Source organism: Nocardia sp. NPDC005745 (assembly GCF_040630775.1).
Taxonomy (GTDB): Bacteria; Actinomycetota; Actinomycetes; order Mycobacteriales; family Mycobacteriaceae; genus Nocardia.
Genome location: NZ_JBEXYF010000002.1, coordinates 56,309 through 113,979 on the forward strand (window position 1 = coordinate 56,309; position 57,671 = coordinate 113,979).

General features: G+C 69.4%; 45 protein-coding genes (2 of these 45 running past the window's edge). 24 read left to right on the forward strand and 21 right to left on the reverse strand.

The annotated features are described in order from the left end of the window. Window positions 1–101: the 5' end (the start) of an electron transfer flavoprotein subunit beta/FixA family protein gene (locus ABZ420_RS03220; protein WP_062969571.1), read on the reverse strand. It extends 685 nt beyond the left edge of the window; 101 of the gene's 786 nt are visible here — the first part of the coding sequence; its start codon is at window positions 99–101; its stop codon lies beyond the left edge, outside the window. 264 nt (window positions 102–365) lie between these two features. Between ABZ420_RS03220 and ABZ420_RS03225 the strand changes: the two genes are divergently transcribed. Genes ABZ420_RS03225 through ABZ420_RS03235 form a run of 3 tightly spaced genes read left to right on the forward strand, consistent with a single transcriptional unit; the run spans window position 366 to window position 4,098 of the window. Then, window positions 366–1,184: a class I SAM-dependent methyltransferase gene (locus tag ABZ420_RS03225; RefSeq protein ID WP_357116576.1), complete on the forward strand. Its 819-nt coding sequence runs from the start codon at window positions 366–368 to the stop codon at window positions 1,182–1,184. Then, window positions 1,181–2,848, forward strand: a complete 1,668-nt coding sequence (locus ABZ420_RS03230; protein ID WP_357116578.1) for a glycoside hydrolase family 57 protein — start codon at window positions 1,181–1,183, stop codon at window positions 2,846–2,848. Before ABZ420_RS03225 ends, ABZ420_RS03230 begins: the two co-directional genes overlap by 4 nt. Next, window positions 2,845–4,098, forward strand: a complete 1,254-nt coding sequence (locus ABZ420_RS03235; RefSeq protein ID WP_357116580.1) for a glycosyltransferase family 4 protein — start codon at window positions 2,845–2,847, stop codon at window positions 4,096–4,098. The genes ABZ420_RS03230 and ABZ420_RS03235 overlap by 4 nt, the downstream gene beginning before the upstream one ends. An 11-nt stretch (window positions 4,099–4,109) precedes the next feature. Here the strand turns inward: ABZ420_RS03235 and ABZ420_RS03240 are convergent, their stop codons facing one another. After that, entirely contained in the window at window positions 4,110–4,652 is a 543-nt protein-coding gene (locus ABZ420_RS03240) for a DUF1697 domain-containing protein (RefSeq protein ID WP_357116582.1), read from the reverse strand. A 94-nt stretch (window positions 4,653–4,746) separates the two neighbouring features. Beyond that, complete coding sequence (locus tag ABZ420_RS03245) at window positions 4,747–5,496, reverse strand: acyltransferase (protein ID WP_357116584.1); 750 nt, start codon at window positions 5,494–5,496, stop codon at window positions 4,747–4,749. Window positions 5,497–5,728: 232 nt separating this feature from the next. Here ABZ420_RS03245 and ABZ420_RS03250 point away from each other — a divergent pair, with 232 nt between their 5' ends. Beyond that, window positions 5,729–7,030: a PQQ-binding-like beta-propeller repeat protein gene (locus tag ABZ420_RS03250; RefSeq protein WP_357116586.1), complete on the forward strand. Its 1,302-nt coding sequence runs from the start codon at window positions 5,729–5,731 to the stop codon at window positions 7,028–7,030. A 299-nt stretch (window positions 7,031–7,329) separates the two neighbouring features. Next, window positions 7,330–7,800 carry a hypothetical protein gene (locus ABZ420_RS03255; RefSeq protein WP_357116588.1) on the forward strand — a complete coding sequence of 157 codons (471 nt, stop codon included), beginning with the start codon at window positions 7,330–7,332 and terminating at the stop codon, window positions 7,798–7,800. Between the two features lie 20 nt (window positions 7,801–7,820). Here ABZ420_RS03255 and ABZ420_RS03260 read toward each other — a convergent pair whose 3' ends face one another. From ABZ420_RS03260 to ctaD, 10 genes are all read right to left on the reverse strand, one after another. Beyond that, window positions 7,821–9,044 carry a class I SAM-dependent methyltransferase gene (locus ABZ420_RS03260; RefSeq protein ID WP_357116590.1) on the reverse strand — a complete coding sequence of 408 codons (1,224 nt, stop codon included), beginning with the start codon at window positions 9,042–9,044 and terminating at the stop codon, window positions 7,821–7,823. Further along, complete coding sequence (locus ABZ420_RS03265) at window positions 9,044–9,268, reverse strand: hypothetical protein (protein ID WP_357116592.1); 225 nt, start codon at window positions 9,266–9,268, stop codon at window positions 9,044–9,046. The genes ABZ420_RS03260 and ABZ420_RS03265 overlap by 1 nt, the downstream gene beginning before the upstream one ends. Window positions 9,269–9,327: 59 nt before the next feature. Continuing rightward, window positions 9,328–10,305 carry a class I SAM-dependent methyltransferase gene (locus ABZ420_RS03270; protein WP_357116594.1) on the reverse strand — a complete coding sequence of 326 codons (978 nt, stop codon included), beginning with the start codon at window positions 10,303–10,305 and terminating at the stop codon, window positions 9,328–9,330. 37 nt (window positions 10,306–10,342) lie between these two features. Further along, a complete protein-coding gene (locus ABZ420_RS03275) occupies window positions 10,343–11,119 on the reverse strand; it encodes an enoyl-CoA hydratase-related protein (protein ID WP_357116596.1) in 777 nt (258 codons plus the stop codon). A 133-nt stretch (window positions 11,120–11,252) separates the two neighbouring features. Next, a complete protein-coding gene (locus ABZ420_RS03280; protein WP_357116975.1) occupies window positions 11,253–12,023 on the reverse strand; it encodes an NUDIX hydrolase in 771 nt (256 codons plus the stop codon). Window positions 12,024–12,129: 106 nt separating this feature from the next. After that, entirely contained in the window at window positions 12,130–12,963 is an 834-nt protein-coding gene (locus ABZ420_RS03285) for an ABC transporter ATP-binding protein (RefSeq protein WP_357116598.1), read from the reverse strand. Window positions 12,964–13,102: 139 nt separating this feature from the next. Further along, window positions 13,103–13,930 (reverse strand): peptidyl-tRNA hydrolase, encoded by an 828-nt coding sequence (locus ABZ420_RS03290; RefSeq protein WP_357116600.1) that lies wholly within the window; start codon window positions 13,928–13,930, stop codon window positions 13,103–13,105. Then, window positions 13,930–14,352, reverse strand: a complete 423-nt coding sequence (locus tag ABZ420_RS03295; protein ID WP_357116602.1) for a protease inhibitor I42 family protein — start codon at window positions 14,350–14,352, stop codon at window positions 13,930–13,932. The genes ABZ420_RS03290 and ABZ420_RS03295 overlap by 1 nt, the downstream gene beginning before the upstream one ends. Before the next feature lie 102 nt (window positions 14,353–14,454). Beyond that, complete coding sequence (serB, locus tag ABZ420_RS03300; RefSeq protein WP_357116604.1) at window positions 14,455–15,672, reverse strand: phosphoserine phosphatase SerB; 1,218 nt, start codon at window positions 15,670–15,672, stop codon at window positions 14,455–14,457. A 184-nt stretch (window positions 15,673–15,856) separates the two neighbouring features. After that, entirely contained in the window at window positions 15,857–17,599 is a 1,743-nt protein-coding gene (gene ctaD, locus ABZ420_RS03305) for a cytochrome c oxidase subunit I (RefSeq protein WP_357116606.1), read from the reverse strand. A gap of 337 nt (window positions 17,600–17,936) precedes the next feature. On the opposite strand from ctaD, the gene ABZ420_RS03310 reads away from it, so the two are divergent. The 10 genes from ABZ420_RS03310 to ABZ420_RS03355 all read left to right on the forward strand — a co-directional run bounded on the left by ABZ420_RS03310 (window position 17,937) and on the right by ABZ420_RS03355 (window position 39,573). Next, window positions 17,937–18,743: a VOC family protein gene (locus ABZ420_RS03310; protein ID WP_357116608.1), complete on the forward strand. Its 807-nt coding sequence runs from the start codon at window positions 17,937–17,939 to the stop codon at window positions 18,741–18,743. A 121-nt stretch (window positions 18,744–18,864) separates the two neighbouring features. Beyond that, window positions 18,865–19,959: an ABC transporter substrate-binding protein gene (locus ABZ420_RS03315; RefSeq protein ID WP_357116610.1), complete on the forward strand. Its 1,095-nt coding sequence runs from the start codon at window positions 18,865–18,867 to the stop codon at window positions 19,957–19,959. A 141-nt stretch (window positions 19,960–20,100) separates the two neighbouring features. Continuing rightward, window positions 20,101–20,562: an AMP-binding protein gene (locus ABZ420_RS03320; protein ID WP_357116612.1), complete on the forward strand. Its 462-nt coding sequence runs from the start codon at window positions 20,101–20,103 to the stop codon at window positions 20,560–20,562. Between the two features lie 198 nt (window positions 20,563–20,760). Next, window positions 20,761–34,065 (forward strand): amino acid adenylation domain-containing protein, encoded by a 13,305-nt coding sequence (locus tag ABZ420_RS03325; protein ID WP_357116614.1) that lies wholly within the window; start codon window positions 20,761–20,763, stop codon window positions 34,063–34,065. Next, a complete protein-coding gene (locus ABZ420_RS03330; protein WP_062969554.1) occupies window positions 34,062–35,048 on the forward strand; it encodes a daunorubicin/doxorubicin resistance ABC transporter ATP-binding protein DrrA in 987 nt (328 codons plus the stop codon). Before ABZ420_RS03325 ends, ABZ420_RS03330 begins: the two co-directional genes overlap by 4 nt. Next, window positions 35,045–35,863 carry an antibiotic transporter gene (locus tag ABZ420_RS03335; protein ID WP_357116616.1) on the forward strand — a complete coding sequence of 273 codons (819 nt, stop codon included), beginning with the start codon at window positions 35,045–35,047 and terminating at the stop codon, window positions 35,861–35,863. Before ABZ420_RS03330 ends, ABZ420_RS03335 begins: the two co-directional genes overlap by 4 nt. Beyond that, window positions 35,863–36,681 carry an ABC transporter permease gene (locus ABZ420_RS03340; protein WP_357116618.1) on the forward strand — a complete coding sequence of 273 codons (819 nt, stop codon included), beginning with the start codon at window positions 35,863–35,865 and terminating at the stop codon, window positions 36,679–36,681. The genes ABZ420_RS03335 and ABZ420_RS03340 overlap by 1 nt, the downstream gene beginning before the upstream one ends. A gap of 153 nt (window positions 36,682–36,834) precedes the next feature. After that, entirely contained in the window at window positions 36,835–37,710 is an 876-nt protein-coding gene (locus tag ABZ420_RS03345) for an intradiol ring-cleavage dioxygenase (RefSeq protein ID WP_357116977.1), read from the forward strand. Between the two features lie 493 nt (window positions 37,711–38,203). Beyond that, the gene (nrdF, locus tag ABZ420_RS03350; protein ID WP_357116620.1) at window positions 38,204–39,166 is read left to right on the forward strand and encodes a class 1b ribonucleoside-diphosphate reductase subunit beta; all 963 of its coding nucleotides are present in this window, start codon (window positions 38,204–38,206) and stop codon (window positions 39,164–39,166) included. A 248-nt stretch (window positions 39,167–39,414) separates the two neighbouring features. Beyond that, the gene (locus ABZ420_RS03355) at window positions 39,415–39,573 is read left to right on the forward strand and encodes a hypothetical protein (RefSeq protein ID WP_357116622.1); all 159 of its coding nucleotides are present in this window, start codon (window positions 39,415–39,417) and stop codon (window positions 39,571–39,573) included. 134 nt (window positions 39,574–39,707) lie between these two features. Here ABZ420_RS03355 and mgtE read toward each other — a convergent pair whose 3' ends face one another. After that, window positions 39,708–41,072: a magnesium transporter gene (gene mgtE, locus ABZ420_RS03360; protein ID WP_357116624.1), complete on the reverse strand. Its 1,365-nt coding sequence runs from the start codon at window positions 41,070–41,072 to the stop codon at window positions 39,708–39,710. Between the two features lie 787 nt (window positions 41,073–41,859). Between mgtE and ABZ420_RS03365 the strand changes: the two genes are divergently transcribed. The 5 genes from ABZ420_RS03365 to ABZ420_RS03385 all read left to right on the forward strand — a co-directional run bounded on the left by ABZ420_RS03365 (window position 41,860) and on the right by ABZ420_RS03385 (window position 47,256). After that, window positions 41,860–42,942: an ABC transporter substrate-binding protein gene (locus ABZ420_RS03365; RefSeq protein ID WP_357116626.1), complete on the forward strand. Its 1,083-nt coding sequence runs from the start codon at window positions 41,860–41,862 to the stop codon at window positions 42,940–42,942. Next, window positions 42,939–43,793, forward strand: coding sequence for an ABC transporter ATP-binding protein (locus ABZ420_RS03370; protein ID WP_357116628.1), 855 nt, complete (start codon window positions 42,939–42,941; stop codon window positions 43,791–43,793). The genes ABZ420_RS03365 and ABZ420_RS03370 overlap by 4 nt, the downstream gene beginning before the upstream one ends. Next, window positions 43,786–44,676, forward strand: a complete 891-nt coding sequence (locus tag ABZ420_RS03375) for an ABC transporter permease (protein WP_357116630.1) — start codon at window positions 43,786–43,788, stop codon at window positions 44,674–44,676. Before ABZ420_RS03370 ends, ABZ420_RS03375 begins: the two co-directional genes overlap by 8 nt. A 168-nt stretch (window positions 44,677–44,844) precedes the next feature. Further along, on the forward strand, window positions 44,845–45,792 hold the full coding sequence (locus ABZ420_RS03380) for a TauD/TfdA family dioxygenase (protein ID WP_357116632.1): 948 nt from the start codon (window positions 44,845–44,847) through the stop codon (window positions 45,790–45,792). Between the two features lie 471 nt (window positions 45,793–46,263). Continuing rightward, window positions 46,264–47,256: an LLM class F420-dependent oxidoreductase gene (locus tag ABZ420_RS03385; protein ID WP_357116633.1), complete on the forward strand. Its 993-nt coding sequence runs from the start codon at window positions 46,264–46,266 to the stop codon at window positions 47,254–47,256. A 288-nt stretch (window positions 47,257–47,544) separates the two neighbouring features. On the opposite strand, the gene ABZ420_RS03390 is transcribed toward ABZ420_RS03385, so the two are convergent. The 5 genes from ABZ420_RS03390 to ABZ420_RS03410 all read right to left on the reverse strand — a co-directional run bounded on the left by ABZ420_RS03390 (window position 47,545) and on the right by ABZ420_RS03410 (window position 52,397). Next, entirely contained in the window at window positions 47,545–48,366 is an 822-nt protein-coding gene (locus tag ABZ420_RS03390) for an SAM-dependent methyltransferase (RefSeq protein ID WP_357116635.1), read from the reverse strand. Between the two features lie 160 nt (window positions 48,367–48,526). Next, the gene (gene nrdE, locus ABZ420_RS03395; RefSeq protein WP_357116979.1) at window positions 48,527–50,608 is read right to left on the reverse strand and encodes a class 1b ribonucleoside-diphosphate reductase subunit alpha; all 2,082 of its coding nucleotides are present in this window, start codon (window positions 50,606–50,608) and stop codon (window positions 48,527–48,529) included. 62 nt (window positions 50,609–50,670) lie between these two features. Further along, window positions 50,671–51,132 carry a class Ib ribonucleoside-diphosphate reductase assembly flavoprotein NrdI gene (nrdI, locus tag ABZ420_RS03400; RefSeq protein WP_040868730.1) on the reverse strand — a complete coding sequence of 154 codons (462 nt, stop codon included), beginning with the start codon at window positions 51,130–51,132 and terminating at the stop codon, window positions 50,671–50,673. Between the two features lie 70 nt (window positions 51,133–51,202). Further along, the gene (locus ABZ420_RS03405; RefSeq protein ID WP_039799742.1) at window positions 51,203–51,436 is read right to left on the reverse strand and encodes a redoxin NrdH; all 234 of its coding nucleotides are present in this window, start codon (window positions 51,434–51,436) and stop codon (window positions 51,203–51,205) included. A 391-nt stretch (window positions 51,437–51,827) separates the two neighbouring features. Beyond that, window positions 51,828–52,397: an NAD(P)H-dependent oxidoreductase gene (locus ABZ420_RS03410; protein WP_357116637.1), complete on the reverse strand. Its 570-nt coding sequence runs from the start codon at window positions 52,395–52,397 to the stop codon at window positions 51,828–51,830. Between the two features lie 144 nt (window positions 52,398–52,541). Between ABZ420_RS03410 and ABZ420_RS03415 the strand changes: the two genes are divergently transcribed. Both ABZ420_RS03415 and nadE read left to right on the forward strand, forming a co-directional pair. Further along, window positions 52,542–53,147 carry a TetR/AcrR family transcriptional regulator gene (locus tag ABZ420_RS03415; protein ID WP_062969540.1) on the forward strand — a complete coding sequence of 202 codons (606 nt, stop codon included), beginning with the start codon at window positions 52,542–52,544 and terminating at the stop codon, window positions 53,145–53,147. Between the two features lie 22 nt (window positions 53,148–53,169). Continuing rightward, the gene (nadE, locus tag ABZ420_RS03420) at window positions 53,170–53,994 is read left to right on the forward strand and encodes an ammonia-dependent NAD(+) synthetase (RefSeq protein ID WP_357116640.1); all 825 of its coding nucleotides are present in this window, start codon (window positions 53,170–53,172) and stop codon (window positions 53,992–53,994) included. Between the two features lie 104 nt (window positions 53,995–54,098). Here nadE and ABZ420_RS03425 read toward each other — a convergent pair whose 3' ends face one another. Together ABZ420_RS03425 and moaA are read right to left on the reverse strand one after the other, a co-directional pair. Further along, window positions 54,099–54,341 (reverse strand): MoaD/ThiS family protein, encoded by a 243-nt coding sequence (locus ABZ420_RS03425; protein WP_357116642.1) that lies wholly within the window; start codon window positions 54,339–54,341, stop codon window positions 54,099–54,101. Beyond that, window positions 54,334–55,392, reverse strand: a complete 1,059-nt coding sequence (gene moaA / locus ABZ420_RS03430; RefSeq protein ID WP_357116644.1) for a GTP 3',8-cyclase MoaA — start codon at window positions 55,390–55,392, stop codon at window positions 54,334–54,336. The genes ABZ420_RS03425 and moaA overlap by 8 nt, the downstream gene beginning before the upstream one ends. A gap of 254 nt (window positions 55,393–55,646) precedes the next feature. Between moaA and glp the strand changes: the two genes are divergently transcribed. Next, the gene (gene glp / locus ABZ420_RS03435) at window positions 55,647–56,891 is read left to right on the forward strand and encodes a gephyrin-like molybdotransferase Glp (protein ID WP_357116646.1); all 1,245 of its coding nucleotides are present in this window, start codon (window positions 55,647–55,649) and stop codon (window positions 56,889–56,891) included. Then, on the forward strand, window positions 56,888–57,671 hold the 5' portion of the coding sequence (moaCB, locus tag ABZ420_RS03440) for a bifunctional molybdenum cofactor biosynthesis protein MoaC/MoaB (RefSeq protein ID WP_357116648.1). It continues 272 nt past the right edge of the window; the window shows 784 of its 1,056 coding nt (coding positions 1–784); it begins with the start codon at window positions 56,888–56,890; its stop codon lies beyond the right edge, outside the window. The genes glp and moaCB overlap by 4 nt, the downstream gene beginning before the upstream one ends.

Here is a 57,671-nt window from a genome sequence, read left to right on the forward strand (position 1 = left end):
GCGTCGGCGGCCTCACGATCGAGCGTGTAGTCACCGTCGGTGAGTTTGCGCTCCGACCATGTGTCGGGAACCTGCTTGATGAGTACGACGATGTTCGGCATCGGTCTTCGTCGACCTCCTGTTCTGGTTACACGTAAATGGTGGTCGCACGAGCTGCGCCGTACGCCCGGGTGGGTGGCTCAGGCCGTGACATTACCTTACGTTAAGTTACCCGTGGGTAACTTAGTGGCTTCTCTCTCACAAGTGGGTACCACGCGTTACAGTGCCCCGGTTCGGCGGCCCCGGGTCCGGCCTGCCAGAGCCGCACTTCCGGGGCGACCGGGTGGGGTGTTTCCCGCGGATGCGGTGCCAGTAACGTCGGAGTGATGAGCGAGGCTGTGATCCCTGCCGCAGTGGGCGACCCGTCCGGCAGCACCGTGGACACCGATGCCGCTGTCGGCGCCGTCGAACCACTGCCGCTGACCGGCGAGCGCACCGTTCCCGGCATCGCCGAGGAGAACTACTGGTTCCGCAGGCACGAGATCGCCTACGCCCGCCTGCTGGACCGCTGCGCCGGAAAGACCGTGCTGGAGGCGGGTTCCGGCGAGGGCTACGGCGCGGACATGATCGCGGGCGTGGCCACCAAGGTGATCGGCGTGGACTACGACACCAGCGCCGTCGAGCACGTGCGCGCGCGCTACCCCCGCGTGGAGATGATCCAGGGCAATCTCGCCGAACTGCCGCTGGAGGACGCCTCGGTCGACGTCGTGGTGAACTTTCAAGTGATCGAACACCTTTGGGATCAGTCCCAGTTCCTGCGCGAGTGCCTGCGGGTGCTGCGCCCCGGCGGCGAACTGCTGATCAGCACGCCCAACCGGATCACCTTCTCCCCCGGTCGCGACACTCCGCTCAACCCGTTCCACACCAGGGAACTGAACGCGGCCGAGTTGACCGAATTGCTCGTCGATGCCGGTTTCGAGGTCACGCAGATGATCGGCGTGCACCACGGTCCCGGCCTGAAAGCGTTGGACGCCAAGCACGGCGGGTCGTTCATCGACGCGCAGATCGAACGGGCGCTGGCGGGCGAACCGTGGCCCGCGGAACTGACCGCGGACGTCGCGAGCGTCACGGTGGACGATTTCGCGCTGCTCGCCGCGGACATCGACGCGAGTCTGGATCTGGTCGCCATCGCGGTGAAGCCTTGACCGATCGCAGTACCGTGCCCGGCGGGCACGCCGCAAGCCCGGTGCCGGGCCAGTTCACCTTGGTCCTGCACTCCCACCTGCCCTGGCTGGCCCATCACGGCCGCTGGCCGGTCGGCGAGGAATGGCTCTACCAGTCCTGGGCAGCGTCCTACCTGCCCCTCGTCGAGGTCCTGCGAACCCTTGCGGCCGAAGGACGTTCGCATCTGCTCAGCCTCGGCATCACGCCGGTGCTCGCGGCCCAGCTGGACGACCCGCACTGCCTGGCGGGCATGCACCACTGGCTGGGCAACTGGCAGCTGCGCGCCGACGAAGCCGCCATGGCGGGCAATGTCGCGCTCGGCAGGCACGAACATCGCTTGGCCGCCGCCGCCCTGGCCGAGTTCGAGCAGCACTGGCGGCACGGCGCGGCGCCGGTCTGGCGGGCGCTCATCGACGCGGAGACCATCGAACTGCTCGGCGGCCCGCTGGCCCACCCGTTCCAGCCGCTGCTGGATCCGCGGATGCGCCGGTTCCAGCTCACCGAGGGCCTCGCCGACGCGCGGCACCGCTGGGGTCACACACCGACGGGCATCTGGGCGCCGGAATGCGGATACACGCCCGGCATGGAGGTCGGTTACGCCGCCGCCGGTGTGACGCATTTCATGGTCGACGGTCCGGCGCTGCGCGGCGACACGACGCTCGGACGTCCGGTGCGGGATTCCGACGTGGTCGCGTTCGGCCGCGATCTGCAGGTGAGTTACCGGGTCTGGTCCCCGAAATCCGGCTACCCGGGCCACGGCGCCTACCGTGACTTTCATCACTATGACCACGCGACGGGTCTCAAACCCGCGCGGGTCACCGGCAAGAACGTGGCGGGCCAGGACAAGGCTCCCTACGATCCGGAACTGGCCGCCGCGGCCGTGGCGCGGGACGTGGACGACTTCGTGCGGACCGTGCGCGAACGGTTGATCGCCGAGTCCGACCGGATCGGCCGGCCCGCACTGGTCGTCGCCGCGTTCGACACCGAACTGTTCGGCCACTGGTGGCACGAGGGGCCGCAGTGGCTGGCGCAGGTGTTGCGCGCGCTGCCGGAAGCGGGCGTCACGGTGGGCACCCTGGCCGACGCGCGAACACGCGGCTACCTGGGCGAACCGGTACCACTGGCCGACTCGTCCTGGGGTTCGGGCAAGGACTGGCGGGTGTGGGCGGGCGAGCAGGTGGGTGATCTCGTCGAGCTCAACGACGACATCGTGCGGCTGACCCTGGACACCATCGACAAGATGCGCGCCGCGCAGGGCGGCGCACTCGGGCTGCGCGACCACGTCGCCGATCAACTGCTGCGCGAGGCGATCCTCACCGTCTCCAGCGACTGGGCGTTCATGGTGAGCAAGGACTCCGCCGCGGGTTACGCGCGCGACCGGGCGCACCGGCACGCCCACGCGGTCCGGGAAATCGCCGCGGCCGTCGGGGCGGGCCAACTCGCGAAAGCACGGCAGTTGGCGGCAGGATGGGGGGCAGCTGACGGACTCTTCCCCGGCGTGGACGCGCGACGACTCACCTCCGCGGGGTCCGTACCCAGCGCCACCGGGGCAGTATCCGCCGCCGTGCCAGGACCGGGCTCCGCCACCGCGGACCACGGACCGGTTCCGGCGGACCCGGGCTCGGCCGCAGAAGGACTTGCATGAAGATTTTGATGGTGTCGTGGGAGTACCCGCCGGTCGTGGTGGGCGGGCTCGGCAGGCACGTGCATCACCTCGCCGTCGAACTGGCCGCGGCCGGTCACGAGGTGGTCGTGCTGTCCCGGCGCCCCTCCGGCACCGATGCCGCGACCCATCCCACGCACTCCTACATCGCCGACGGCGTGCTGGTGGTGGCGGTCGCGGAGGACCCGCCGGTCTTCGACTTCGGCGAGGACATGCTCGCCTGGACGCTTGCCATGGGGCACGCGATGGTGCGCGCGGGCGTCGCGCTCGGCAAGCCGGGCATCGGCGACGGCTGGACGCCCGACGTGGTGCACGCGCACGACTGGCTGGTCGCCCACCCCGGCATCGCTCTGGCCGAGTACTACGACGTGCCGCTGGTGTCGACCATCCACGCCACCGAGGCGGGACGGCACAGCGGCTGGGTCGCGGGCAAGGTCAACAAGCAGGTGCACTCGGTGGAGTGGTGGCTCGCCAACGAGTCCGACGCGCTGATCACCTGTTCGTCGTCCATGCAGGACGAGGTCGAACGGCTCTACGGTCCGGAGCGGATCCCGATGACGGTGATCCGCAACGGAATCGACGTGGGCGCGTGGACTTTCCGCCCGCGCTCGCCGCGCAGCGGTCCGCCCCGGTTGCTGTACGTGGGCAGGCTCGAGTACGAGAAGGGCGTGCAGGACGCGATCGCCGCGCTGCCCCGCATCCGCCGCGCCCATCCCGGCACCACCCTGACCGTCGCGGGCATCGGCACCCAGTTCGAGTGGTTGCGCGAGCGCGCCCGGGTGCACCGCGTGGCCCGAGCGGTGAACTTCGCCGGTCAGCTCGACCACTCCGAATTGCTCGGCTGGCTGCACGGCGCCGACGCGATCGTGCTGCCCAGCCGGTACGAACCATTCGGCATCGTCGCGCTCGAGGCGGCCGCGGCGGGCACCCCGCTGATCACCTCGACGGCGGGCGGCCTGGGCGAGGCGGTGATCGACGGCGTCACCGGCGCCTCGTTCGCGCCCGCGGACGTCGACGGCTTGGTCGAGGCGGTCCGTGCCACCCTCGACGACCCCGCCGCCGCGCAGCAGCGGGCCTACGCCGCCAGGGAACGGCTCACCGCCGATTTCGCGTGGGACGTGGTGGCCGCGGAGACCGCCCAGGTGTACCACTCGGCCAAGCGGCGGGTGCGCAACCCGCTCGGCCGCCCCTCGATCGTGGAACGTCCGCTGCCGGAACGCGATCCGAAGTAACCCCGGCCGGGCTAGGCCGCGAGCTTCTTGACGATGCGCTCGACGGTGAGCCAGGTGCGAGTGGTGATGTCCTTGCCGTACGTCTTCTCCAGCCACGCCATGAAGTCCGGCGTCTTGCCCGGCTCGCTGTTGTCGATGACCGCCAGGAAGGCGCGCGCGGCCTCGTCGTAGCCGACGACCCGGGTGAGCGGGTCGGGGTGCTCGGGCAGGCTGGGCGGCTCGGCGGTGTCCTTGAGGAACGTCGCGATCAGGTACGTGCCCCGCCCGTGGGTCAGACCGTGGAACGGGTCGGTGTCGAGCAGCGCGCGCAGTTCGTCGTGGCTGCGGATGATCGTGCCGCCGCCGATCCCCAGCTCCCGGATCAGCGCCTGCTGGATGCGATCCTCGAGCTCGGGCACGTCGGACTCCGCGGTGTGGAACACGATATTGCCGCTGGCCAGTACCGAACCGACGCCTTCGAAGCCGAGCGATTCGAAAACCCCGCGCAATTTGGCGTTGCTCATATTCGGATTGCTCGGCATGATCCCGCGCAACAGCGCGGCGTAGGCAGTCATAGCGCCGAACCTACTAGCCCGCGCCGACGAATCCGGGCCTCGACCGGCCGGCCTCAGGTCTCCGCTCGGATCGGAGGTGCGGGCGCGGTACCCGTCAGGCGGTCTGCGCGGCCCCGTTCTTCTTACGGGCGATGTCCTCGAGCGCGGCGAGGTATTCCGCACGCTGTTCGGCGCCCGCCTCCCAGGCCGCCTTGCGGTTCTTGACGACCTTGGCCGGTGCGCCGACGGCGATGCTGTAGTCCGGGATCTCACCCTTGACCACGGCGTGCGCGCCGAGCACGCAGCCGCGGCCGACGCTGGTCTCGCGCAGCACGGTCACCTTGGCGGCGATCCAGGTGTCGGGGCCGATGCGCACCGGGCTCTTCACGATCCCCTGGTCCTTGATCGGAACGTTGATGTCGTCCATCTTGTGGTCGAAGTCGCAGATGTAGCACCAGTCGGCGACCAAGGTCGATTCCCCGATCTCGATGTCGAGATAGGTGTTCACGACGTTGTCCTTGCCGAACACCACCTTGTCACCGATGCGCAGCGAACCCTCGTGGCAGCGGATCGCGTTGCCGTCGCCGATGTGCACCCAGCGGCCGATCTCCATGCGGGCCAGTTCCGGGGTGGCGTGGATCTCCACGCGGCGGCCGAGGAAGACCATGCCGCGCAGCACGATGTGCGGATTCGCCAAGCGGAACTTCAGCAGCCGGTAGTAGCGCACCAGATACCAGGGCGTGTACGCCCGGTTCGCGAGCACCCAGCGCAGCGACGCCGGCGTCAGAAAACGCGCCTGCTGCGGATCCCGGCGGCGCGATCCCCGCCAGCGCGAGCGCAACGGTGCGCCCCACATGCTCGTCACGAACGGTTCTCCTGTCGTGGTCCTACCGGCCGTCGCGCGCCTCGGCGGCGACGGATAGAGCCTATCGCCCGCGGTGAGCACCACGACGAGCACCCGCGACGAGAACGCCGGGACGCGTTCACCCGCGCGCGGGCCTCCCGTACAGTGACTCGTGCGCCGGAGACGGCGACGGCGAACGCCAACGACGACAGGAGTGCGGCAGGTGCGAAGCGGCGGCGTACTGGCTACTTCCATGTGGCGACCGTCCCGGAAACGTGCCGCGGCCGCGCTGGCCGCGGTCGGCGCGCTGGCATTGGCCGGGTGCGGCACCGATTACGACGACATCACCGTCGGCACCGGCAAGGGCTGGACCGCCGCCTATCACGACGGCCGCAACAGCGGCACCGGTCCGGTCACCGGATCGCGGGAGCTCGAGCTGAGTTGGCAGCGGCCGGTCGGCGGCCCGATCGCCCAGCCGATCACGTTGGGGCCCGACAGCCAGCTGTTCGTCACCACCCGCCTGCAGAACTGCTCGATCTTCTCCTTCCAGATGGCCACCGGCCGCAAACGGTTCTGCAACGCCTTGGGCCCGAGCGCGATCTCCGCGCCCTCGTCGGTCGACGGGATGACCAACGTCTATGTCGGCGACGACAGCCGGGTGATCTCGTTCAACTACCTGGGGCAGCCCCGGTGGGCCACGCCCGTCGCGGGAACACCGGCCTCGGTGCAGTTCACCGGTGACGGAAAGCTGCTGACCGTCACGCGATCCGGCCAGGTCGACGTGCTGTCCAGGCAGACAGGCGACCGGACGGTGCCGACCGTGCAGTTGCTCGGCGAACCGGACTTCCTCGTGCACGCCGGCCTCAGCTGGCCCGACGCGAGCCAGGGCCTGGACGACTGCGCCACCGGCGGGCCGCAGTGCGCCGTCGCGACCATCTCCGCCGTCGACGCCGACAGTGGCCGCTTCTACGTGACGCTCTGGCAGCCGGGGCGGCCCGCGGCGGCCGTGGTCGCGTTGCGCTACACCGGCGAGAAGCTCGTGCGGGAGTGGAGCGCCGAACTGCTGCTCGGCGGCAGCGCGACCAGCCCGGCCCTGTCCGCCGACGGCACCACCCTCTACGTGGGCGACAACAACAACCGCCTGATCGCCCTGGACACCGCCGACGGGCGAACCAAGTGGGTCCACCGGCTGGACTGGACGCCGCGCGGGGGCATCTCGGTCTCGGACGACGGCCTGATCATCCCCTCCGGCGACGACGGCTACCTGCTCGGGCTGCGTGACAACGGCGACGCGGTGGAGACCGTCTGGGAGCGCAAAGATCTGGCGCTGCGCGGCTCCGCGGCGCAGACCGCGGGCGACACCGGCTACGCGGTCGCGGCGATCGGCGACGGCCTGAACCTCGTCACCTTCGACACGCAGACCGGGGCCACCCTCGACTCCGATGTGCTGCCGGGCGCGAAGGGCACCACCACCGGCACGTCGGTCGGCGCGAAGGGCGAGGTCGTGGTCGCCACCCGCATCGGCGAGATCTTCGCGTTCGCGCCGGAGAAGTAAGCACCGTCGGTTCTCTCACCCCCGCTCGTACGACGTGCGGGTTCTCCGGCTGACCCGGGCCGTGTAGTGGCGAATGGAAGTTGAGGCCGCGGCAACGCGGTTGGTCGGCGCGGCCGAGTCGGCGGTAGAGTCGCCTCGATCTTGTGGTGTGCTGGTTCGAGGGGGGACCTTTGGCGAAGAGTGAAATTTTTGGGCGTCTGGGCAGGGCGACGGTAGTCGCTATCGCTCTACTCACGTCTACCGCGGCGTGCGCCGGCACGGTCGACGGGCGTCCGGTGGCAGCGTCGCAGACCCGGGCCGTGACAACCACACCGGCGCCGGTCGCCGACGAGCCGTTCCAGGAACACGCCGTCGATGACGAGTGCGTTCTGAGCGGGGCGGAAATCAGTGCCCTGGCGGAGGTGAGCCTCGGCGATGGGCACGACACCAAGATCAAGCGCGACGACGGTTCCTACGGCCGAAGCTGCACCTACTACCTCACCGCCGGTGGGATTCTGTCCTTCACCGCATCGATCAAAGTGATGCGGCCGCAACAGGGGTCGGTGACCGAGGCGACCATCGCGCGGCTGAAGAGTCCCACCACGCGCGAACTCCCCGGGATCGGGCGATCGGTCCTCATCGAAGCGAAGGCCGAGTTCCCGCAGGCTTGGGTCCTCACCGACCGGTTCGTCGTCCGCGTCTTTCTCGTCGGCAGCAATCTGTCCGCCCCGCCGACAGACCAACGGTGGGCCGCCGCAGCGAGACTCGTCGTCGCGAAACTCCCGGCGTAGCGCGCGACGCAGCCGGATCGTCACGGGGTGGAACAGAGGAAGACCGTCGCGGCGCGGCCGATTCGTGTGATCACCAGTGTGTGCGGTTGAGTGCCCCGGGGTTTGAGGCGTGAGCGGAGCGCATCGGGGTCGATATCCACGCCGCGCGTGAGGATTTCGAGAGGGCCGCAGTCGCGGCGATGGAGTTCGGCGCGAAGGGATTTCTCGCGGAAGTCCATGCGGTCGAGGATGCGGAAGCCGCGCACCCCCTCGGGGACGGTGTCTCCGGTGAGATAGGCGATGCGCGGATCCAATTGCCACAAGCCGTGTTTCGCGGCGTAATGACGAACGAGTCCGGCACGCACGACGGCGCCGTCCGGGTCGATGATCCACTGCCCGGGCGGGCGCTCCTCGATGACGTCGGGTTCGGCATCGGTGATGGTCCAGCCGCCGCCCTTGGACGAGAGCACCCTCGCGCGACGGGTTATCCCTGCCTCGGTGAGCCCCGGAGACCACAGGCACGCCTCACGCACCGAGCCGTCGAGCGAGACCACCTCGACCTCACCGGACCAGTCGAGCCGGTCGAAGTCCAGACCGGGAGCGCATTTCACGGCGATATCACGGGCGGCGTAGGCCGCGAGCAGATCCGGCAGCGGCGGTTGGAGTTTGGCCGGGTCGTGCGTGCGGCGGCCGTCGGCGCGCCGGGCCGGGTCGGCGATGATCACGGTGTCGCGACTGCTCGGACGCAGCGCATCCGCCCTGATCAGCATCACATTCCGGGTCAGCTCCGAGGGGCAGGCGGCGGACGTGCGGGAGTCCCGCTCCCCCGCCCCGAGCCGGTGGGACCCCAGGTTGTGCGCGGCGATCGCCAGCCGCACCTCGTCCAGATCGCTGCCGAGCACCGCCGGGCACACCCGGGCCAGCTCGACGAGTTCGGCTCCGATCGAGCAGGTGACGTCGTGCACCGTCCGCCCGGCCAGCCGGGTGGCCCGCTGCCGTGCCACGAGCGTCGGGGTGGCCTGCTGCAGCGCGTCGTCGGTGAAGAGCCACTGCCCGGCGTCGAGGAGTTTCGCGGCGGCTCTGCGCCGCAATCGCACGGTCTCGATCAGGGCCGCCGCCCGGTCGCCGTGCGCGCGACGCACGAGCTCGAGATCCCGCAGGTGCGTCGCCGGGGTGAGCGCCAGCCGATCCGCCTCGGCCAGCGCGTCCCGGCCGATCGCGCTACCCAGGTACCCGACATCATCACGGGTGAAGCGGTAGCCCACTACGGGGCTCCCGTAGTGGTCCGCACCGTGCCGACCAGCGTGAGTCCGGGTGTCGGGACCGTCACCCGAGCTGTGGCGACGGCCCGGCTCGGGTTGCCGGTGCGGGTGATCGCGACGGCGATCTGGTCCCGAACTTCTGTGGCGATCCCGCGAGCCTTGGTCCGGTCACCGTTTCGGTGGCGCTTCATCTCCGGATTGCGGCGCGGCGACGCGGGCCGACGCACCTGGGCAGCATGGTCACTGCCCAGGTCGGCGATGCGGTCGCGAGAGGTGGCGCCGCCCACTACTTCCCGGCGGAGCTCGGCTTCACGCCGGTGATCATTGCGTTGTAGAAGAACTGGCGCGGCACCACACGGCGCATGACGTTCTCGTCCACCCAGCTCAACCCCAGCCAGGCGCGGTACATCGCCATCCGGTAGCGCCAGGTGAGCTTCTCGGCGGGCACGGCCGCCTCGAAGGTGCGCACCGGCCAGCCCCACAGCGCGGCCGCGAATTCCTCGGTCTTTGCGGTCACCTCGACGGCGCCCGCCGAGCGGGCCATCGCCTCCAGGGCGCGCGGATCGAAGGTGTGCAGGTCGACGACAGCCTCCAGGGCCGCCGCGCGCGAGGACTCGTCCAGCTCCTCCTGCGGACGCCGCCAGTCGCTGAGCATCGGCAGCTTGGTGACCGTGGTGGTGGCCTTCCAGGTGATCCGGCCCAGCCAGCGCGCGTAGAAGTTGCCGACCGTGGTCGGCTCACCGGCGAACACGAAGCGGCCGCCCGGCTTGAGCACGCGCAGGCATTCCTTGAGCGCCAGCTCGACGTCGGGGATGTGGTGCAGCACCGCGTGGCCGACCACCAGATCGAAGGTGTCGTCGTCGTAGGGGATGGTCTCGGCGTCGGCGACCCGGCCGTCCACGTCGAGACCGAGGTGCTGCGCGTTGCGCAGCGCGACCTTGACCATGCCCGGCGACAGGTCGGTGACCGAGCCGGACTTCGCCACGCCCGCCTGCATCAGGTTCAGCAGGAAGAAGCCGGTACCGCAGCCCAGTTCCAGCGCCTTGCCGTAGGGCAATGGCGCGGGACCCACGGCCAAGTCGAACCGGCCGCGCGCGTACTCGATACAGCGCTCGTCATAGGAGATGGACCATTTGTCGTCGTAGGTCTCGGCCTCCCAGTCGTGGTAGAGAACCTGGGCCAGCTTCGTATCCTTGAGCGCTGCTTCGACCTCTGCCTCGGTGGCGTGCGGGTTCGGCGCGGGGTCGTCGGGACGTACCGTCATGGTCGGCAAGCCTACCCAAATCCGCAGTTGACGCCTGCTATCGCCCCACGAATTCCGCCGACCCGGGACCGTCGGTCAGATAGGAACCTGTTCCTATCAGGCGATCTTGCGTCGTGAACAGGGCCGACCACTCGCCACGGGCGCGATCGAGGCCGTGCGGACCTGCTTCGAAGACCGCTTTCGCGGCGGCCAGCGCGCGGGCGGGACCGTCGGCGAACTGGCGCGCCCACCGCATCGCGGCGGTGTACACGTCGTCCGGCGCGACGACCTCGTCGACGAGGCCGAGCGCCTTCGCCTCGTCCGCCTCGACGAAACGACCGGTGTAGACGAGGTCCTTGGCCGGGCCCGGTCCGATCAGCAGGGCGAGCCGGCGGATGCCCGCGAGCGGGATCAAGCCCGTCTTGATCTGCGGCAGACCCAGCTTGACGTTGTCACCGACGACGCGGCGGTCCGCGCCCAGCGCCAGCTCCAGCCCACCGCCGAGGCAGTAACCGCTGATCGCCGCGACCGTGGGCTGCGGGATCCGGGCCAGGCAACCGAGGTCCTGCTGCAAGTCGGCCGCCATGGCGGCGGCCTGGTCACTGCCGAGACCGAACAGTTCGGCCACATCGTCGCCCGCAGAGAACACGCGTTCGTCGCCGTACACGACCACCGCGGCAACGCCAGGGTCGGCGGCGACGGCATCGGCCGCCTCGGCCAGTTCCCGCACCAGCTGCGCGTTCAGCAGATTCATCGGCGGGCGGGCGAACCGCAGGACGGCCACGCCGCGCGCGGCGTCGCCCTCGGGCAGCTCCAGGGTCACGAATTCGGCCATGGCAGGCCACGCTACCGGGTGCGCACCGGCACCGGCGGTCAGGCCCGACGACGGCGAGCGGCATTCGCCGGAGGCACACCGCGCCCACCCTCCGCGTGGGGCAGGGGCACTTATGCGCCCACCCGGCCCGTCGTCAGGGCCGCACGGATCCCTTGAGTCGCCCGGCGTCGGGGAGATCGGCGAAGTAGCGGTGGTTGTCCGGGAAGGACAGCAGCTGTCTACCGTCCGCATCGGCCAGCACGGGCAGGATCGGATCGATCGCCGGCTGCGCCGCCAGGATGTCGGCGGTGGCGCGGAATTCGCCGAGCGCGACCAGTTGCGACCAGGTCGGCGGGAGCAGAACGTCGACGCCGGCGCGCCAGCGCTCCAGCGCCTCGGCGGGGGTGCTCCACCGGACCTCCGCCGCCTCGGACGTCGCGCCGTCGGCGAGCTGCCCCTGCGGGAGGATGGCGACGAAGAACCGGGTGTCGTAGCGGCGCGGCTCGATGACCGGGGTGATCCAGTTCGCCCACGGCCGTAGCAGATCGGCGCGCAGGACGAGTTTCTCCTCGGCGAGGAAGGATGCCAGCGACAATTCCCTGCGCTCCAGCCTGCCGCGGGCGTCCCGGTAACCGGTGGTGTCGGAGACGACGCTGTCGGCGGTCGGGCCTGCCAGCAGCACGCCGCACTCCTCGAACGTCTCCCGGACGGCCGCGCAGACCAGCGCCTTGGCCCTGGCCTCGGTGGTGGCGAACCGCTCGGCCCACCACGCGGGCTCGGGCCCGGACCAGGCGATGTCCGCGGTCCCGTCGGACGGGTCGACGCCGCCGCCGGGAAACACGGTCATGCCCGCGGCGAACGCCATGGCGCCGACCCGGCGCTGCAGGAAGATCTCGGGCCCCTCGGCGCCGTCGCGCACCAGCATCACCGTCGACGCGTCTTTGATCGGTTGCTGAGAGTCTGCCTGCGGTTCTTTCTCACTCACCCCTGCACCCTAACGCGCGCTTGGTGAGCGACGGACACCGTCCGAGTCAGCGGGTGCGGTGCCGGCCCGCGCGGCGCGAGCGGCGCGCGAAGTAACGTCCGTCGACTCGATCCAGCGCGATCGATTGACGGAAGGCGTCGCTGAGGTTCTCCGAGGTGAGCACGTCGGACAGCAGTCCCTGCGCGACCACTTCGCCCTCGTTGAGCAGCAGGCCGTGGGTGAAGCCGGGGGGAATCTCCTCCACGTGATGGGTGACCAGCACGATCGCGGGGGAATCCGGGTCGGCGGCGAGATCGCCGAGCCGCTCCACCAGTTCCTCGCGGCCGCCCAGGTCCAGGCCCGCCGCGGGTTCGTCGAGCAGCAGCAGTTCGGGATCGGTCATCAGCGCGCGGGCGATGAGCACCCGTTTGCGCTCGCCCTCCGACAGCGTGCCGTAGGTGCGGTCCGAGAGATGTTCGGCCCCGAGGCTTTCCAGCATGTCGATGGCGCGGTCGGTGTCCACCTCGTCGTAGCGCTCCCGCCAGCGGCCGAGCACCGCGTAGCCCGCGGACACCACCAGGTCGCTGACCTTCTCATCGATCGGAACCCGGCCGGCCACCGCGGCCGAGGACAGGCCGATGCGCGGACGCAACTCGTTGATGTCCACCTTCCCGATCCGCTCCCCGAGCAGATGGGCGACGCCCGCGGTGGGGTGCATCTCGGCGGCGGCCATCCGCAGCAGCGAGGTCTTACCCGCGCCGTTGGGGCCGAGGACCACCCAGCGTTCGTCGAGTTCGACCTGCCAGGTGACCGGACCGACGAGAGTATGGCCCGAGCGGCGGACGGTCACGTCGGTGAAATCGATGAGCAGATCGGGATCCGGTTGCGGCACGCGCTCCATCTTGGCCCACCTGAGGGGACACTTGCCAACGCGGGGAGGGAAAACCGATCCGGTCGGTCGGATCTACGCCGGAACGCCGCCGTCACGACCGCGTCGGCCGCCGCACCGACACGCCCACGAGGGGGCGCCGCGGGAGGTTTCACCAGGATCGGGCGGGGACCGCGATCACCGTCATCGAGCCCGGCGCTACTTCGGTGAATCCGGCGTCGCGCACGGCGACCGCACCGCCGTCGGCCACTTGCCCGGCCAGCGACGCCCACCGCGGCGGGTCGGCTTCGCGCACCGCGCACCTGAAGCCCAATTCCGCCCAGCGCAGCGCGTGCTCGACCGGTAGCGCCCCGGCCAGCAGCATGCTCGCGTGACCCACCTGCGCGGCCGACTTGCCCAGCGTCATCCCGAGCGCGGCGTTCACCCACAGCACCGGCAGGAGCGGATCGGGCGGCCCGGGAGCGTCGTGCTCGAGATCGGTGCCGCCGATTTGCAGACGCTTGATCCGCGGATCGACCTCGCCCACCGGTCCGGGGACCAACGCGCGCGCCTGCGCGCCGTCGATCTCGACGGTGACACCCGGTACCGCGCAGGTCGCCTGCCACTGCGCGCCGCGCGCCCGCCGGGCCACCTTGCGAATGCGCGACCGCTTCCATGCGAGATACGGCTGTTCCCACTCGCCGCCGGGCCCGACCCGCTCGTCCAGGCACAGCGCCACCGCGGCGGCCGCGGCCGCTGCCAGCAGCGCGCTGCGCGGGGGCGGATCGGCCTTGGGCAGGTGCAGGACCATCTGCATCGCTTGCACCATGGCGGGGTCGTCCGGATCGCCCGCGCCGTGGTAGCCGCGCGCCAGCTCCGCATGCCGGGCATGGAAAGTCGCGATATCCGATGTCTCCGGGGCGAAGTCCGATGGCGGGGCGGCCGTGAAATTCTCTGCGCCGCGCCCGACTTCGGCGCCGCAGTCCGGAATGCGCGTCATCACTGCACCTCGATCGTCAACGAAAACGTCCGGGCCGGTGCCAAGCCCTGGTCCCATGGACGCGTGTACTCCAACCTCAACGCGGTCACACCCGCCGCGATGCCCACGAAGTTCCATACGGCGGTGCCACCCGCGCCCGGCGCGACCGGCACGGCCGGATCGGGCTCGTAATCCGCCTCGCCGTCCTGCCGCACCGCGGACGAATCCATCTGCGCGACACTCCAGGAGTATCCGGTCGACGGGTTGGCAGGCAGGGCGACCACCAGGCGCTGTCCGACCCACAGCCGCCGCTGCTGCCCGTCGTCGGCATCACCAACCCGCACAACAGGTTTCGCGTCCTCGGCGGGATGGGTCTCGCGCGAGTCGTTGCCGCAACCCACCACCGCCGAGCAGAGCAGCAGCACCAGCAGGGACTTGCGCACCTGTCCTCCGATCGGCGAATGATCAACTCGCGGAGAGCCTACCGATCGGCGATCCGCGCAGCGGCAGGCCGCGAGTCGTCCGAATGCTCGGTTCCGGACCGCTCACCCCAGCGGAACGCGGCGCAGCAGGCCGTCCCTGGCGTCGGCGGCCTCCACCTCGTGCCGGGTGACCCCGAGGATGAACAGGACGGCGTCCAGGTACGGATGCGAGAGCGCGGCGTCGGCGACCTCGCGCAGCGCGGGCTTGGCGTTGAAGGCGACCCCGAGCCCGGCGGCGTTGAGCATGTCGATGTCGTTGGCGCCGTCACCCACGGCGACGGTCTGTTCCATCGGCACCCCGGCCTCGGCCGCGAACTTGCGCAGCGCGGTTGCCTTGGCCGCACGGTCGACGATCTCGCCGACGACGCGGCCGGTCAGCTTGCCGTCGATGACCTCCAGCGTGTTCGCCTGCACGAAGTCCAGTTCCAGTTCGTGCGCCAGCGGCTCGATCACCTGCCGGAAGCCGCCCGACACCACGCCGCAGCGGAAACCGATCCGGCGCAGGGTGCGAATGGTCGTGCGCGCGCCGGGGGTCAGCTCGATCCGGTCGGCCACTTCATCGATCACCGACTCGTCCAGCCCGGCCAGCGTCGCGACCCGCTGCCGCAGCGATTCGGCGAAGTCGATCTCCCCGCGCATCGCGGCCTCGGTGACCTTGCGGACCTCGTCCTCCACGCCCGCGTGTGCCGCGAGCATCTCGATCACCTCGCCCTGGATCAGCGTCGAGTCGACGTCGAACACGATCAGCCGCTTGCCCCGGCGGGCCAGCCCGGCCCGCTCCACGGCGACGTCCACCTGCTCGGCCACGGCGACCTCGGCCAGCGCCGTACGCAGCCGCGAGTCGGTGTCCGGGCCGGAGTCGGTCGCGGTGACCATCAGCTCCATGCCGGTCACCGGGTAGTCGGCGATACCGCGGATGGTGTCGATATTGGCGCCCAAGACGGCCAGTTGCCGTGACACCGCGCTGAACGCCCGCGCGGTGACCGGGCTCCCGAGGATCACCACCGCGTGCGTGGACATCGGCTGCCTGCCGATCGCCGCGTCCACCTCCACGTCGACGTGCATGCCGACGGTGTTCATGGCCTCTTCGAGTTCGTCCTGCAACGCCTCGGCGTCGGTCGGGCAGGTGACCAGGACGCCCAGGGTCAGCCTGCCCCGGATCACGACCTGCTCCACGTCCAGCAGGCTCACGTGGTGCCGGGACATGGCCGCCAGCAGCACGGAGGTCACACCGGGGCGGTCGGGTCCGGTGACGGTGACGAGGACGGTGGTGTCGGCCAACTGATGCGCTCCATGTTCGATGTTCGCCGTCGCTGTGCTGGACGTCGTTGTCGCAACGCACGGTGCGTACTGATCTCCACAAACGAGTGTGCACCCGCTGATGACCAGCGGGTGCACACTCGTCGCGATGAATCCTACGGCGGGGCCGGACGTCGCCCGTGCGTTGCCCCGGCGCGGAAACGCCCTACTTCGCCAGGACGTTCGGCTCGTGCAGCTCGGTCGCGTGCTTGCCCGCGCCCCAGCCCACGTGGGCCTCGGCGCGCATGCGCTCGACCATGTGCGGGTAGTGCAGCTCGAACGCGGGGCGCTCGGAGCGGATGCGCGGCAGCTCGTAGAAGTTGTGCCGCGGCGGCGGGCAGGTGGTGGCCCACTCGAGGGAGTTGCCGTAGCCCCACGGGTCGTCCACGGTGACCACCTCGCCGTAGCGGTAGCTCTTGAAGACGTTCCACAGGAACGGCAGCATCGACGCGCCGAGCACGAAGGCGCCGATCGTGGAGATCGTGTTCAGCGTCGTGAAGCCGTCGCCGGGCAGGTAGTCGGCGTAGCGGCGCGGCATGCCCTCGGCGCCCAGCCAGTGCTGGACCAGGAAGGTGGTGTGGAAGCCGATGAAGGTCGTCCAGAAGTGCCACTTCGCCAGGCGCTCGTCCAGCATCCGGCCGGTCATCTTCGGGAACCAGAAGTAGATGCCCGCGTAGGTGGCGAACACGATGGTGCCGAAGAGCACGTAGTGGAAGTGCGCCACGACGAAGTACGAGTCGGTGACGTGGAAGTCCAGCGGCGGGCTGGCCAGGATGACGCCGGACAGACCACCGAAGAGGAAGGTGACGATGAAGCCGATTGAGAACAGCATCGGCGACTCGAAGGTCAGCTGACCGCGCCACATGGTGCCGATCCAGTTGAAGAACTTCACACCGGTCGGGACCGCGATGAGGAAGGTCATGAACGAGAAGTACGGCAGCAGCACCGCGCCGGTCGCGTACATGTGGTGCGCCCACACGGCGATGGACAGCGCGGCGATACCGAGGGTGGCGTAGACCAGCGTGGTGTAACCGAAGATCGGCTTACGCGAGAAGACCGGGAAGATCTCCGAGACGATGCCGAAGAACGGCAGCGCGATGATGTACACCTCGGGGTGGCCGAAGAACCAGAACAGGTGCTGGTAGAGCAGGATGCCGCCGGTGGCCGGGTCGTAGATGTGGCCGCCCAGGTGGCGGTCGTAGGCCAGGCCGAACAGCGCGGCGGTCAGCAGCGGGAAGGCCAGCAGCACCAGGACGCTGGTGACGGCGATGTTCCAGGTGAAGATCGGCATCCGGAACATGGTCATACCCGGAGCGCGCAGGCAGACGACGGTGGTCAGCATGTTCACGCCACCGAGGATGGTGCCCAGACCGGACACCGCCAGGCCCAGGATCCACAGGTCGGTGCCGACGCCGGGCGAGTGCAGGATGTCGGTGAGCGGCACATACGCCGTCCAGCCGAAGTCCGCGGCGCCGCCCGGGGTGATGAAGCCCGCGGTCGCCATGCTGGCGCCGAACGCGTACAGCCAGTAGCTGAAGGCGTTCAGGCGCGGGAAGGCGACGTCGGGGGCGCCGATCTGCAGCGGAAGGATGATGTTGGCGAAGCCGAACACGATCGCGGTCGCGTAGAACAGCAGCATGATCGTGCCGTGCATGGTGAACAGCTGGTTGAACTGCTCGGTCGAGAGGAACTGCAGACCGGGTCGCGCCAGCTCACCGCGCATCAGCAGGGCCATCAGGCCACCGATGAGGAAGAAGCCCATCGACGTGGTCAGGTACATGACACCCAGGACCTTGGGGTCCGTGGTGGTGACCATCTTGTAGATGAACGAGCCCTTCGGCCCGGTCCGAGCCGGATAAGGCCGAGTCGCTTCCAACTGAGGGACTGGCTGGGGCTCTACGGCAGTCACTGATCCTCCTGAAAGGTGCCTTCAATTCGCTCCGCAGGCTCCGCTGATCGCATCCATCCCTATGTCGGGACAGACGACAGTTCGCTTGCGCTCCTCGAATCGTAAACCCGCGCCTCCCGAGCCGACCGAACGGGTCCTACTCTCTGTCGTATTTGTTTGGCGGCACCTGCGGCGCGGCCTGTTCGCGGCGCTCTAGTGGCTCACGTTCGAGCGGCTGCCGCTTGCTCCTTCACAGCGTACGCGGCCGGCCGGGGCCTTTCCGTATCACCGATGAGTTCCTTGGGCGGCGGGCGTCTGTATCGGTGACACGACTTCCCTCTCGACCAGGAGACCAGCGATGACGACACCGAACGGCCGCAAGCCCGGCGATCCCTGCTGGGTGGATCTGTACACCTCCGACCTCGATCGCAGTATCGCGTTCTACCGCGACCTGTTCGACTGGACCGCCGAGAGCGCGGGCGAGGAGTTCGGCGGATACGTCACCTTCCGCAAGGACGGGCGCGCGGTGGCGGGCGCGATGGCCAGGATGCCCGGCGACACCGACAGCCCGGAGCAGTGGACGGTGTATCTGGCCAGTGCCGACGCGCAGGCCACCGCCGATGCGGCGAGCGCGGCGGGGGCGTCGCTGGTGGTGCCGCCGATGGCGGTCGGCGAACTGGGCACGATGGCCGTGCTCGGCGACGTCGGAGGCGCGGGCGTCGGCATCTGGCAGGCCGGGACGTTCCCCGGGTTCGAGACCATGGGCCTGGTGTCGGGCGGCCAGTGGCGCGACCACGCGGGCGCGCCGTCCTGGTTCGAGCTGCACACCCGCGCCTACGACGCCTCGCTGGCGTTCTACCGGGGCGTCTTCGGCTGGTCGGACGTCTTCACCATCTCCGACGCTCCGGAGTTCCGTTACTCCACCATCCACGCCGAGAGCCCGATGCTGGGCGGGGTCATGGACGCCTCGGCATTCCTGCCCGAGGGCGCCCCCGCGGGGTGGACGGTCTACTTCGGCGCCGACGACGTCGACAAGTCCGTCGAACGCCTCGTCGAACTCGGTGGCTCGGTGCTCTCCCCGCCCGAGGACACCCCCTACGGCCGCATGTCCGCGGTCACCGACGCCACCGGCGCCCGCTTCAGCATCGGCGGCAATCGAGCCTGATTCCCTTCGATTTCGGGCCGTGGGCGGTGCAACCCGGTGCCCACCGAACCCCGGTGCGCGGACGTTCACGGCTCCGACCTCACCCATGGGACGACCGGCGCCGACATGTACCCTCACTCGCATGCCGGTGAGCGACGTTTTGCATGTACGCGGCCGAATTCGCGCGGTCCGGACCCGCGGCAGCGCGGGCGGTCACCGGTTCCGGGCGGTCGTGGCGGGGTGCGCCGCGCTCCTCGTGGCCGGGTGCGGCGGCACCACCGACGACGCCGCGTCCATCGTGCGCACCACCACCAATATCGCGGGCGCGGGCGTGGTGGGACTCGAGCGCGACACCACCCGGGCATGCGCGCTGCCGAGCGCGCCGGATCCGGCGGGCGAGGCGACCCGCAGCGTCACCCATGCGGCGGGCGTCTCCGAGGTGCCCGCCGACCCACAGCGCGTCGTCGTGCTCAGCACCTCCGCGCTGGACGCGGTCTGCGCACTCGGTCTGTGGGAGCGAGTCGTCGGCACGGTGACGATGGACGGGCCCAGTCCGCAGCCGGAATACCTCGGCACCGGCGTGCTGAAGATCCCCGCCGTCGGCACCGTGGCGCAGCCCGACCCGGCGCGGATCGCAAACCTGCACCCCGACCTGATTCTGGGCGAGATCCCCACGCAGTCGGCGAGTTTCGCGGCGCTACAGGCCATCGCCCCGACGGTGCTGGTCGGCTCGAACGACAGCTGGCAGGCCGAATTCGCGGCGTTCGCCGCCGGTTTGGGACGTCGCGGCGCGGCGGAGACCGCGTTGCAGAACTACCGCACCGAGGCGCGCGACACCGGTGTGGCGCTGGCGGCGGGCCAGACCCAGGCGTCGGTCGTCAGGTTCACCGCCGACGCCGAGCGGGTGCAGGGCGGCGACAGCTTCTCCGGCCAGGTGCTGGCCGACGCGGGCGTGCAGCGTCCCGCGGCTCAGCGCGGCGCTTCGTTCGACGTGCACGAGGACGCGTTCGCCACGAAGGTGGATGGCGACCTGATCTACGTGATCCTCGCGGGCCCGGAGGGCAAGAAGCACGCCGAAGCTGTGCTGCGCACCGACGAGTGGAAGGAACTCGGCGCCGCCACCGATCGCCGGGTGTTCGCCGTGGAGGACAGCGTCTGGCACGGCGATGGCCTCACCGCCGCCCGCGCCCTGCTCACCGATCTGCGCAATACGCTGAACGGCTACGTGACCGACTGACCGCCACCCACCCCCTTGGGTGCGGTTTCCCCCACCCTGGGAGTGCGCGGACCAGCGCTGGGGTTGCTGTCGGAAAGCCCCTTCGAGGACGAGATTCAGAGGTACGCCAAGAACCTCTCAATCGACTCTCGAGGACACGACATGCACACGCTGACCGATTCGCTCGCCGACAACCTGTACGCCCTGCCGATCGCACAGCCCGTCGCCGAGGTCGACCCGCAGGCAGTCGTGGTGTCCACCGCCGATTGCGACCTGACCTACGCCGAGCTCGATCGCTGGTCCAACCGCCTGGCCCGGCTGCTGCTGCGCATCGGCGCGGGGCCGGGCACCCGTATCGCGGTGGCGATCGACCAGCCGATCGAGGCCGTGGTGGCCGAGCGGGCCGCCACCAAGATCGGCGCCATCACCGTCCCGGTCACCGATGACGGCTCCTACGCGCTCGGCACCCCGGTGGGCATCACCACCAAGGACCAGCAGCCCGAGCACGCGGACCGGATCACCTGGCTGGTGCTGGACGAGCGCTCCACCCTGCAGCGCTACCTGACCAGTTCCGCCGCGCCGCTGCGCACGGCCGACCTGGATCTTCTGCCCACCGCCGCCTGAGCGGGCATACCCCTCCGAACGCGACCCGAACAGCGATGTTCGGGTCGCGCAGTGTGCGCAATACCCCCGCAGCGCCGCCCACGCCGGTCCAGAATTGAGGTGCCGCGTGCTGTGCGGCGGCAGGTACTACCGCTACCGCGGTGGCTGCGGGCGGTCCTCGCCGGGTAGCCCGACCACGGTCAGAACGTAGGACACGTCATGCAACAGCCTTCCCTTTCGGTGAAAGATTCGGAGACAGCGCTTCCCGCTGGGGCCTTCGCCCTGTCGGCGGCCCAGCGCGGCATCTGGTTCGCCCAGCACGTCGCCGGTGACACTCCGATCTCCATCGCCCAGTACGTCGAACTGAACGGACCGATCGATCTCGACCTGCTGGCGCGCTCGGCGCGGCAGGCCGGGCGCGAGTTCGGCACCGGCTACCTCCGCCTGATCGAAGTGGAGGGGCATCCGTTCCAGTTCGTCGACACCACCCTCGACGACAGCCTGGAAACGCTCGACTTCCGCTCCGAGCCCGATCCGGAGGCGGCCGCGCGCGCGTGGATGCGCGGGGAGTACGAGGCACCGCTGGAGTTGACCCGCGACCGGCTGGTGCGGATCGCGATGTTGCGCGTCGGCGCGCAGCGCTGGTTCTGGTACTCGCGCATCCACCACATCGTGCTCGACGGCATGGGCGCGCTGACCATGGTGCAGCGCACCGGCGAGCTGTACAACGCCGCCGTGGAGGGCCGCGAAGCGCCACCGGCGAAGGCCGAGGACCTGCGCAAGATCGTCGAGGCCGATCTGGCCTACCGCAGCTCGGAGCGGTTCGGCACGGACCGGGAGCACTGGCTCGCGCATCTGGACGGGATGGCCGATCCGGTGAGCCTGGCCGGCCGCACCGCGGGCGTGAACGGGCATCCGAGCCGGGTCGCGGGCGCGCTGCCCGCCGATACCGCGCGACTGCTGGACGCCGTCGCCGAGCAGCTCTCCTCCGGTGTCGCGCCGACCGTGGTCGCCGCGTTCGGCGCGTACCTGTCCGCGATGACCGGCTCGCCGGAGGTCGTGCTGAGCCTGCCGGTCTCCGCGCGCACCACCGCGACACTGCGGCGTTCCGGCGGCATGATCGCCAATGTCGTTCCCCTGCGGTTGCGGCTGACGCCGGCCACCACGGTCGGCGACGTGATCCGGGCGGCCCAGGGTGAGCTGACCGGGGCGCTGCGACGCCAGCGCTACCGGCAGGAGGACATCTTCCGGGATCTGGGCTGGCCGATGGACGAGGCCGGATCGTTCGGCCCCACTGTGAACCTGATGATGGTGGACACCAGGATCCAGCTCGGCCCGGTCACCGGACGGCTGCACGTGCTGACCTCCGGGTTGATCGACGACCTGTTCGTCAACCTGTATCCGGGCGTCGGCGGCGAGAGCACGCACATCGACTTCCAGGCCAACGGCAACCTCTACTCCGACGCCGAGCTGACCGGGCAGCATCGCCGTTTCCTGTCGTTCCTGCACCGTTTCCTGGCCGCGGGGCCGGACGCGCCGCTGGCCGGTGTGTCGGTGCTGTCGGACGACGAGCGCGCCGACTTCGCTCCCGCCCGCGGGCCGCTCGGCGAGACGGCACGGACGCTGCCGAGCATCCTCGCCGAGGGCGCGGCCCGTGACCCGCTGGCGACCGCGCTCGTGGAAGACGACACCGCGCTGACCTACCGGCAGGTGGACGACTACACCAACCGGCTGGCCCGGGTGCTGATCGCCGCGGGCGCCGGCCCCGAACGCACGGTGGCGATCTCGATCCCGCGGTCCCTCCGGTCGGTCCTGGCGACGATCGCGGTGGTCAAGACCGGCGCGGCCTTCGTGCCGATCGATCCGACCTACCCGGCCGACCGGATCGAGCACATGGTCGGCGACAGCGGAGTCGTCGCGGGCATCACGATCACGTCCGCTCGAAAGGCGTTGCCGGGCAGGGTGTCCTGGCTGGTCCTCGATGACGAGAACACCGAGCGGAAAGTGGCCGAGCGGGACGCGGCGCCGTTGACCGACGCCGAGCGGCTCACCGCGGTACAGCCGGATCAGGTCGCCTACATCATCTACACCTCCGGCTCCACCGGACTCCCCAAAGGCGTGGCGGTGCCGCACCGAGGGCTGGCCGACCTGGTGGCGAGTTCCGGCGCCGGATTCGGCGTCGACGCGAGTTCCGTTGTCGCCCACGCCGTATCACCGAGTTTCGACATCTCGGTCGAGGAAATCCTGGTCACGCTCGCCGCGGGCGCGACGCTGGCCGTGGTGCCGCCGGCGGCGTACGCGGGCGAGGAGCTGGCCCGGGTGCTGCGCGCCCACCGCGTCACCCACCTCAACGTGACCCCGGCCGTCGTGGGATCGCTCGATCCGGCGACCCTGCCCGATCTGCGCACCGTGATCGTCGGCGGTGACGCCTGCCCGCCCGAACTCGTCACGAAGTGGTCGGGCCGGACCCTGCTGAATGGCTACGGCCCCACCGAGACCACCATCACCGTGACGCTCAGCGCCCCGCTGACGCCGGACGGCCCGGTCACCATCGGCGGTCTGGCCCGCGGTGTGGCGGCCGTGGTACTCGACCCGTGGCTGCGCCCACTGCCGCCGGGCACCACCGGTGAGCTCTACCTCGCCGGACCCCGTGTGGCCCGCGGCTACCACCGGCGCAACGGGCTGACCGCCGATCGTTTCGTCGCGAATCCGTACGCGATCGGCGAGCGCATGTACCGCACCGGCGACCTCGTGCGCTGGGTGTACAACGACGGGCGCGTCGAACTGGAGTACCAGGGACGCAGCGACTTCCAAGTGAAGGTGCGCGGGTTCCGCATCGAACTCGGCGAGATCGACGCCGCCCTGCAGCGGCATCCGGACGTCGACTTCGCGCTCACCCTCGGCGTCGGAACCGGTTCGGGCGCCACCGCGCTGGTGTCGTACGTGCTGCCGAAGCCGGGAGCGCAGCTGTATCCCGAGGCGCTGAAAGCCGCCGCCGGGGAATCGCTTCCGGCCTACATGGTTCCCGCCGTGGTCATGGTGCTCGACGAACTGCCGCTCACGCCGCTGGGCAAGGTGGACCGCAAGGCGCTGCCCGCACCGGAATTCGGCGCGCGCACGACGACGAGCAGGCCGCCGTCCACGCCGAGGGAGGAGACGCTCGCCGCGCTGTTCGCGGAGGTGCTCGGCCTGGAATCGGTGGGTGTCGACGAGAGCTTCTTCGCGCTGGGCGGCGACAGCATCGTCTCGATCCAGCTGGTGTCGCGGGCGAAGGCGGCCGGGCTCGGATTCGGCGCGCGGGATGTCTTCGAACGCAAGACCGTCGCGGCGCTGGCCGCGGTGGCCACCGAAGTCCCGAGCGCGGTTGTGCACGAACTGCCCGGCGGCGGGGTGGGCGAGGTAGAGCTCACGCCGATCGTGCACGCGATGCTCGAGGCCGGTGACACCTGGCGGCGCTTCGCCCAGGCGGTACTGATCGAGTTGCCTCCCGGCACCGAGCACGCCGGTCTCGTCACGGCGCTGCAAGCACTGCTCGACCGGCACGACCTGTTGCGTTCGACGCTGCGCCGCACCGGTGACGGATGGAGCTGGGTGGTCGCCGAAGCCGGTGCGGTGAACGCGGGCGCCTTGCTGGAGGTCGTGACCGCGGGCGCGGATGCCGAGGCGACCTGCGAGCATGCGTTGCAGCGCGCCGCCGACCACCTCGACCCGGAGGCGGGCGTGGTCGCGCGTTTCGTGTGGATCGACCGCGCGGGCGCGGCGCCGCTGCTGTGGCTGGTGCTGCATCATCTGGTCACCGACGGCGTCTCCTGGCGCATCCTGCTGCCGGATCTGGCCACCGCCGCGCTGGGCGGCGAACTCGCGCCGGTCGGCACCTCCTTCCGGCGCTGGGCGCACGGACAACACGAGCACGCGGTTACCCGCACGGGCGAGTTGCCGCTGTGGCAACGCGTTCTGGCCACGCCCGACCCCGCGCTCGGGTCGGCGCCGATGGACCCGGCCCTCGATGTGGTGGGCACCATGGCACATCTGTCCACCGTCGTGCCGCAGGATGTCGCGCACACGGTGCTCAGCACCGCGCCGGACCGATTCCACTGCGGCGCCGACGACGTGCTGCTGGCCGGACTCGCGCTGGCGCTCGCGCGGTGGCGCGGACGTACCTCCACGCTGTTCACACTGGAGGGTCACGGCCGCTCGGAGAGCGTGGTGCCGGGCGCCGATGTCGCGCGCACGGTGGGCTGGTTCACCAGCGTCTACCCCGCCGCGGTCGACCTGACCGGCATCGATGTGGCGGATGCGTTCGCGGGCGGCGCCGCGGCGGGCGCCGCGATCAAGGCGACCAAGGAACAGCTGCGCACGCTGCCGGACAAGGGCATCGGGTACGGCATGTTGCGTTACCTGGTCCCGGAGACCGCGGCGGCGCTCGCCGACGCGCCCACCCCGCAGATCAGCTTCAACTACCTGGGCCGCGCGTCCACCGGCGGGGAGGCGGAACCGTGGCTGCCGCGCCGGTTCGCCGCCACCCAGGACGACCGCGCGCCGCTGGCCGCCGCGGTGGACATCAACGCCGTGCTCACCGACGCGGGCCTCGAGGTGACCTGGGCCTACGCCGCACGACTTTTCGACCCGGCGGATCTCGGCGAACTCGCCGCCCTGTGGGGGCAGGCGCTCGGCGCGCTGGCCGGGCACGCCGGATCCGCGAACGCGGGCGGACGCACGCCGTCGGACTTCGATTTGGTCGCCGTCACCCAGGCGCAGATCGACACCTGGGAGCGCGACCACCCCGACCTCGTCGACGTATGGCCGCTCTCGCCGCTGCAGTACGGGCTGCTGTTCCACGCGTTGTACGACTCCGACACCGCCGACGGCTACACGGTGCAGTCGCTGCTCACCCTGGCGGGCACCGTCGATGCGGCCCGGTTGCGCCGCGCCGCACAGGCTTTGGTGACCCGGCACGAGAACCTTCGCGTCGCCTTCGCCGAGACCGAGGACGGCCCCCGTCAGCTCGTCCTGGCCGACGCCGAGATCGACTGGCGGGAAGCGGATCTCACCGGCATCACCGACGCGGAGGAACGCGCCGGGGAACTCGACCGGTTGGTCGCACTGGATGCCCGCACCCGGTTCGAACTCACCCGTCCCCCGCTGCTGCGCTGCACGCTCATCCGGATCGCCCCCGACACCTACCGTTTCGTGCTCACCAACCACCACTTGGTGCTGGACGGGTGGTCGACGCCGCTGCTCGTGCGCGAACTGCTCACCCTCTACGTCACCGACGGTGACACCGCGGCCCTGCCGCCCGCGCACTCCTACCGCGAGTTCCTGACCTGGCTGGCGACCAGGGACGACGCCGAATCCCTCGCGGCGTGGACCGATTCGCTGGCCGGCATCGACACGCCGACCCGCGCGGTGCCCACCCTCGCCGGGATCGAATCGACCGAAACCGGAATGCTCTCCGTCGACCTGTCCCGCGACACCGTGGCCCGGCTGGAGACCGCGGGCCGGGAGGCGGGCGCGACGGTGAACACCCTGGTGCAGGCCGCGTGGGCGATGCTGCTTGCCATGCTCACCGGCCGCACCGACGTGGTGTTCGGCGGCACCGTCTCGGGGCGTCCGCCCGAACTGGGCGGGGTCGAGGAGATGGTCGGCCTGTTCATCAACACGCTGCCGGTGCGGGTGCGGCTCGATCCGGCCGAGAAGGTGGCCGACCTGCTCGCCCGCGTGCAGTCCGAGCAGGCGCGCCTGATGGACCATCAGCACGTCGGACTGGCCGCCATCCATCAGGCGGTGGGCTTGGCCGAATTGTTCGACACGCTCACGGTGTTCGAGTCCTATCCCATCGATCGCGAAGCGCTGTCGCAGGCGCTGGACATCGCGGGCATGCGGGTGCTCGACGTGGAAGGCACCGACGCGACGCCGTATCCGCTGAATCTGATGGTGATCCCGCTGCGCGGCGACGACGGCCGCGACACGCTGCGAATCACGCTGAAGTACATGGCAGGCCAGCTTCCGGAGCAAGAGGCGCGTCCGCTGCTGGATCGCTTCGTCCGGCTGCTGACCCAGCTCGGGGACAACCCGCGCGCGCTGGTCTCCCAACTGCAGTACTGCGACGACGCCGAGCGTGCCGCGCTGGTGCCGGTGCGCGGCCCGGAGTCGGTGCCGCAGGCCACCCTGGCCGAACTGCTCAGCGCGGGCGCGAGGATCGATCCGGACGCGATCGCGATCACCGCCGGTGAGCTCACCATGTCCTACGGCGAGCTCGACGCGTGGTCCAACCGCTACGCCCGGGTGCTGCTGCGCCGCGGGGTCGGGCGCGAGGTGTTCGTCGTGCTGGCGCTGACGCGCTCGCTGGAATCGGTGATCGCCGTGTGGGCGCTGGCCAAGACCGGCGCGGCCTTCGCGCCGCTGGACCCGAACTACCCGGTGGAACGCATCGAGCACATGCTCAGCGACTCCAAGGCCCCGATCGGCGTGACGGTCACCGCCACCGGCGAGACGCTGCCCGGCACGATCGACTGGCTGCTGCTCGACGACCTCAACACCATCCGGCGGGTGATGACGGTCTCCGAAGCGCCGATCACCGACGAGGAGCGCGGCGGGCCGATCGATCTGGACCAGACGGCGTACCTGATCTACACCTCCGGCTCCACCGGCAAACCCAAGGCCGTGCTGCTCAGCCACCGCGGTATCGCGAATCTCGTCGCCGCGCAACGTGAGACGCTCGGGCTGGAGCCCACCGCCAGCGTGCTGCAAGTGGCCTCACCCAGCTTCGACGCTTCGGTGTTCGAGCTGCTCATCGCCCACGGCGCGGGCGGCAGGCTGGTCGTGTCACCGCCGGACGTCTACGGCGGGACGGAACTGGAAACCCTGCTGCGCGCCCAGCGCGTCACCCACGCGGTGATCACGCCCTCGGCGCTGGCCACCATGGAGCCCACCGGCCTGGAACACCTGCGCGTGCTCGCGGTCGCGGGCGAGGCGGCGACGCCGGAGCTGATCGAGCGGTGGTCACCGGGCAGGCGCATGGTGAACCTGTACGGCCCCACCGAGTTCAGCATCTGGGCCACCGGGCCCGGCGAACTCCGCACCGGCGAGCCGATCACGATCGGCGGACCCATCCGCGGCGCCGCCACCGTGGTGCTGGACGCCTGGCTGCGTCCGGTGCCGGTGGGGGTGCCCGGTGAGCTGTACCTGGCGGGCCCGGCGCTGGCGCGTGGCTACTTCAACCGGTTCGAGATGACCGCGAGCAGGTTCGTCGCCGACCCCTTCGGCGAACCCGGCGAGCGGATGTACCGCACCGGCGACATGGTGCGCTGGGTCGAGGACGACGGCGGGTACGAGCTGGAGTATCTGGGCCGCAGCGACTTCCAGGTCAAGATCCGTGGCCTGCGCATCGAGCTGGGCGAGATCGACGCGGTGCTCTCCCACGACGACGAGGTCGAGTACGCGGTGACCATCGGGCGCACCGGCCCGGCCGGGACCACCGTGCTGGTCTCCTACGTGCTGCCAGCCGAGGGCGTGCGACTGGATGTCGAGCGGCTGCGCGCGCAGGTGGCCGCCGAACTGCCCGGTTACATGGTGCCGGGCTACCTCGTCGTGCTGGACTCGATCCCGCTCACCCCGGTCGGCAAACTCGATCGCAATGCCCTTCCGGTGCCGGACTTCGCGGAGAGCCACCGGCCCTACCTCGCGCCGAGCACGCCGGTCGAGGAGGCGGTGGCCGCGGTGTTCGGCGAGGTGCTCGACCGCGAGCGCGTCGGCGTCGACCAGTCGTTCTTCGAGCTCGGCGGCAACTCGCTGAGCGCGACGAAAGTGGTGGCGCGGGTGAACGCGGCGCTCGGGTCGCGGATCGCGCTGCGCGATCTGTTCGACGCGCCGACCGTGGCCCAGCTGTCCGCCCGGGTGGTACCCGCCACCGGCGCGGCGCCCGGCCGATTCGCCCTCGCGCCGCGCATCCGGCCGGATCGGGTTCCGCTGTCCCCCGCGCAGCAGCGCATGTGGGTGCTCAACCGGATGGATCCGGCCTCACCCGCCTACAACATCGCGGTGGCGCTGCGGCTCACCGGGGATCTGGACGTCGAGGCGCTGCGCGCCGCGCTCGTCGACGTGGTCGACCGGCACGAGAGCCTGCGCACGCTGTACCCGGCGGATGCGGAGGGGCCGCGTCAGGTGGTGGTGGGTGCGGACGTGGCCGTGCCTGCCATGCCGGTGGTCGACACCGAGGACGGCGACGCGCTGCGCGGGCGGATCACCGAGCTGGCGGGAACCGGCTTCGATCTGGCCGCCCAGCCGCCGCTGCGGGTGGGCCTGTTCCGGATCCACGGGGGCGCCGAGCCCGCCGCGAGTGCGGCACCGGTGTCGTCGGCTCCTGCCATGGGTGAAGCGCCGGTCTCGTCCGGGCCCGTAGCCCGGACCGCGCCGGTGACGTCGAGCTATACCGCCGGCTCCGAGGGGATCTCGGCGGCCACCGCGCCGGTGCACGTCGTCGTGCTGGTGGTGCACCACATCAGCGCGGACGGCGCGTCGATGGCGCCGCTGGCCGCCGACCTGGTCGCCGCCTACTCCGAGCGGGCCGGCGGGGGGCACGCCATCCGCGTTCCGCTGCCGGTGCAATACGCCGATTTCGCGCTCTGGCATCGCGAGGTGCTCGGCGACGAGACCGACCCGGAGTCGCTGGCGGCCCATCAGATCGGCTTCTGGCGCGAGACCCTGGCGGGCGCGCCCGATGTGCTGGAACTGCCCGCCGACCGGCCGCGCCCGGCGGTACAGACCATGCACAGCGCCGACTTCGGCTTCACCGTCGACGGCGAGACGCACCGGGCGCTGGTGGATTTCGCCGCCGCGCACGGCGTCAGCCCGTTCATGGTCGTGCACGCCGCGCTCGCGGTCCTGCTCGCGCGCCTCGGCGGCACCGACGACGTGCTGATCGGCACCCCGGTCGCCGGACGCGGCGAGGAGGCGCTCGACCAGCTCGTCGGCATGTTCGTCAACACTCTCGCGCTGCGCACCCCGGTCGATTCGGCAGTGGGCTTCGCGACGTTCCTGGACACGGTGCGGTCCGCGGACCTCGACGCCTTCGCCAACGCGGATGTGCCGTTCGAGCGGCTGGTCCAGGTGCTGGATCCGGCGCGATCGACCGCGCACCACCCGCTGTTCCAGGTCTCGCTGTCGCTGCAGAACTTCGTCGAACCGGTGCTGGAACTGCCCGGCCTGCGGTTCGAGGTGGAGGACTTCGAGCGCGACGCCTCCCAGTTCGACCTGACCCTGGATCTGCGCGAGCGCTTCGCCGACAGCGGCCCGGCGGGCATCGACGCCGTGCTGACCTACGCCACCGATCTGTTCGACGAGGCGACGACGGCCTCCTTCGCCGCCCGGTGGCGGCGCGTGCTCACGACGGTGCTTTCCCGGCCCGACGTTCGCATCGCCGATATCGACATCCTCGACGAGGCCGAACTCGCCGCGCTGGTGCCCGTGCGCGGGCCCGCGTCCGTCACGACCGTGACCCTGCCGGACCTGCTGAGCGAGACCGCGCGGCGGTACCCGGATCGCGTCGCCCTCGTGGTCGGCGGGCACATCACCACCTACGCCGAGATCGACGCGCACGCCAACCGCCTGGCCCGAGTCCTGCTCGAATCGGGCGGCGGGCCGGAAACCGTTGTCGCGCTGGGTCTGCCACGCTCCGCGGAACTGCTCACCGGGATGTGGGCCGCGGCGAAGGCGGGCGCGGCGTTCCTTCCGGTCGATCCGAAGCACCCGGTCGAGCGCATCGACCACATGCTCACCGACTCCGGCGCGGCACTGGGCCTGACCCTGGCCGCGTTCCGGCCGATGCTGCCCGACAGCACGGATTGGCTGGTGCTCGACGACCTCGCCGTCGTCGAACGCTGGAGCGCCGCGAGCAGCCGCCCGCTGCGCGAGCGCGAACTGCCCGCGCCGGTCCGGCCGGACAACGCGGCATGGATGATCTACACCTCCGGCTCCACCGGCACGCCGAAAGGCGTCTCGGTCTCCCATCGCGGTATCGCCGATCTCGTCGCGGCGCAACACGCTTCGCTCGGTTTGGACGAACACTCCCGGGTGTTGCAGGTGGCGTCGCCGAGTTTCGACGCGTCGGTGTTCGAAGCGCTCATGGCGTTCGGCTCCGGCGGCGCGTCGGTGGTCGCACCGCCGGAGGTGTTCGGCGGCAGCGCGCTGGCCGAGCTGATCGACACCGAGCAGGTCACCCACTTGGTGATCACCCCGTCCGCGCTGGCCACCCTCGATCCCGCCGAGGTGACCAGTGTCCGGGTGCTCGCGGTGGCAGGCGAGGCGGTCGGGGCCGAACTGGTCGAACGCTGGGCCACCGGGCGCAGCATGGTCAACCTGTACGGCCCCACCGAGTCGACCATCTGGGCGACGGGTTCGGCGCCACTGGAGGTGGGCGCCCCGGTGTCCATCGGCACGCCGGTGCAAGGCGCGGAAGTGCTGGTTCTCGACGATCGTTTGCGCCCGGTCCCCTTCGGCGTGGCGGGCGAGCTGTATCTCGCCGGACCGGCGCTGGCACGCGGCTACCACGCGCGGGCGGGCCTGACCGCCGCCCGCTTCGTGGCCGATCCGTTCGGCGCGCCGGGTGAACGGATGTACCGCACCGGCGACCTGGTGCGCTGGATTCGCGGCGACGCGGGCCCGGAACTGGAGTACTTGGGCCGCACCGACTTCCAGGTCAAGGTGCGCGGACAGCGCATCGAACTCGGCGAGATCGACGCGGTGCTCGGCCGGGCCGATGGCGTGGACTTCGCGGTGACGCTCGGCGTGCCCGGCCCCACCGGCGCGACCGCGCTGGCCGCCTACCTGGTCCGCGCACCCGGATACGAGCTCGACGTGGCGAAGGTTCGCGCCTTCGCCGCCGATATCCTGCCCGGCTACATGGTGCCAACGGCATTCGTCGTGCTGGACGAGATCCCGCTCAACGCGGTCGGCAAGCTGGACCGCAAGGCGCTGCCGGAACCGGAGTTCCTCGCCGACCGCACCGCGTACCGCGCGCCGGAAACGCTGACCGAACAGCAGCTGGCCGCGATTTTCGGCGAACTGCTCGGGGAGGCGCGAGTCGGCGCCGACGATTCGTTCTTCGCGCTCGGCGGTGACAGCATCTTGGCGATCCAACTGGTGTCGCGCGCCAAGCAGCAGGGCATCACCTGCACCCCGTTACAGGTGTTCGAGCACCGCACGGTGGCGGCATTGGCCGCGGCCGCCGACGCGGCGGGCACCGCGGTGACCCTGGACGAACTGCCCGGCGGCGGTGTCGGCGAGCTGCCGCTCCCGCCGATCACGCACTACATGCTGGAGCGCGGCGGGAACTACGATCGCTTCGCCCAGACCGCGGTCTTGGAACTGCCGGTGGGTATCGAGCGCGCGCAGATCATCGCGGTGCTCACCGCAGCGGTGGACCGGCACGACATGCTGCGCGTCCGGCTGGTGACCGACGGCGAGGACGGGCCGCGCCTGCTGGTCGGCCCGCCCGGATCGGTCGACGTGGACGCGCTGCTGCACCGCATCGAGTTCACCACCCTCGAACCGATCGAACTGCACGAGTTCGCCATGACCGAGCTGGACGCCGCGGCAGACCGGCTCGATCCCGCCGAGGGCACGGTGCTGCAATTCATCTGGCTGGACCCGGTGGGCGACGCGGGCGCGCGCACCGGATCGGGCCGGCTGATCGTGCTCGCGCACCACTTGGCGATCGACGGCGTGTCGTGGCGCATCCTGGTGCCGGACCTGGTGGCCGCGTGGGCCCAGGTGTCGGCCGGGAACACCCCCGTGCTCGCGGAGACCGGTACCTCGATGCGCCGGTGGGCCCACGCGCTGGCCGACGAGGCGCGCTCACCGCAGCGGATCGCCGAACTGGCCTACTGGCGCGAGGTGCTCGCCGCACCCGACCCGGTGATCGGCGGCCGGGAACTCGATCCCGCCGTGGACCGGACCGCCGCACTGCGCATAGTCGAGCGGGAGGTGCCTGCGGAAGTCACCAACGCGCTGCTCACCACCCTGCCCGGCTTGTTCCAGGGCAGCGTCAACGACGCGCTGCTGGCCACCTTGGCGCTGGCGCTGGTGCGCTGGCGGGCCTGCGACCCCTCGGCGCTGGTGCGCCTGGAAGGTCACGGCCGCCAGGAGGAAGTGGTGCCCGGCGCCGACCTCTCCCGCACCATCGGCTGGTTCACCAGCATCTACCCGGTGCGCTTGGACCTGGCCGGAATCGATATCGATGACGCGCTGGCCGGCGGCCCCGCGCTGGGCGCGGCGATCCGCGCCGTCAAGCACCAACTGCTGGCGGTGCCGGACAAAGGCATCGGTTTCGGCTTGCTGCGCTATCTCAACGCCGAGACCGCGCGGCAGCTCCCGGAACGCCTGCCGGGGCGGGTCGGCTTCAACTATCTCGGCCGATACTCCACCGGCGATATCCCGGCCGGGCTCGAGGGGCTGGGCTGGCTGCCGACCGACGAACTCGGCGACGTGCACGTGGCCGAAGATCCCGGCGTACCCCTGCAATCGGCGATCGACGTCAACGCCGTCGTCATCGGCGACCGGCTGCGGGCGAGCTTCGGCTTCCCGTCCACCCTGCTCGACCAGGAGGACGTCGCCGAGCTGGCCGATCTGTGGATCGGAGCGTTGCGCGCGGCGGCTCGATTCGCCCAGACCCCGGCGGCACGGACCGCCGCCGAGGAGGAAGCGGCGGCCACGGCGGCGCCGGCCGTCCCGGCGGCGGGCGGTCTCGGTCTGGACGTGGTGCTGCCGATCCGGCTCGGCGGGGAGCAACCCGCGCTGTTCTGCATCCACCCGTCGTCCGGAATGTCGTGGACCTACCTGGGATTCGCCGACGCGCTCGCGCCCGGCCGCCCGATCTACGGGCTGCAAGCGCCCGACCTCGGCGGCCAGGAACCGCCCGCGCGCTCGATCGAGGAGTTCGCCGACCGCTACGTGCGGGAGATCCGGACCCTGCAACCCGAAGGGCCGTACCACCTGCTGGGCTGGTCGTTCGGTGGCCTGATCGCCCACGCGGCGGCCGTGCGGCTGAAGGCAGCGGGAGCCGAGGTGGGCGTGGTCGCGCTGCTGGACGCCGACACCGCCGACATCGACGGCGACAGCATCGAGCGGCTCACCGCGGGCTCGTTCGTGAACAGCTTCGGCGCGGTGTTCGGCATCCACGACGTGCCTGCGGACGCCACCGCGCAGCAGGCGGCGGAGCTGATCCGCGAAAAACTCGGCGGGGTCTCGCTGATCGACGCCGCCACGCTGGAGCGGATGGCCGGGTCCTACAACGCCGCCGCCCGGACCAGAACCGGATACCGCCGACCCGTGTACGACGGCGACATCGTGTACTTCAGCGCGACCGTCGACACCTCCGACATCTTCGGTCCCGACGGCTGGCGGCCGTACGTGACCGGCGACATCATCAATCACGACATCGAGGTCACCCACGACGAACTGACGGCGCCGCAGGTGCTGCCGGTCATCGCGCGCGTGCTCGATGCACATCTGGGAGGCCGAGGATGAATTCCGATCAAGGCGTCGTCGTCGAGGGGATCGAGAAATCCTTCGGCGCGGTCAAGGCATTGCGGGGAGTCGATTTCGCGGCCGAGCCGGGCGAGGTGCTCGGCATCCTCGGACCGAACGGCGCGGGCAAGACCACCACGGTGAACATCCTCTCGACACTGATCCGGCCGGACCGCGGCCGGGCCACGGTCGCCGGGTACGACGTGGTGGACGATCCCGCGGCGGTGCGCCGCAGCATCATGCTGACCGGGCAGTACGCCGCGCTGGACGACATGCTCAGCGGCTACGAGAACCTGGTGATGTTCGGCAGGCTGATGGGCTTGCGCAAGCGAGCCGCCCGGGCCCGCGCAGACGAACTGCTGGCCGAGTTCGATCTCGAACGCGCGGCGGGCCGCCGGGTGGGCACCTACTCCGGCGGTATGCGCAGGCGCATCGACATCGCCTGCGGTCTGGTCGTCCGGCCCGATGTGGTGTTCCTGGACGAGCCGACCACCGGGCTGGATCCGCGCAGCAGGCAAGGCGTGTGGGATCTGGTCTCCGGCTTCAAGAAGGCGGGCATCACCACCCTGCTCACCACCCAGTACCTGGAGGAAGCCGACGCGCTCAGCGACCGGATCATCGTCATCGATCACGGCGTGGTGATCGCCCAGGGCACCGCCGACGAGCTGAAGTCGCGTACCGGCGGCAGCTACTGCGAGGTCGTGCCGCTGAACCTGCGCGACCTGCCCGCCATCGCCGCGGCCCTGGGTCCGCTGCTGCCGCAGGAGAATCGGGACGCGCTGGGTCCGGATTCCGATCGGATCGCCATACCCGCGCCCGACGGCGCGAAGACACTGCTGGAGGCGCTGCGCCGACTGGACAGCGCCGGGGTCGACCTCGTGGACGTCGCACTGCGCCGCCCCTCGCTCGACGACGTGTTCCTCCAGCTGACCGGGCATCTGGCGACGACGGCGGAGATCGCGCAACGGGAGGTCGTGTCGTGACGGCCGCGACCTGGCTCAGCCAGACCCGCGCCGCACCGCTGCGGCCGCAGCAGTGGTGGGTGCTGACCAGCCGGCTGGTCGTGCCCTCGGTACGCAGCGGCGAGGTGCTCACCTCGGTGCTGGCGCCCGCGACGTTCACCGCCAGCTTCTACATTCCGCTGAAGATCATCATGACCGTGATCGGCACCGGCTTCAGCAGTTACGCGCAGTACATGATGCCGCTGGTGATCCTGCAAGCCGCCGCGTTCACCGCCGTCTCGGCGGCCTTCCGCGCCGCCACCGATTCGGTCGCCGGGCTCAACCGGCGTTTCGGCGCGATGCCGATCGGCCCGCTGGTGCCGGTCGCGGCGCGCCTGTCCGGCAACATCTTCCGCTTGGTCATCGCGTTGATCACCGCGTTGATCTGCGGCCACGTCATCGGCTTCCGCTTCTACCTCGGCGCCGCGCACACGATCGGGTTCGTGCTGTTCTCGTTGCTCATCGGGCTCGCGCTGATCTGGGCCGGAGACGTTATCGGCACCGTGTCGCGCAACCCGGAGGCGACCGCGCAGGCACTGGTGCTGCCGCCGTTGATCTTCGGCATGCTGTCCACCGGCATCGCGCCCGCCGACCAGTTCCCGGCATGGGTGCAGCCGTTCGTGCGCAACCAGCCGGTGTCGCAGTGGGCCATCGGCCTGCGGGCGTTCGCCGGTGACCGCGGACCGAACGCGGGCGAGGTGAGCTTGTCGCTGCTGGGACCGCCGGTGGCGTGGGCGCTCGCCATCCTGATCATCTGCGTCCCGCTGTCGCTGCGGCTGAGCTCGAGGAGGGCGTGATGGCACTGCTTGCGGATCACAGGCAGGAGTCGTGGACCGGCTCGGAAGTGTCGGTGTCTGCGCTGATAGCGCACACGCTGATCCAGACCCAGCGCCTGCTGCTGCGCTGGGCACGCAATCCGGTCACCCTGCTGGAGACGCTGATCATCCCGTGCCTGCTGCTGATCATGCTCAACACCGTGATCGGCGGGCAGATCCGGAAGTTCACCGGCGAGAGCGCGCTGTACGGCTCGGTGCCTATGGTCGCCCTGGTGGGAGCGCTGTCCGGCGCGGTGGCGGGGGGCGTGCTGCTAGGCCGCGAACGCGACGCGGGCCTACTCGCGCGCTTCTGGGTACTGCCCGTGCACCGCGCCTCCGGCCTCGCCTCGCGGGTGCTCGCCGAGGGCTGCCGCATCTTCGTCTGCACTCTCGCCGTCGTGCTGGTGGGCTCGGTGCTCGGTTTCCGCTTCCACCAGGGCGTCGCCGCGGCGATCGTCTTCCTGTTCGTCCCGGTGCTCTTCGGCCTGGCCTTCGCCACCGTCGTCACCTCGGTCGCCGTGTTCACCGCGAAATCGACGCTGGTGGAGGGCATCACGATCCTCACATCCCTGATGATGTTCTTCAGCACCGGCTTCGTTCCGCTGGCCGCATTCCCCAAGTGGGTGCAGCCGGTGGTGCGCAACCAACCCCTGTCGGTGGGGGTCGACGCCATGCGCGCGCTCGCCTTCGGCGGACCGCTCGCACGCCCGCTCACCCTCACCGTCGTGTGGTCGATCGGCGCGATCGTCCTGTTCGCGGTGCCCGCGACCATCGGCTACCGCCGGGCGAGCAGGCGCTGACCCCAGGCTCACAGCGAACTCCCAGCACGAACCCAGCCGGACACGAGCGCCCGTTCCTAACGTCGTGCAGAACGATGTCGGCGAACGAAAGGACAGACGGTGGGCGCACGGCGCGATGAGGTGCACGAACACGATCTCGGCCTCACACACGATATGAAGGTGATGGTGTCCCGGCGCCGCGCCCTGCTCTTCTTCGGGGCGACCGCGGGCGCGGCGGCGGTCGCGGCAGGCTGCGCGTCGGGATCGAACGACACGACGGCCGGCACGACCGGGACCGCATCGGCTACCACCGCGCAATCCGGCGGCGTCACCGCCGCTCCGCGGGAAACCGAGGGACCGTATCCGGGCGACGGGTCGAACGGACCCAACGTCCTCATCGAGTCCGGCGTGGTGCGCAGCGACATCACGAGCTCGTTCGGCTCGTACTCCGGCGTCGCGCAGGGCGTCCCGATGACGCTCGAACTCACGCTGCGCGATCTGGCGAACAGCGGCGCGGCGGGGGCGGGCATGGCGGTGTACGTGTGGCACTGCGACCGGGACGGCAACTACTCGCTCTACAGCAGCGGTGTCACCGAGCAGAACTACCTGCGCGGTGTGCAGGTGGCAGGCGCCGACGGCAAGGTGAGTTTCACCTCGATCTTCCCGGCCTGCTACTCGGGCCGGTGGCCGCACATCCATTTCGAGGTCTACGACTCGCTGGAGACCGCGGTCGCGGGCCGGAACGCACGGCTGACCTCGCAGATCGCGCTGCCCCAAGACACCTGCGCGGCGGTGTTCGCCTACGACTCCGGTTACGCGCGCAGCGTCACCAATCTGGCCGCGGTCTCGCTCGACTCGGACGGCGTCTTCGGCGACGGCTGGGACGCCGAACTGGCGACCGTGACGGGCGCGCCGTCCTCCGGGCTGCGCGTCTCGCTCACCGTGGGCGTCGCCGAGAAATCGCAGAACACACAGTCGGCAAACGGTTCCGCGCAGCCCGGTGGGCGGCCGCCCGGCGGCGGCGCACCCGGCGGCCGGCCTCCGCGGTAGCGACCGGTCCTGCGCACCGTCCGCCACGGGCTCTCCGGCCGGGCGTTGGTCGCTGATCGATTCGGCGCAGGTAGACAACCGCGCGTCGAAGCGGCTCGGTCCCCGGGCAGCGGTGACTTGCGGCACTGCCGCCGTCCCGCCGCACCGGGGAAACGAAGGATCAGCGAGCCCGGCAACGCTTTCGCGGCCGAGCGGAGGCAGGCATGCACACCTGGTGCGCCGCGTCGTCAGCCTGTCGCCCCCGCCTTATGTCACACCTATTGGCAAACTTTCAGCGATCAATCGGACCGACGGTGCCGATGTAGTCGCCGGAAGGCGCGTACCGCACAATAGGGGGCCGCGCGCGGCGCGCCCTGGCGTTCTTCCGCACATAGGACGCGTGTCGCGGCGACACAAGGTGTTGTGCTACGCGGACATGTCAGCCACTAGGAGTAGTGTTCCGAGGGTAGGCATTCCGTGACGGCAGCGTGCTCGGGAAAGGCGTGGAGGCAGGATGAAACTGATCGATCGGGTGTCGGCCATCAACTGGAATCGGGTGCCCGACGAAAAGGACGCCGAGGTCTGGGACCGGCTGACCGGCAACTTCTGGCTGCCGGAGAAGGTGCCGGTCTCCAACGACATCCCGTCGTGGAACACCCTGACCGCCGACGAGAAGCAGCTGACCATGCGGGTCTTCACCGGCCTGACCCTGCTGGACACCATCCAGGGCACCGTCGGCGCGGTGAGTCTCATCCCGGACGCGCTGACCCCGCATGAAGAGGCGGTGCTGACCAACATCGCGTTCATGGAGTCGGTGCACGCCAAGAGCTACAGCTCGATCTTCTCCACGCTGTGCTCCACCCGCGAGATCGATGAGGCGTTCCGCTGGTCGGAGGAGAACCGCAACCTCCAGCGCAAGGCCGAGATCGTGCTGTCGTACTACAACGGCGACGATCCACTCAAGCGCAAGGTCGCCTCCACGCTGCTGGAGAGCTTCCTGTTCTACTCCGGTTTCTACCTGCCGATGCACTGGTCGTCGCGGGCCAAGCTCACCAACACCGCCGACATGATCCGCCTGATCATCCGGGACGAAGCGGTCCACGGCTACTACATCGGCTACAAGTACCAGAAGGGCTTGGAGCTGGTCACCCAGGCCGAGCGGGACGAACTCAAGAACTACACCTTCGAGCTGCTGTTCGAGCTCTACGACAACGAGGTCGACTACACCCAGGACCTCTACGACGAGGTCGGCCTCACCGAGGACGTCAAGAAGTTCCTGCGCTACAACGCCAACAAGGCGCTGATGAACCTCGGCTACGAGGGCCTGTTCCCCAAGGACGAAACCGACGTGAACCCCGCCATCCTCTCGGCCCTGTCCCCCAACGCCGACGAGAACCACGACTTCTTCTCCGGTTCGGGCTCGAGCTACATCATCGGCAAGGCGGTCAACACCGAGGACGAGGACTGGGAGTTCTGAGACCACCAGGACTGGCGACGGCTACTCTCTACTGCCAAGCGCGCGGCGGGCTCAAACGCCACAGGTCGCCCAGGAACTCAACGACCGCCCACGCGGAACCGCTCGGCTGGGATACCCCAGCCGAGCGTCTCCGCGATCTACTCACCACCTGAGAACCAGGCAGTGTTGCGACGACCCCTGGAATCCAAGGCGCGCGCTTGGGTTCACGCGGTCGTCGCAACACTCTTGAATGAGAGGTTGCGGCGACCGTGTCGTTTTCGGAGGATGTGAACCGGTTCGATGATCAACTGGTCGAGTTGGTCGGTGCCGGGGTGGCGGTGCGAGAACCCGCTGCTGCGTGGGGGATTAGCTCGAGCTACATCATCGGCAAGGCGGTCAACACCGAGGACGAGGACTGGGAGTTCTGAGCTGACCGAGCCCGGCGACGCGACCGCGGAGCCGGGCTCGAGCCAGTGGTCGGTGTCGTCGGCAAGGACACGACACCGGAGAGGTCGAACGAGTCCTGTGTGAACTGCCGATCTCCGCTTCGGGCCGGTCGCCCTCAGATTCCCAGGACCAGCTTGGCCGTCGTGAAGTAGATGATCAGGCCGGTGGCGTCGACCAGGGTGGTGACCATCGGCGCGGAGACGACCGCGGGGTCGATGCGCAGTTTCTTGGCCAGCAGCGGCATGGTGCCGCCGATGGTGGCGGCCCAGCCGCAGATCAGGACCAGGGTGATGCCGACGACCAAGGCGATGCGCGTACCGACGAAAAGGGCGCCGATCGCCAAGCCCACCGAGGCCAGCAGCGAGCCGAGCACCAGGCCGACCCGGCATTCCCGCCAGATCACCTTCAACAGGTCCGACGCCTTGACCTCGCCGACCGCTACCGCGCGCACGCAGGCGGTGGCGGCCTGCGCGCCCGCGTTCCCGCCGGCGCCGATCAGCAGCGGGATGAACAGCGCAAGGTGCGCCGCCTGCTGCAAGGTGCCCTCGAAGAAGTCGGTCACGCTCACCGTCAGCGTCGCGGCGAAGAGCAACAGCAGCAGCCACAGTGCGCGATAGCGGGCCAGCTGGAACACCCCGGCGGCCATGTAGTGGCCCTCCCACGGCGCCGATCCCGCCTGCAACGCCACGTCCTCGCTGTCGGCGGCCTCGATCACCTCGACCGCGTCGTCGATGGTGAGCAGCCCGACCAGCCGGTCCTCGCTGTCCACCACCGGCAGGTTGATGTCGTTGGTCTCGCGCATCAGGCGGGCGGCCTTCTCCGCGGAATCGGTGGCGCGCGCGAAGGCCGGTTCGGTGACGACCAGCTCCGACACCATGGTCTCGGGCTTGCTGAGCACCAGTTCGCGCAGTTCGACGATGCCGGTCAGCCGCCTGCCCGTATCGACCACCGGCAGCGTGTACACCGTCTCGGCGTTGCCGCCCTTGGCGCGCACCATGCCGAGCGCTTCGGCCACCGTGAGGTCACGCGGCAGCGCCACCACCTCCGGCGTCATGAACTGACCGGCGGAGCCCTCCGGGTAACCGAGCAGGCTCGCGGTCATCCGCCGCTCCCGCGGGCTCAGCCCGGCCAGCGCCTTCTTGGCCACCTTGGCGGGGGCCTCGCGCAGCATACGGGCGCGGTCGTCGGGCGCCATGCCCTCGACCAGGTCACGGAAGCTCTGATCGCGCAGTCCTTGCAGGATCTGCTGCTGGTCCACCGGCTCGAGTTCCTCGAAGACGGCCAGCGCCAAGTCTTTGTCGAGCAGGCGGAACGCCATCCCGGCTCGCACCGCGTCCATGCGGGCGAGCTGATCGGCGATGACGTGCGGCGGATGGTTGCCGAGCCAGTCCAGCGCGGCGTCCACGCGACGGGTTTCGACGATGTCCTGGAGGGATTCGGACAGCGTTGGACGTACTTCGATGATGTCGGTCTGCGACATGAGAGGACCTCAGCACATGCGTGAGTGAACGGAGAGCGCGAAATTCACACCGCGGGCGCCGGCCCCTGCCGTCGCGACCTGATCAGGAATGCGAAGGGGCGGCGCCGCGCGGCCTTCGACTGGGAGGTTCGCTGCGCATCGCTACCCCACCTCCCTCTCGTCGTCGCCGCGGATCTCGGATCTCCGCACCATGCGGATCCACATCTCGCGGACAGGAAACGTCCTCGTGCAGCTTACATGGCTTCGGGGACGATGATCACCTTACGACAGCGCGTTGTGACCGAAGCCGCTCCACGCCGGTCGGAATCGGGCGTCGTTCTCCCGCTGATGTCGGTGTGGATACCGGCGCGCCGACCGCGATGGCGGTCGACCGGCCGCGGTCGCGCGTCGTGCGGCGCACGCCGCTACCAGCCGGCGACCGTGTCACCCGGTCTCCGGAACGCTCGTCCGCTGGCCGACAGGGTTATACGCAGGGGGCGTCGAACTGTTGCTCCCATGCTTGGGAACCGGAACAGTGTTTCCCAAGCGGGCGTCGGAAGTCACCGCGCCTGTCCCGCACCGATATACCGCTCACGGAAGTCTCGAAGTGTCGACAGCAACAGCATTGATCCGCCGTCGCGCGGTCGACTTCATGCGCGTTCCGCACGGAATCTGTCGCCACTGAAGTAGCGCGGCATCGGTTCCCGGCCGAATCCCGCGCGGTCGTCCACCGCCGCATCGCTCCGCTGTGGTGTCGCCGGACGCCTGGCATCGAACTGCACGGCGTCTTCTCTTCGAAAGAACAACAATGCTCCTCTCTCCCTCCTCCCGGCGCGTCGCCAGCGCTCTCACAGCCGCCGTGGCGGTGCTCACCGGTCTATCCGTGCTCACCGGATGCGGCGAGTCCACCCCCGCCAAAACCGCCGACGGCAAGACCGTGCTGCGCTACCAAGGCGCCACCGGGCAGGTGAGTCCCGTCGAACTGGCCGATGACCTCGGCTATTTCACGAAGATCAGCCTGCACTGGGAAGGCGACACCACCAGCGGGCCTGCCAATATCCAGGCGGCGGCGACGAACCAGGTCGAGTTCGGCAGCGCGTTCAACGGCGCGGTGGTGAAACTGATCGCGGGCGGGGCGAAGGTCACCTCGGTGCTCAGTTCCTATGGCGCGGACGAGCAGTCGTTCACCGGTTACTACGTGCGCGACGACTCCGGCATCACCTCGGCACGCGATCTGATCGGCAAGAAGGTCGCGGTCAACACTCTCGGCGCGCACCACGAATTCATCACCAGGGAGTGGCTGCATCAGCAAGGTTTGACCGACGACGAGATCAAGCAGGTGCAGTTGGTCGTCGTACCGCCTGCCAACACCGAGGACGCGGTGCGCAAAGGACAGGTCGACGTCGGCGCCTTGGGCAGCGTCTTCCGCGACACCGCCCTCCAGCGCGGCGGTATCCACCCGCTGTACACCGACAAGGCCATCTTCGGCACGTTCGACTACGGCACCTACGTCTTCCGCAACGACTACATCGCCAAGAATCCCGAAGCCGTGGAGGACTTCGTGCAGGGCACCGCGCGCGCTGTGCGCTGGCTGCAGGTGACTCCGCGCGATCAGGTGCGTGAGCGGTTCGTCCAGATCATCGGCAAGCGCGGCCGCAACGAGAACACCAGCCTGGTGCCGTACTGGCTCAGCCCCGGGATCCCGGTGCCCGGCGCGGTGGTCGCCGACAAGGAACTGCAGATCTGGATCGATTGGCTGGTGCGCAACGGCGAACTGCCCAACGGCAAGTTGAAGGCCGCGGACCTGTTCACCAACAAGTTCAACCCGTACGCCAACGGCAAATTCACGCCGGAGGCGGGACCGACCGGAGAGGTGGTGGCCGCGAAATGACCACGGCTACGAAACTAGCGCTCACCGGAGTGCGCAAGCAGTTCGCGGTGCGCGGCTCCCAGGAGCGGTTCACCGCACTCGAGGACATCTCGCTGGAACTGCGTGAAGGCGAGTTCCTGGTCCTGGTCGGGCCGAGCGGCTCGGGCAAGTCGACGCTGCTCGACCTGCTCGGCGGGCTGAGCAAGCCCACCTCCGGTGAGATCCTGCTGGACGGGAAGCCGATCACCGGACCGGGCCTGGACCGCGGCATCGTCTTCCAGCAGTACGCCTTGCTGCCCTGGCGCACGGCCCGGTCCAATATCGAATTCGGTTTGGAGGCCAAGGGTTTACGCCGCAAGGCGCGGCGCGAGCTCGCCGACCACTACTTGGAACTGGTCGGGCTCTCCGGTTTCGGCGACCGCTACCCGCACGAACTGTCCGGCGGCATGAAACAGCGCGTAGCGATCGCGCGCAGTCTCGCGTTCGATCCCGAGGTGCTGCTGATGGACGAGCCGTTCGCCGCGCTCGACGCGCAGACCAGGGAATCGTTGCAGGACGAACTGTTGCGCATCTGGCGCGCCACCGGCAAGACCGTCCTGTTCATCACCCACGGCATCGATGAGGCGGTATATCTCGGCCAGCGTGTGGCCGTACTGACCTCACGGCCCGGCCGGATCAAGGCCATCATCGACGTCGAGCTCGACCGGGACACCGACGACGACATCCGCTCCTCCCAGCGCTTCCGGGACTACCGCCACGAGATCTGGACGCTGCTGCACAGCGAGGTCCAACGGGCCGCGAGCCTGGAACTGGAATCCCTCTCCGACCCGGCCGATATCGAATCCACCACCGAGAGGACGGCTCATGTCTAGTGCCATTCAGCTCAGCGAGCGGCCGGTACGGGAACGCGCGGTCCAGCCCAGCCGGCCCGCCCCGGTGCAGCGGGCCGAGCCGGCGCCCACCGCCCTGACGAAGACCCTGCGGGCGGTGGGCCGGTTCGCCTGGCGGGTATTCAAACCGACGGTCGTGATCGCGCTGTTCCTGCTGCTGTGGCAACTCGCCCCCACGCTCGGGCTGGTGGACGAGGTGTTCCTGCCGCCGTTCTCGGTGGTGGCCCAGGCGTTCGCCGACCTGGTGGCGAGCGGAGAGATGTGGACGCACATCTCCGCGAGCCTGAATCGTTCCCTGGCCGGATATTCCCTCGCGCTGGTCGCGGGCATCCCGGTGGGCATCGCGATCGCCTGGTACAAGCCGGTGGCGGACTTTCTGAACCCGATCCTCGAACTGTTCCGCAACACCGCGGCACTGGCGTTGCTCCCGGTCTTCTTGCTCATCCTCGGCATCGGCGAAACATCGAAGGTCGCCATCGTCGTCTACGCGAGCTTCTTCCCGATTCTGCTGAACACCATCACCGGAGTCCGCACCGTCGACCCGCTACTGGTCAAATCCGCTGCCTCCCTGGGCTTCTCACCGCTGCGTCTGTTCCAAAAGGTGATCCTGCCCGCGGCGCTGCCGTCCATCTTCACCGGTCTGCGGATGGCCGCCGCCAGCTCGATCCTCGTGCTGCTGGCCGCCGAGATGTTCGGGGCCAGGGCCGGGCTCGGCTATCTGATCACCGCCGCGCAGCAGAACTTCGCGATCCCGAACATGTATGCGGGAATCCTCGCCATCTCGCTGCTCGGCCTCGGCTTCAACGGCGTGCTGGTCACCCTGGAACGCCGCCTGTCGCGCTGGCGCGCCCCGGCGAACGCCTGAACCATGGCCGCCCGCCTCATCTTCGGAGGGCAGTCGCCGTGCGGGCGCTGACCAAACGACGCGTCGTGGACTTCATGCGGGTGTGCGGCAGCGCTTGTCGCCTTGCCGCACATCCCGCACCTCCGGTTGCCGCCGGCCCGATCCTCTGATCCGAAACGAGTTCTTCCGATGACCGCTGTACACGAAACCCCCATCTCGACCGTCACCGACAGCCCGGTGCTCGTCGCGCCCGTCGCCGGTCACATCGGCGCCGACGTCTCCGGCGTCGATCTCCGCGAACCGCTGACCGACCAGCAGGTCGCGGCCATCACCGACGCGCTGCACACCTACAAGGTGCTGTTCTTCCGCGATCAGCACATCGATCACGCGCAGCAGATCGCCTTCTCCCGCCGGTTCGGCGCGGTCACGCCGTCGCACCCGTACGACGACGACGCGCCGACCGAGCACCCGGAGATCCTCGCGGTCGACAGCCGGTTGTACGAGAAGCGGTTCGGTGTGCGGAAATTCAGCTACACCAACCACTGGCACACCGATGTCTCCGCGCTGATCAACCCGCCCGCCGCCTCGATCCTGCGCGCCGAGATCGCCCCGGCGCAGGGTGGCGACACCGGCTGGACGAACCTCGTCGCCGCCTACGAGAACCTGCCCGAGTCGCTCAAGCGATTCGTCGAGGGGCTGCGCGCCGAGCACCGCTTCGGCGGCAGCAGGCCGGCCTGGGACTCCGACAGCGACTACGCGAAGAAGGTCGCGGCCGCGCCGCTGATCACCGAACATCCGGTCGTCCGGGTGCATCCGGTGACCGGCGAGCGGGCGCTGTTCGTGAACCCCGGCTTCACCACCCGCATCGTCGGGCTCCGGCCGAACCAGAGCGACGCACTGCTGAAGCTGCTGTTCGACGAGGTGACCAACCCGGCCTACACCGTCCGGTTCCGCTGGGCGAAGGGCAGCCTCGCGTTCTGGGACAACCGCGCCACCGCGCACCTCGCACCGAGCGACCTCGACCACCTCGATGTCACCCGCGTGCTGTACCGCACCACACTCGAGGGTGACATTCCCGTCGGCGTCGACGGTTCGCCGTCCAAGGCCATCGCGGGAGAGAAGTTCAGCGGCGCCTAGGGTCCGCACACGCGAGGTCGGCCGGTCGGCAAGCAGTCGGCCGATCTCGCGTCTCCGCAGTATTCGAGTGGTCGCCTCTGATCGCGCAGAGGTCCGGGTTGTCGGGCTCACGGAGAGCAACGCACAGGGATGTGACTTTTGTGAGCCCTCCGATTCTGATTCAGAATGGCGCTGCTCACCAGTGCTGATCGAGGAAGTGTGCCGCATGACCGTGGCCTATTGGATCGTTGCCGCCGTCTTGGCGGGGCGAACTCGACGCGATCGGCCTGAACCTCCTGCTGCTCGCTCTCGCAGGCGTGGCTACCTGGCTCGCGACGATCTGGTGGTAGCGCGATCCAGACAGCGCCGCACGTGGCCTGAATTCGGTGCGGCGAGCGCCGAACGGTTGCCGGAGTGCGGCGAAGTGGGAACAGTGAGGTAGGAAAGCGCGGCGCTCGCCGCGGTGGTTCGGTACACACGAAGGAGATATTCGTGCGCTTCGGCATCTTCATTCCGCAGGGTTGGCGGCTCGATCTGGTGGGCATCGACCCGGCGGACCAATGGGGGGTGATGCGAGATCTCGCCCAGCGCGCCGACGCGAACCCGGCGTGGGAATCGCTGTGGGTGTACGACCACTTCCACACCGTCCCGGTCCCCACCGAGGAGGCGACGCACGAGGCATGGACGCTGATGTCGGCGTTCGCCGCCACCACCGCACGCATCCGCCTCGGCCAGATGTGTACCGCGATCAGTTACCGCAACCCGGCCTACCTGGCCAAGGTGGCCGCTACGGTCGACCTGATCTCGGGCGGCCGCGTCGAGATGGGTATCGGCGGCGGCTGGTACGAACACGAGTGGCGCGCCTACGGCTACGGTTTCCCGTCCGCGGGCGAAAGGCTGGGCCGCCTGGACGAGGGTGTGCAGATCTTCCGGCAGGCCTGGACCACGGGTTCGGCCACCCTCGACGGCAAGTACTACCAGGTCGACGGCGCCATCGTCCGTCCGCTCCCGTTGCAGGAGAACGGAATTCCGCTGTGGATCGCGGGCGGCGGCGAGAAGAAGACGCTGCGCATCGCCGCGCGATACGCCCAGTACACCAACTTCAGCGGTAACCCCGAGGAGTTCACCCACAAATCCGAGGTGCTGCGCGCCCACTGCGCCGACGTCGGCACCGACTTCGACGCGATCGTCCGCAGTTCGAACTTCAACGTCGTGATCGGCTCGACCCAGGCCGAAGTGGAGGATCGCCTCGCGGCACTGAAAGCCCGCCTCACACCCGTCATCGGCGAAGACGCGGCGAAGTCCTACTTCGAACAGCTGTACAACAGCGGCGCCGCCACCGGCACTCCCGAGCAGATCACCGAGAACCTGCGCCGAGTCGCCGACCTCGGCCTCGGCTACGCCATCTTCAACTTCCCCGAATCCGCCTACGACACCTCCGGCATCGAACTCTTCGAACGCGAAGTGCTCCCCGCACTGAGCTGAGTGCGCCGAGGCAGGTCTACCCGCAGCCGAGCGATCCTCTGCGCCTGGGCGTGAGTCCCACCAACCGAGTACTCATTCCCTGCCCCTGCCCCTGCCCCTGCCTGCATTAGTTGGCCATCCCCACACACCCGCCCACAACGGAGCGAGTCTTACGAGCGACCGTTCGCGGCCGTCTCGCGGCCGAGCGACCGAAGCGCATGCGCCGCAGGCGCGAGTCTCGGTTGCTCGGCCGCGAGACATAAAGGGCCGCGAACACGCCGCGCCGCAGGCGCGGCCAACAACACAGCACTACAACTTCCGGCCGACCGCGCTCCAGCAGTTCACTTGGGAGTCGAGCCAGGACGGTGACTCACCGTCGGTGCGCCATTGGTTGGAGACGACGATGCCCGGGTCCATCAGTTCCAGCCCCGTGAAGAATCGGGCGAATTCGTCTCGCGTGCGTGCCTGGGCATAGACCCCGCTCTGCCTGTACACGTTCAGGGCCTCGGTCATCATCTCCGGTTCGAGGTCGGCGGTGATGTGCGAGACCACGAGGAACGAACCCGGCGCGAGGGCGCCGAGCAGCGTCTGGACTATTCCGTAGGGGTCCTGCTCGTCGGACAGGAAATGCAGCACGGCGACCAGGCTCAGCGCCACCGGACGCTTCAGGTCCAGGGTGTCGAGGAGTTCGGGGGCGGACAGGATCGCCGCGGGATCTTTCAGGTCGGCGTCGACGTAGGCGGTGCGACCCTCCGGCGTACCGGTGAGCAGGGCGCGGGCGTGGGACAACACGATCGGGTCGTTGTCCACGTAGACCACCCGCGCTTCCGGCGTCGGCGCCTGCGCCACCTGGTGCAGGTTCGGCTCGGTGGGGATGCCGGTGCCGATGTCGAGGAACTGGGTCACGCCCATCGCGGTGAGCGCGTTCACCGCACGGTGCATGAAGAGCCGGTTCTGCCGAGCCGCGACCCGGGTGGCGGGAAAAGCCGCGATCACCTTCTCGGCCGCGTCCCGGTCCACCTGATAGTGGTCTTTGCCGCCCAGCACGTAGTCGTATATTCGCGCGCTGCTCGGCACGCTCGCGTTGTGAATCGGACGGAGCGGCTTACCGTTGCCGCCGAGATCGGTCATTGTCGTTCCCATCACTACCGGATCGCCTCTGCCCCAGCATATTCCAGGCGCGGGATGGGCACCGCACCGCGACGGAAGCCCGGCATGGGAACACCTCGGGGGCCGGAGAATGCGAAACAGGGTGGCCGCCCAGCGGGAAGCCACCCTGTTCGCTACGGGATCACAGCATGCAGGAGACGCAACCTTCGACTTCGGTTCCCTCCAGTGCCATCTGGCGCAGCCGGATGTAGTAGAGGGTCTTGATGCCCTTGCGCCAGGCGTAGATCTGCGCGCGGTTGAGATCGCGGGTGGTGGCGGAGTCCTTGAAGAACAGTGTCAGCGACAGGCCCTGGTCCACGTGCTGGGTGGCCGCGGCGTAGGTGTCGATGATCTTCTCGTAGCCGATCTCGTAGGCGTCCTCGTAGTACTCGAGGTTGTCGTTGGTCATGTAGGGCGCCGGGTAGTAGACGCGCCCGATCTTGCCTTCCTTGCGGATCTCGATCTTCGACGCCACCGGGTGGATGGAGCTGGTGGAGTGGTTGATGTAGGAGATCGACCCGGTCGGCGGGACCGCCTGCAGGTTCTGGTTGTAGATGCCGTGCTCCATGACCGAGGCCTTCAGCTCGCGCCAGTCGTCCTGGGTCGGGATGTGCACGCCCGCGTCGGCGAACAACCGCCGGACGCGATCGGTCTTCGGCTCCCACACCTGATCGGTGTACTTGTCGAAGTACTCGCCGCTGGCGTACTTCGATTCGGGGAAGCCGCCGAAGTACGAGCCTCGCTCGATCGCGATCCGGTTCGACGCCCGGATAGCGTGGTAGACCACGGTGTAGAAGTAGATGTTGGTGAAGTCGATGCCCTCTTCGGAACCGTAGTGGATACGTTCGCGCGCCAGGTAGCCGTGCAGGTTCATCTGCCCGAGGCCGATGGCGTGCGAGGAGTTGTTGCCCTGCTCGATGGACGGCACCGAGTAGATGTGGGTCTGGTCCGACACGGCCGTCAGCGCCCGGATGGACACCTCGATGGTCTGCGCGAAGTCGGGCGAGTCCATCGTCTTGGCGATGTTCAGCGACCCGAGGTTGCAGGAGATGTCCTTGCCGATCTTGGCGTAGGACAGGTCGTCGTTGAACTCCGACGGCGTGGAGACCTGCAAGATCTCCGAGCACAGATTGGAGTGGGTGATCTTGCCCGCGATCGGGTTGGCCCGGTTCACCGTGTCCTCGAACATGATGTACGGGTAGCCCGACTCGAACTGCAGCTCGGCGATGGTCTGGAAGAACTCGCGCGCCTTGATCTTCGACTTGCGAATGCGCTTGTCGTCGACCATCTCGTGGTACTTCTCGGTGACGTCGATGTCGGCGAACGGCTTGCCGTAGATGCGCTCCACGTCATAGGGCGAGAACAGGTACATGTCCTCGTTCTTCTTGGCCAGCTCGAAGGTGATGTCCGGGATGACCACGCCGAGCGAGAGCGTCTTGATGCGGATCTTCTCGTCCGCGTTCTCCCGCTTGGTGTCCAGGAACCGGTAGATGTCCGGGTGATGGGCGTGCAGGTAGACCGCGCCCGCGCCCTGGCGCGCGCCGAGCTGGTTGGCGTAGGAGAACGAGTCCTCGAGCAGCTTCATGATCGGGATGACGCCCGAGCTCTGGTTCTCGATCTTCTTGATCGGCGCGCCGTGCTCGCGGATGTTGCTCAGCAGCAACGCGACACCGCCGCCGCGCTTGGACAGCTGCAGCGCGGAGTTGATCGAGCGCCCGATGGACTCCATGTTGTCCTCGATGCGAAGGAGAAAACAACTGACCGGCTCGCCGCGCTGCTTCTTGCCCGAGTTCAGGAAGGTCGGGGTGGCCGGCTGGAAACGGCCGTCGATGATCTCGTCGACCAGCTTGCTCGCCAGCGCCTCGTCACCGGCGGCGAGGGTGAGCGCGACCATGCACACCCGGTCCTCGAACCGCTCCAGGTAGCGCTTGCCGTCGAAGGTCTTCAGCGTGTACGAGGTGTAGTACTTGAAGGCGCCGAGGAAGGTGGGGAACCGGAACTTCTTGGCGTACGCCTGCTTGACCAGCTTCTTGATGAACGGGCGGCTGTACTGCTCCAGGACCTCCGCCTCGTAGTAGTTCTCGTCGATCAGGTAGTCCAGCTTCTCGTCCAGGTTGTGGAAGAAGACGGTGTTCTGATTGACGTGCTGCAAGAAGTACTGGTGGGCGGCCTCACGGTCCTTGTCGAACTGGATCTCCCCGTTCGGACCGTACAGGTTCAGCATCGCGTTGAGGGCGTGGTAGTCGAGGACCTCGCCCGCGTCGCCGCCACGGACCGGGGGCTGCTCTAAGCGAGCTGTTTTTCCGGCCGGTGCTGTCGTTGCTGTTGCCAAAACAATCCCAATCCCTCTCGGACGCGTTCGACGTCCTCAGCGGTTCCCATGAGTTCGAAGCGATACAGGTACGGCACGCCGCACTTGCGCGCGATCAGTTCGCCCGCGTAGCAGAAGGTGTCGCCGAAGTTCGTGTTCCCCGCCGCGATGACGCCACGCAGCAGCGCCCGGTTGTGCGGGTCGTTGAGGAACTTCGCGACTTGCCGCGGCACGAAATCCTTGTCGGAACGATCGCCCCCCAGCACGTGCCGACCGCCCCCATAGGTGGGGACGATCAGCACGTACGGTTCGTCTACGCGCAGCGAGTCGGCGGTGTGCAGTGGTATGCGAGTCGCCGGGAGCCCCAGCTTCTCGACGAAACGATGCGTGTTCTCCGAAGCGCTGGAGAAGTAGACCAGCGCCGTCGTCTCCGGCATGGTCGCCTTCCTCTTCTCGGGAGTGCCGCGGCGGACCGCCCGGCACTCGCACCTCGGATGCGGTGGAGGGTCAGGCCGCCACGGTCGCGAGCGACTTGATGCGGTCGGGCCGGAAGCCCGACCAGTGATCGTCTCCGGCCACCACGACCGGCGCCTGCAGGTAGCCCAGGGCCATGACGTAGTCACGCGCCTCGTCGTTCTCCGAGATGTCGATGACCTCGTAGTCCACCCCGGCCTTGTCGAGGGCCTTGTAGGTGGCGTTGCACTGGACGCAAGCGGGCTTGGTGTACACGGTGACGGTCATTGATGTCCCTCTCTCCTTGTGCCTGATCCACAGCCTGAGATCCGTTGCAATACACGATCGACGTATGCTGCGCAAACTTCTGGAGCCGGACTCGAATCCCCTGATCAGCCACTCGTGACCGACTCCTACCGGGTGGGGCCTCTCACCGTCTTCCAGTAGCGAAGACACTACACCTAGTGGCCGACAGATTCCTACAACACGACATGTAGCGAGTCACATTGATGAAATTCCATTGAGAGAAGTACCAGGACGCTCGATTCACCCCGGGATCAAACAGTGGCACAGATCACTGTTCGACACATCAGCATACTTTCAGCAAACCCACTGGCGAACGAAGAGGGCCACCGCTGCGCAGGCAGCGATGACCCTCGTCCGAGACCGGAGATGGAGCTTACACCGACGCGAATTCGCCCCGCGTGGCCTCGACCAGTTCGCGCACGGTGCCGGCCAGCTGGGTGAGTGCCTCGGCGTCGTCGCGCGGATGCGTGGCGCCGAAGCGCTCACCGATGACACCGAAGTGCAGGTGCGCGGCCTCGACCACGCGCGCGCCCGCCACGCCGAGCGCCTTGACGGCGTCGCCGTGCGCCCACTGCGCCGCGTTCGGGCTGATCGACGCACTCACCACAGCGGTGGGCTTGCCCTTGATGGCGCCAGCGCCGTACGGGCGAGAGGCCCAGTCGATCGCGTTCTTCAGCACCGCCGACAGCGTGCCGTTGTACTCCGGCGTGACCACCAGCAGGCCGTCGGCCTCGGCGACCGCGTCGCGCAGCGCCTGGGCCGCCGCCGGAACCGAGCCCGGGACGTCGATGTCCTCGTTGTAGAACGGGATGTCGGCGAGTCCGTCGTAGAGGGTGACCTCGACGCCCTCCGGCGCGGTGTGGGCCGCAGCCTCGGCCAGCCGCCGATTGACCGAGGCGGCGCGCAGGCTGCCGACGAGTGCGAGAATGCGGGTCTGGCTCATGAACACTCCTGGTGTACTGAATTAGATGGTGTCCGTACGTTCACCACACACTAACCGGACCATGGTCCGATTACTTCCCGCGGAGCCTGCGTGAGCGCTGTGAACTACCCCACACCCCACTCGACCTCCGATGGCTCCCGTCGGCTGCTCGACGTCGGCGCCCCGCTGCCCGGCACCTCGGAGCCCGCCGAGCGCGCCGACGCCGCGCGCAATCGCCGGCTGCTGCTGGACGCGGCGCAGCAGCTGGTGCGTGAGCACGGCGTGGACAGTCTCACCATGGACGCGCTGGCGAAACGCGCCGGGGTCGGCAAAGGCACGGTGTTCCGCCGGTTCGGCAGCAGGTCCGGTCTGATGCTCGCCCTGCTGGACCACTCCGAGCAGAAGTACCAGGAGTCGTTCATCTTCGGCCCGCCGCCGCTCGGCCCGGGCGCACCTCCGGTGGAACGACTGGTCGCCTTCGGGCGGGCCAGGCTCCTCGACATCGAAGTGGAAGGCGAACTGCATCGCGCGGCCGAACTCGGCGAGGCGGGTGACCGGTATTCCGGTGCGCCCTACGGATTGCTGCGCGCTCACGTCGCAATGCTGTTGCGGCAGGCCGACGTGCCCGGGGAGGTCCCGCTCGTCGCCGACTGGCTGCTGGCGATGCTGGGCGCGGCGCTGGTCATGCACCAGATGCACGTGCTCGGCTACACCCGCGAGCAGATCGGCGACAACTGGGAGGACGTCGTCCGGCGCGTTGTCACCCGCTGAATCGCCAGTACACTCGGGCGCCATGGGGAACCTGCGCGAACAGATCATCAGTGAATTGGGCGTCCAGCCCACGATCGAACCGAAGGAAGAGATCCGGCGCCGGGTCGATTTCCTCAAGGATTATCTGAACGCCACTCCCGCACGTGGTTTCGTTCTCGGCATCAGCGGTGGACAGGACAGTGCTCTCGCGGGCAGGCTGTGCCAGCTCGCGGTCGAGGAACTGCGCGCCGACGGCGTAGACGCGACCTTCCTCGCCGTCCGGCTGCCCCACGGCGTGCAGGCCGACGAGGCCGACGCGCTCACCGCCATGGACTTCGTCCGGCCCGACCGGCAGGTCGTGGTGAACATCCGGCCCAGCGCGAGCGCCGCGGCCGCGGAGGCGGCGTCGGCGTTGCAGGTGGACCAGCTGCGGGACTTCGTGCGCGGCAACATCAAAGCGCGCGAACGCATGGTGCTCCAGTACGCGCTGGCCGGGCAGGAGAACCTGCTCGTGATCGGCACCGACCACGCGGCCGAGGCGGTCACCGGATTCTTCACCAAGTACGGCGACGGCGGTGTCGACCTGACCCCGCTCACCGGTCTCACCAAACGCCAGGGCGCCGCCCTGCTCCAGGAGCTCGGCGCACCCGCAAGCATCTGGTCCAAGGTGCCCACCGCCGACCTGGAGGACGACCGCCCCGCCCTGCCCGACGAGGAGGCGCTCGGTCTGCGCTACAGCGAGATCGATGACTACCTGGAAGGCAAGGAGGTGACCCCCGAGGTCGCCGAGCGGCTGGAAGGCATCTTCCGCAACACCCGGCACAAGCGCACCGTCCCGGTGACTCCGCTGGACACCTGGTGGCGCTGAGCACCTGGGCCGACTCACCCGGCGCGAGACGGCGCGCCGGGAACCGCCGCTCCTGAAGCCATCGGCCGCGGCGGCGTGCCCGCCGGTGCGGACGCGTCGCCGGGCTATCCCCCGGCGAAGGGGGGCAGGACGTCGACCCGCGGGCTCAGCGCGGCGGCGGGATCACGGGTGAGCTCGTCACCGATCAGATAGGCGCACACCGACAGCATCTTGTCCAGGTCCTGGCCGTAGGTCGCGGACAGGGCGGCGCGCAGGTCGGCCACCGTCGCTCCGGCCGGGAGGTCGAGGGTTTCGCTGTCCTTGCCGACAGCGTCGGCGATCGCGGCGAAATAGCGGATCTCAACCACCGATTGCTCCCATCGTCCGCTCCGGGGGCACGAAGCCCTCGGCGTCGATGCCGTGACCTGCCCATTTGTTCCACATCGCGCCGCGCCAGAGGGTCGCGACCTCGTCGTCGCCCGCGCCGGAGCGCAGCACCTGGCGCAGGTCGAATTCCTGGTCGCTGAACAGGCAGGAGCGCAGCATGCCGTCCGCGGTGAGCCGGGTGCGGTCGCAGGTGGCGCAGAACTTGCGGGTCACGGTGGCGATGATGCCCACGGTGCCGGGGCCGCCGTCGACCAGCCACTTCTCCGCGGGGGCCGACGGGTCGGCGCGGCCTGCCTCGGTGAGCCCGAACCGGGCGCCGAGCACGTCGAGCAGCTCGGCGGCGGTGACCATGTTGGCGCGGGCCCACTCGTGGTCGGCGTCGAGCGGCATCTCCTCGATGAAACGCAGTTCGCAACCCTCGTCCAAGCACCAGCGCAGGAGATCCGACGCACCGGAGAGGGTTTCGCGCATCAAGACGGCGTTGACCTTGATCGGCGCCAGGCCGGCGGCACGGGCGGCGCGAACACCCGCGAACACCGATTCGAGGCGGTCGCGGCGCGTCAGCCGCGCGAAACCGGCCCGGTCCACGGTGTCCAGCGACACGTTCACCCGGTGCAGTCCCGCGGCGGCGAGGCCGAACGCGCGGTGCTCGAGCCCGATGCCGTTGGTCGTCATGGCCAGCGGGATGTGCGGCACCTCGGCGTGACAGCCCGCGATGATCTGTTCCAGCTCGCGGCGCATCAGCGGCTCGCCCCCGGTGAAGCGGACCTCACGCACCCCCAGCTCGCGCACCGCGAGGCGGACCAGACGCACGATCTCGTCCACCGTGAGCAGTTCGTGCCGGGGAATCTCCGGCAGCCCCTCCTCCGGCATGCAATAGGTACAGCGCAGCGAACACTTCTCGGTGATGGATACGCGTAGGTCGCGGGCGACGCGTCCGAAGCGATCCAGCAAATAGGGGGTGTCGGGACGGCCGGCGAGCGAGGGACGCCCGGAACGCACCGCGGGAATCCCGATCTCGACCAGAGTCACACGTCCATTATGACCGCCTGTCCCGATTCGGCTGCGGGCGGAATGCTCACCTCGGGCTCACCACGGCCGCGAATCGTCGGTGAGGCCCGCGCCGGGGACGAGCGCGACGCCGGGCGACCTGCGCACGGACCGGCGCGCGGCGACGGAGGCGGAAAACCGCCCGGATCGGGCGTTAGGCGTACCTCCGCCTTCGCTCCGGCCATGCGCAGGCTGAGGACGGACTACGTCCGACCGCACCCATTAGGCTGACTCGCATGAACCCTCGGCCCGCCGGCGTCTCGGCCAGGCCCGTCGACGACTACCGCGACAGCATCGAACAGCTGCTGCGGCCACTGGCCGCGCGCACGGTCGAGTCCGTCCCGGTGCCGCGGGCGCTGGGCAGGCAGTCGGCCGAGGACGTCCGCTCGCCGATCGAGTTGCCGGTGTTCCGGAACTCCGCGATGGACGGCTACGCGGTGCGCGCCGAATCGGTGCTGGTCGCCCCGGTCACCCTGCCCTTGACCGGCGTGGTCGCGGCGGGCGCGGCGGGCCGCACGCCGCTGCCGAGGGGCGCTGCGATGAAGGTGATGACCGGTGCGCCGATCCCGCCCGGCGCGGACTGCGTCGTGCCGGTGGAGGACACCCACGCGGGCGACGGCACGGTCACCATCGAACGCGGGCGCAGCGCAGGCGAATTCGTGCGGGAACCGGGGACGGACGTCCGGACCGGGGATCTGCTCGTGCGGGCGGGAACCATGCTCGCCCCCCGGCATGTCGCCGCCCTCGCCGCCGTCGGCCTGCCCGCGGTGGCGGTCTTCCGGGCGGTGCGCGCCGCGGTGATCACCACCGGCGACGAGCTGGTCGCGGCCGGAAAGCCGCTGCGTCCGGGGCAGATCTACAACTCCAACGGCGTCGCCCTCGCCGCGGCGCTCGCGGCGAACGGCGTCGATGTCGTCTCGGTGGTGCACAGCACCGACGATCCGGCGCGCTTCCGCGCGCTGCTGTCGGCGGCGACCGAGAACGCCGATGTGGTGTTCACCTCCGGCGGCGTGTCCAAGGGCGACTTCGAGGTGGTCAAGGACGTGCTGGAGCCGATGGGCGGGCGGTTCGGCTCGGTCGCGATGCAACCGGGCGGCCCGCAGGGACTGACCGTGGTCGACGGGGCGCCGGTGCTCAGCTTCCCCGGCAATCCGGTCAGCACGATGGTGTCGTTCGAGGTGTTCGCCCGCCCGATCCTGCGGCGTCTCGCCGGTCTGCCCGAGGTGGACACCTACGAGCTCCCTCTGGTCGACGCCGTGCCGCGCTCGCCGGAGGGCAAACGGCAATTCCTGCGGGGCAAACTCATCCGCGCCGATCCGGGGGAATCGCCCGCGCACGGACAGCCTCGGGCGGTCGAGGTGGTGTCCGGTCCCGGGTCGCATCTCGTGGCGGCCATGGCGTGGGCCGAGGTGCTGATCGATGTGCCCGCCGAGGTCACCGCGCTGCCCGCTGGAGCGCTTGTGCGAGTGTGGTCCTTATGAGCGAGCTGTCCCATGTCGACCAGGAAGGCCGCGCCCGGATGGTGGATGTGAGCGCGAAGAGCGACACCACCCGGATCGCAGTCGCGGCGGGCGAGTTACGCACCACGGCCGAGGTGGTCGCGCTGGTGCGGGCCGACGACCTGCCGAAGGCGGATGTGCTGTCCACCGCACGCATCGCGGGCATCTCGGGGGCGAAGAAGACCTCCGAACTGATCCCGCTGTGCCATCAGCTGGCGCTGTCGTCGGTGCGAGTGGAGTTCGGTTTCACCGACACCGCCATCACCATCGAGGCAACCGCGAAGACCAAGGGTCCCACGGGTGTGGAGATGGAGGCGCTCACCGCGGTCGCGGTCGCCGGGCTCACCCTGCACGACATGGTGAAGGCGGTCGACCCCGCGGCGACGCTCACCGACGTGCGGCTGCTCACCAAAGAAGGCGGCAAACGCGGCCATTGGGAGCGCCCGGCCGACGAAGGCCCGATCCCGCCTTCCGCCGACGACGACCTGTCCCCCGAGGACGCGGATACCGAGCCGGACATCTCGGAGTACGCCGGGCCGGAGTTCGACGAGGAGCCAAGGTCGGCCGTGGTGCTGGTCGCGTCGACCGGTGTGGCGGCGGGGACCCGCGAGGACACCACCGGTCCGGTGCTCGCGGACTGGCTGGCCGGACTCGGCTTCTCGGTGCGGGGCCCGCTGGTCTACGCCGACGCCGAGATCGAATTCGGCCTTGCCGACGCGTTGCGCTTCGAACCGGCGCTCGTCATCAGCACCGGCGGGACCG

Bases quoted from the DNA above. Each gene is read 5' to 3' on its own strand.
- ABZ420_RS03270 (WP_357116594.1), bottom strand. From the start codon at position 10,305: ATGACGGTACGTCCCGACGACCCCGCGCCGAACCCGCACGCCACCGAG.
- ABZ420_RS03285 (WP_357116598.1), bottom strand. From the start codon at position 12,963: ATGGAGCGCGTGCCGCAACCGGATCCCGATCTGCTCATCGATTTCACC.
- ABZ420_RS03380 (WP_357116632.1), top strand. From the start codon at position 44,845: ATGACCGCTGTACACGAAACCCCCATCTCGACCGTCACCGACAGCCCG.
- ABZ420_RS03315 (WP_357116610.1), top strand. From the start codon at position 18,865: ATGCCGGTGAGCGACGTTTTGCATGTACGCGGCCGAATTCGCGCGGTC.
- ABZ420_RS03325 (WP_357116614.1), top strand. From the start codon at position 20,761: ATGCAACAGCCTTCCCTTTCGGTGAAAGATTCGGAGACAGCGCTTCCC.
- ABZ420_RS03410 (WP_357116637.1), bottom strand. From the start codon at position 52,397: ATGAGCCAGACCCGCATTCTCGCACTCGTCGGCAGCCTGCGCGCCGCC.
- mgtE (WP_357116624.1), bottom strand. From the start codon at position 41,072: ATGTCGCAGACCGACATCATCGAAGTACGTCCAACGCTGTCCGAATCC.
- ABZ420_RS03370 (WP_357116628.1), top strand. From the start codon at position 42,939: ATGACCACGGCTACGAAACTAGCGCTCACCGGAGTGCGCAAGCAGTTC.
- ABZ420_RS03345 (WP_357116977.1), top strand. From the start codon at position 36,835: ATGAAGGTGATGGTGTCCCGGCGCCGCGCCCTGCTCTTCTTCGGGGCG.
- ABZ420_RS03405 (WP_039799742.1), bottom strand. From the start codon at position 51,436: ATGACCGTCACCGTGTACACCAAGCCCGCTTGCGTCCAGTGCAACGCC.
- glp (WP_357116646.1), top strand. From the start codon at position 55,647: ATGAACCCTCGGCCCGCCGGCGTCTCGGCCAGGCCCGTCGACGACTAC.
- ABZ420_RS03250 (WP_357116586.1), top strand. From the start codon at position 5,729: ATGTGGCGACCGTCCCGGAAACGTGCCGCGGCCGCGCTGGCCGCGGTC.
- ABZ420_RS03375 (WP_357116630.1), top strand. From the start codon at position 43,786: ATGTCTAGTGCCATTCAGCTCAGCGAGCGGCCGGTACGGGAACGCGCG.
- nadE (WP_357116640.1), top strand. From the start codon at position 53,170: ATGGGGAACCTGCGCGAACAGATCATCAGTGAATTGGGCGTCCAGCCC.
- ABZ420_RS03235 (WP_357116580.1), top strand. From the start codon at position 2,845: ATGAAGATTTTGATGGTGTCGTGGGAGTACCCGCCGGTCGTGGTGGGC.
- ABZ420_RS03320 (WP_357116612.1), top strand. From the start codon at position 20,101: ATGCACACGCTGACCGATTCGCTCGCCGACAACCTGTACGCCCTGCCG.
- ABZ420_RS03330 (WP_062969554.1), top strand. From the start codon at position 34,062: ATGAATTCCGATCAAGGCGTCGTCGTCGAGGGGATCGAGAAATCCTTC.
- ABZ420_RS03275 (WP_357116596.1), bottom strand. From the start codon at position 11,119: ATGGCCGAATTCGTGACCCTGGAGCTGCCCGAGGGCGACGCCGCGCGC.
- nrdI (WP_040868730.1), bottom strand. From the start codon at position 51,132: ATGCCGGAGACGACGGCGCTGGTCTACTTCTCCAGCGCTTCGGAGAAC.
- ABZ420_RS03310 (WP_357116608.1), top strand. From the start codon at position 17,937: ATGACGACACCGAACGGCCGCAAGCCCGGCGATCCCTGCTGGGTGGAT.
- ABZ420_RS03280 (WP_357116975.1), bottom strand. From the start codon at position 12,023: ATGCTGGTGCGCGACGGCGCCGAGGGGCCCGAGATCTTCCTGCAGCGC.
- ABZ420_RS03225 (WP_357116576.1), top strand. From the start codon at position 366: ATGAGCGAGGCTGTGATCCCTGCCGCAGTGGGCGACCCGTCCGGCAGC.
- ABZ420_RS03365 (WP_357116626.1), top strand. From the start codon at position 41,860: ATGCTCCTCTCTCCCTCCTCCCGGCGCGTCGCCAGCGCTCTCACAGCC.
- ABZ420_RS03390 (WP_357116635.1), bottom strand. From the start codon at position 48,366: ATGACCGATCTCGGCGGCAACGGTAAGCCGCTCCGTCCGATTCACAAC.
- nrdE (WP_357116979.1), bottom strand. From the start codon at position 50,608: ATGCTGAACCTGTACGGTCCGAACGGGGAGATCCAGTTCGACAAGGAC.
- ABZ420_RS03290 (WP_357116600.1), bottom strand. From the start codon at position 13,930: ATGACGCGCATTCCGGACTGCGGCGCCGAAGTCGGGCGCGGCGCAGAG.
- ABZ420_RS03340 (WP_357116618.1), top strand. From the start codon at position 35,863: ATGGCACTGCTTGCGGATCACAGGCAGGAGTCGTGGACCGGCTCGGAA.
- ABZ420_RS03240 (WP_357116582.1), bottom strand. From the start codon at position 4,652: ATGACTGCCTACGCCGCGCTGTTGCGCGGGATCATGCCGAGCAATCCG.
- nrdF (WP_357116620.1), top strand. From the start codon at position 38,204: ATGAAACTGATCGATCGGGTGTCGGCCATCAACTGGAATCGGGTGCCC.